Consider the following 57671-nt stretch of genomic DNA (forward strand, 5'->3'; position numbering starts at 1 on the left):
CGGACCCACTCCCCGGAAAAACGCACGACAAGAAGGCGTTCGACGAGACACCCATTGCTGAGGTCGTCCGAAACTCCGGCGGCGGCATCGGCGACAAAGGCTACCAAGGCACCAGCCTGGTCACCCCGCGAAAAAAGCCAAAAGGAGGAGAACTCAGCAAACGAGACAAAGAAAGTAACGCCGAAATATCTGCCCTCCGCGCAGCCATAGAACGAGTCGTCTCACACTTCAAAAACTGGCGAATACTTCACACCGACTACCGCCGCCCCTACTCCACCTACCGCGACGCCTACGACGCCACGCGCGGACTGTTCTTCTTCTCAATAGCCTGGGGTTTTGAATAACGCTCCTTGAGTCCGGTGTAGACCTCGGCGGACGATAGCCCCACAACCGAATCCCGGATAGCAGGACGGTCCCGCACCCCTCGGAAGGGATGCGGGACCGTCCGGAAAACGCTCCGTCAGAGACCGGCGAATGCCGTGTCCACGAACTCCTTGTGCTGGTCCGCCCACTGCTTCGCGGCGGCCTTCTCCTGGCCCTTCGCGGCCTTCTGGATCGCGTCCTCCAGGGAGCCGAGATCAGCGTCGCTCATCTTCAGCTTCTTGGCGACGTCGGTCAGCGCCGGGAAGTCCTTGCCGAAGCCCTTGCGGCCGATCGCGTGGATCTGCTCGCCCTTGCCCATCGCGCCCTTCGGGTCCTGCAGGTCCTTGAGCTGGTAGCGCGAGTAGGCCCAGTGCGGGTGCCACATCGTGACCACCATCGGCTTCTGGCCCTTGATCGCGCCGTCCAGCGCGGCGAGCATGGCGGTCGTCGAGGAGTTCTGCAGGGTGATGCTGCCCTTCAGATCGTATTGGGAGAGCACGTTGTTCTGCACGATGTCGCTCTCGCCCGCACTGGCCTCGATGCCGGTGATCTTGCCGTCGAACTGGCCCGCCTTGTCCTTGAGATCGGCGATGCTGTTGACGTCCTTGACATACTCCGGCACGGCCAGGTTGAGCGTCGCCTTGTCGTACCAGACGCCGAGGTCCTCAAGCTGATCCTTGTACTGGTCCCAGTACTTTTTGTGCGTCACCGGCAGCCAGGAGTCCAGGTACAGGTCCACGTCGCCCTTGGCGAGACCGGCGTAGATCGGGCCCGCGTCGAGCAGCTTCGCCTCGACCTTGTACCCCTTCTCCTCCAGCACCGTCTGGTACAGGTTGGTCAGGGCGATGTCCTCGTCCCAGCCGATGTAGCCGATGGTGATGGTCTTGGCTTCCTGGGTGTTGCCCGATTCGGCGGCCCGGCCGCCGCAGGCGGTGGTGAGGCCTGCCAGCGCCGTCATCGCGGCCCCGGCCGCGAGGATCCGGGTGAGCCGTTTCGTTGTCCGCATCGTTCGTCCTTTCTTCACAGGCGGTGGGTGCTCAGGCGGCCGCGGTACGGCGGCGGGCCCGGCCCACGGCCGAGCGGGCACCCAGCGTCGAGGTCAGCCGGTCGAGGTAGATGGCCAGCACCACGACCCCGATCCCGGCCTCGAAACCCTGGCCGATCTTGAGGCTGGTGACCGCGGCGTAGACCTCGGCGCCGAGGCCGGGGGCGCCGACCATGCCGGAGATCACCACCATCGACAGCGACAGCATGATGATCTGGTTGATGCCGGCCATGATCGAGGGCATCGCCAGCGGGATCTGGATCTCGGTGAGGATCCGCCGGGGCGGCGAGCCGAACGCCTCGCCCGCCTCGACCATCTCCGGGTCGACCTGGCGGATGCCCAGTTCGGTCAGCCGGACCCCGGGCGGCAGCGCGAACACCACGGTGGCCACGACCCCGGGCACCGGCCCGATCGAGAAGAACACGACCACCGGGATCAGGTAGACGAACGAGGGCAGCGTCTGCATGAAGTCCAGTACCGGTTTCACCACCCGGCTCACCGACTCGTTGCGGGCCGCGGCGATCCCGGTCGGGACCGCGATGAGCACCGCGACCAGCCCGGCGACGAGGACCTGGGCCAGCGTCTCCATCGCCGAGTGCATTTCGCTGAGCCCGTCCACCAGCGCGAACCCGATCAGCGAGCCGGCGCCGAAGCGCCAGCCGCGCGCCCACCAGCCGAGTGCGGCGAAAATGACCACCAGCACCAGGGAAGGCAGCCAGGTCAGCCCGGAGGCCAGCCCGTTGACCGCGCCCTTGACGACCGTGTCGACGAAGTCGAAGAACGGTCCGATGTTGTTGGTCAGCCAGTCGACGATCGAGGCGAACCAGTCGCCGACCGGGATCCGCGGCACGTGCCAGCCGTCGGCGAGGAAGAGCTCACGCATGCGCGTCCACCTCCTCTTCCGCGTTTTCGGGGATGCTCAGCGAACGCAGCAGCGACTGCTGGGTGACCATGCCGAGCAATCCACCGTCCCCGTCCACCACGGCCACCGGTGCCGGCGCCGAAGCGGAGACGCCGAACAGGTCGGCGACCGGGGTTTCCGGTGCGGTGCGCGCGGCTTCGCGGTCGACTGCCTCGGCGAGCGTCGCGTCGCCGCGTTCGGCCGCCGCCGATACCGCGCCGCGGGTCACAGAGCCGGCGAACTTGCCTGCCTCGATGACCAGTGCCCCGGTGAGTTCATGCCCGAGCATCGTTTCCCGTGCCTGTGCCGGGGAAGTGTCCGTGGTGAACGAAACCCCCGCGGGCTCCATCACCGTGGCCGCGGTGAGCACCCGGGTGCGGTCGACGTCGCGCACGAACTTGGTGACGTACTCGTCGGCCGGCGCGGTGAGCATCTCCTGCGCCGTCGCGACCTGCACGATCCGGCCGTCGCGCATCATCGCGATCCGGTCGCCGAGGCGCATCGCCTCGTTGAGATCGTGCGTGATGAACACGATGGTCTTGCCGAGCTGCCGCTGCAGGATGAGCAGCTGGTCCTGCATCTCCTTGCGGATCAACGGGTCCAGCGCGCTGAACGCCTCGTCCATCAGCAGGATCTCGGTGTCCGCGGCGAGCGCGCGGGCCAGGCCCACCCGCTGGCGCATGCCCCCGGAAAGCTCACCCGGCAACCGGTCTTCCCACCCGGCCAGGCCGACCAGCTCCAGTGCTTCGGCAGTACGGCTGAGCTGCCGTTCCCGCGGGGCGCCCTGCACGCTCAGCCCGTACGCGACGTTCTCCGCGACGGTGCGGTGCGGGAAGAGCGCGAAGTGCTGGAACACCATACTCATCCGCTGCTGCCGCAGTTCCCGTACCTGCGCCGGCGACAGCGTGGTGAGGTCCTGCTCGTCCACCAGCACCCGGCCGGACGTGGCCGGCAGCAGCCCGTTCAGCGTGCGCAGCAGGGTTGATTTGCCTGAACCGGAGAGTCCCATCACGACGAAGATCTCGCCGCGCTCCACGGTGAACGAGGCGTCGATCACCGCCGCGGTCACACCCGGGTCCAGTTCCTTGCGGTCGATCCCGGTCTCCAGCCGGCGCACCGCTTCGGCCGGGCGGCGGCCGAACACCTTGAACAGCTTTTCCACTCGAACTATCGGCAATGGTCTCTCATGTCCTCGAGCTCCGGTCGTTGCCGGGCGACATGATTGCATAATTCACCACATGCCGGTGCCGAGATGGATGCCGGTTTACCGATCGGACGCGGTTTTCGTGACCGGGCACCGACTTCGGCCGCGCCGGATACCGACTCCGCGTCCCAGTGCCGGATGTGGCCGTAAAAACCGGTGTGCGCAGGCAAAACGGGTGTGCTTCCCGGGGCGTTTCCGGTGTGGCGGCGGGCGGCCGCCGAGCGCGCTCGTCACGTTCGGGTAACAACCGGAATTCCCTTGTGTGCCGGGGATTTCAGACGTGACGGGGAACACTGCCCGTGTACGGATAGTACTGAAATGGATACGGAAAGGAATGGCTCCGGTCGGCCGGAAAACGAAAACCCGGCCCCTGGGGCCATCTTGGGTGAGGGGTTTCGGGGCGCCGGAATCGGGCTGTGGTGCGTTGGGATGGTGTGGATTCACGGTAGTGATCTGCGGGACAGTGCGCATTCGTACCGAATTTTATGGCCGTTTCGACAATGCGGGCCCGGTCGATTCGGAGTACTCGGGACCCGCAGAGACGGAAACAGGCCCCGTCCGGGAGCGGACGGGGCCTGTTCCGGTGCCGGGTGAAGAGTGTTACTTCTTCTTCGCGGCGGTGGTGGTGCGCTTGGCGGGCGTGGCCTTCTTCGCGGTCGCCGTGGTCTTCTTGGCGGCCGGCTTCGCCGCGGCCTTGGTGGCGCGCGTCGTGGTGGCCTTCGCCTTGGCGGCGGTCGCCTTCGTGGCGGTGGCCTTGGCCGCGGTCGCCTTGGCCGGCGCGGCCTTGGTGGCGCGCGTCGTGGTGGCCTTCGCCTTCGTCGCGGTCGCCTTCGCGGCGGGCGCCTTGGCGGCCGTGGCGCGGGTGCGCGTGGTGGCCGGCTTGGCGGCCGCGGCGCGGGTGGTGGTCGTCGCGGTCGCCCGGGTGGCGGTCGCGCGCTTGACGGCGGTGGCCTTCGGCAGCTTCTTGGAGCCGGAGATCACGTCCTTGAAGGTGGTGCCCGCACGGAAAGCGGGCACGTTGGTCTTCTTGACCCGCACGGACTCACCGGTCCGCGGGTTACGCGCGGTGCGAGCGGCGCGGGCGCGCTTCTCGAAGACGCCGAAGCCGGTGATGGTGACCTTCTCGCCCTTGTGGACGGTGCGGATGATGATGTCGACGAGACCGTCGACGGCTTCCGCGGCAGCCTTCTTGTCGCCAATGCGCTCCGAGAGCGCCTCGATCAGCTGGGCCTTGTTGGCCATTCCAGTTCCTCCAACCAGAACTTGGTTTTCTACGGCCATAAGGCCGAACGAGGTCATTATCACCCACCGGCTTGGCAAGTCCAATCGGGACCTGGCATTTTCGGGTGAGATCGAGGTGTTAGGCATACTCCGCGCGGGCGGCGGCTTCCCCGCACCGGAACGCTGGAGTAGCTCGGAATCGGCCCGTTCTGTCCTATGTAGACAGCCTCTGTGCTGGGGTTTTGCCGAAGTGGGCGGGTCGGCGCCGGATGTGGGCCGGGTGCCGGGCCGGTGTGGGGCAAGCGGATCGGAACCGGTGGGGCGAAGTTTTCCCTGCGGCGTGTCGCGATCCCGGCGGGTGACGGCACCCGGTGCCGCGGACCGCCGGCGGGGCGCCGCGGCGAGGACTGTGCCGATCGGTCTACTGAGGACGATCGGGCCGGAAAAGGGCCGCCTCGCCGCCGCGGAGGCGGGGAGACGGCCCGACGGTGGTGGGAGCGGCCGGGGTCAGAGCCGTTCCTGCAAGGCGTCCGCCGCAGCGAGCAGGTCGGCCGCCCAGCGGGCACCCGGTTTGCGCCCGATGCGCTCGATCGGCCCGGAGACCGAAACGGCGGCGACCACCGCGCCGGAGGAATCCCGTACCGGGGCCGAGACACTGGCCACTCCCGGCTCGCGCTCGGCGACACTCTGCGCCCAGCCACGGCGGCGTACCTCGAGAAGGGTGCGTTCGCCGTACACCGCGTCGGCCAGGATCGTCCGCTGGGTGTGCGGATCCGACCATGCGGCAAGGACCTTGGCGCCCGAGCCCGCGGTCATCGGCAGCCGCGAGCCGATCGGCACCGTGTCGCGCAGCCCGCTCGGCGGCTCCGCGGTCGACACGCACACCCGCTGCACGCCGTCGCGGCGATAGAGTTGCACGCTCTCGCCGGTGATGTCGCGCAGCTTCGGCAAGACCGAACTCGCCGCGTCCAGCAACGGATCGGTCGATCCGCCGGCCAGTTCGGCGAGCGCGGTGCCCGGGCGCCAGCGGCCGTCCGGTCCGCGCCGCAGCAGCCGGTGCACCTCCAGCCCGACCGCCAGCCGATGCGCCGTCGCCCGGGGAAGACCCGTGCGGGTGCACAGTTCCGCCAGGCCACAGGGGTCCTCCGCGACCGCTTGAAGTACGGCCACGGCTTTGTCGAGTACTCCGATACCGCTATGCTGTCCCACGACGCGATACTAACTTCCCGTACTTTGGGAAGTCCAGAATCTGGGAAAAACCGAACCCGGGGCGCGGCTCGCCCCGCGCTCACCCGAGTTCCGTGCTCCCGGCCGATCCCGTGGAAGGAGCCGGAGAATGACCACCACCACCGGCAAGGCCCGCACCCTCGCGGAAAAGGTGTGGGACAGCCACCTCGTGCGCCGAGGTGAAGGCGCCGAGCCGGACCTGCTCTACATCGACCTGCATCTGGTGCACGAAGTGACCAGCCCGCAGGCGTTCGACGGGCTGCGGATGGCCGGGCGCGCCGTGCGCAGGCCCGATCTCACCATCGCGACCGAGGACCACAACGTCCCCACCGTGGACATCGACCTGCCGATCGCCGATCCGGTGTCGCGCACCCAGGTCGACACGCTTCGCCGGAACTGCAAGGAGTTCGGCGTCCGGCTGCATCCGATGGGCGATGCCGAACAGGGCATCGTGCACGTCATCGGACCGCAGCTGGGCCTGACCCAGCCCGGCACGACCGTGGTGTGCGGGGACAGTCACACCTCCACGCACGGCGCTTTCGGCGCGATGGCCTTCGGTATCGGCACTTCGGAGGTCGAGCACGTGCTCGCCACCCAGACGCTGCCGCTGCGGCCGTTCAAGACGATGGCCATCACCGTCGACGGCGCGCTGCAGCCGGGCGTCACGGCCAAGGACGTCATCCTCGCCGTCATCGCGAAGATCGGCACCGGCGGCGGGCAGGGCTATGTGCTCGAGTACCGCGGCAAGGCCATCGAAGACCTGTCGATGGAAGCCCGGATGACCATCTGCAACATGTCCATCGAAGCCGGTGCGCGGGCCGGGATGATCGCCCCGGACGAGACGACCTTCGCCTACCTCAAGGGCCGTCCGCACGCCCCGCAGGGCGCCGACTGGGACGCCGCGGTGGCCGCCTGGCGCGAGCTGCGCACCGACGAGGGCGCGGAATTCGACGCCGAGGTGCGCCTCGATGCCGACGCACTGACTCCGTTCGTGACCTGGGGCACCAATCCGGGCCAGGGACTACCGCTGGGCGCCGCGGTGCCCGACCCGGCCGCGATCCCGGACGAGAACGAACGGTTCGCCGCGGAGAAGGCCCTGTCCTATATGGATCTGGTGCCCGGTACCCCGCTGCGCGAGATCGCGGTGGACACCGTCTTCCTCGGCTCGTGCACGAACGGCCGGATCGAGGACCTGCGCGCCGCCGCGGAGGTGCTGCGCGGGCGGCAGGTGGCCGGTTCGGTGCGGATGCTCGTGGTGCCCGGCTCGATGCGGGTGCGCAAGGCCGCCGAGGAGGAGGGGCTGGACGCGGTCTTCACCGCGGCGGGTGCCGAATGGCGGCAGGCGGGCTGCTCCATGTGCCTGGGCATGAACCCGGACCAGCTCGCCCCCGGCGAGCGCAGCGCCTCCACCTCCAACCGCAACTTCGAAGGCAGGCAGGGCAAGGGCGGGCGCACGCACCTGGTGTCGCCGCTGGTGGCCGCCGCCACGGCCGTGCGGGGCACCCTGTCCTCCCCGGCCGACCTGACCCCGGCCACCGCCTGAGCGGCCGTCCCGAACCCCCGAGAGGAGTTCCCACCATGGAACCGTTCACCCAGCACACCGGCATCGGGGTGCCGCTGCGCAGGTCCAACGTGGACACTGACCAGATCATCCCGGCGGTCTATCTCAAGCGCGTGAGCCGGACCGGTTTCGAGGACGGCCTGTTCGCCGCCTGGCGCGCCCAGGAGGACTTCATCCTCAACACCGAGCCGTTCTCCCGCGGCTCGGTGCTCGTGGCCGGACCCGACTTCGGCACCGGCTCCTCGCGGGAGCACGCCGTGTGGGCGCTGATGGACTACGGCTTCCGGGTCGTGATCTCGGCGCGCTTCGCGGACATCTTCCGCGGCAACTCCGGCAAGGGCGGTCTGGTGGCCGCGCAGTGCGAGCAGGCCGACATCGAACTGCTCTGGAAGCTGCTGGAGAACGAGCCGGGCACCGAGGTCACCGTCGACCTGGAGACCAAGACCGTACGGGCCAAGGACTTCACCGCGGCCTTCCGGATCGACGACTACGTCCGCTGGCGGTTGCTCGAAGGACTCGACGATATCGCACTGACGTTGCGCCATGCTCAGGAGATCGACGCGTTCGAGTCCGCGCGGCCCGCGTGGAAGCCGGTGACCCTGCCCGCAGCCACCTCCTGACCCCGCACCGGGGCGCGAATTCCCTGCTCAGAAAGGGAATTCAGGCCCCGGTGGGCACGCTCTTCACCCGCGCCGGACGGCAGCTCCCGGGTCCCACGGGAGGCGGAACAGTACCCGGGCCAAGGGAAATTTCCGCGTGCCGTTTGGAATTTGTGCTGCGTTGGTAATACCGTGTGCGTTAGTCGGCCGACGTGGCCGTGGACGAAGAGTTCTTCTTGGAGGACTGGAATGGCCAACAAGGCCCAGCTGATCGAGGCGCTGTCGGAGCGTCTGGGCGACAAAAAAGTTGCTTCGCAGGCGGTCGACGGTCTCGTCGACATCATCATCCGGACGGTCAACAAGGGCGAGAAGGTGAACATCACCGGCTTCGGGGTGTTCGAGAAGCGCGCCCGCGCCGCCCGGACCGCGCGTAACCCGCGGACCGGTGAGTCCGTGCGGGTCAAGAAGACCAACGTGCCCGCTTTCCGTGCCGGCACCACCTTCAAGGACGTCATTTCCGGCTCCAAGAAGCTGCCGAAGGCCACCGCGGTCAAGCGCGCCACCAGCGCGAGCACGCGGACGGCCGGCACCACGCGGGCGACCGCGGCCCGCCCGGCGGCCACCACGACCCGGACCCGCGCCACCGCGGCGAAGGCGCCCGCCAAGGCCACCACCACCCGGGCCGCGAAGGCGACCACGACGCGGGCGGCCAAGCCCACCGCGGCCAGGGCCACCACCGCGAAGGCCACGACTTCGCGCGCCACCAAGGCGACCACGACGCGGGCGACCGCGACCAAGGCCACCACGACGCGTGCCACCAAGGCCGCGGCGAAGCCGGTCGCCAAGAAGACCACGGCGACCGCGAAGAAGGCCACGCCCGCCAAGCGCACCACGGCGGCGAAGAAGAAGTAGTAAAGCGCCGCTTACGGCGGTGCTTCACGGCAGGGCCCCGACCCACCCAGGGTCGGGGCCCTGCCGTGTTTGCACCGGTCTTGATCGGCCGAACGGGGGTTATCGGACGCGGTGGCCGGTCCGGGGAAAGGGAACCGGGGTGGGGTTAATGGGGAACATCCCGTTCGACGATCGAAGTAATGCGGGTGTGCGGCGGGGTGGGAAGAGTCGATCTCCGGACAATCCGAACGGCTCCGGAATAGCGGCGGTGATATGCGGCCGGTGGCGCCTCCGGGCGGTCGCCGGGCCGGCTCGATGATCGGCGCGGGGACTTCGATGGTATGGGGCGGAAGCGGGTGGAATGATCGGTCGCGGGCTTTCCCCGGAACGGTGATCGGCGGCCGGAAAGCCGGTGACCTGCGGGCGGGGTGGAAATGGTGGTGGTCCGCCGAGCGCGGTGGCGAGGGCGGGAACGTGGGGCTGGGCAGGGGAAACCGGCGTTCGGGGCGGTGGGTGTGGTGGCGGGCGGTGCGCGGAATGCGGATGCGGCGGCGGGTGCGGTGGTGCGGGATGGGGATGGGGTGTTCGAGGACGGAGAAGGGAACGTGCTTGGGCTGTCCGGAAGTGACCACCGGGGGTTCGTGGTGTGGCCGGTGTGCGGGTGGGTGAGCGGGGCTGGCATTCGGCGTGAGGTTGCCTCAAGATCGTGGCGGCGTGACGGGGGGTGGCGAGTTGTTTGTGGTGGCTGGGCGGGTTTCCCGGGCGCGTGACGGGGCGGAGAGGCTGGGGTCCGGGTGACGGCGTGAGCCGGTGGGCACCGGCACCGGTGGGGGTGAATGTGGTGGGTTTGGCCGGTCGCCGGGGATGTGGTGCAGGGCGGTGGTTTGGGCGCTCATGTAGCGGCGATGGGTGGGTCTGGCCCACTCGCGCCTGTGGTGCGGGCTGCGGTGGCCGGCGTCTGTGGCGCGTCTTGCCCACAGCGCCGTGGCAGGCGTGTGGTGGCCGGCCGGCCGCGGTGTCTCGATGATGGTGAGGTTTTCGTGGCCGGACATCACTTCGGCAGCGGAGCGAGGAATTCGTTGAGGGCGATGGCGTCGAGCAGCACGGCGTGGGTGCCTGGGAAGAGGGCTGTGAAGGGTCCCTTCACGGACTCAGAGTCCGTGAAGGGACCCTTCACAGACTTGGTGGCACGGCGGCCTCGCCGCTACCGAGGCAGTCGAAGCACCTGGCATACAAAGCCCGCGGACCGCAGGCGGGAGGCCGAGATCCCCGCCTACGGCCGCGTGATCGCGCTCAGGCGCGGGACGGCGCCGGCAAGGGCAGCGGGCTCGGGTGGTAGTCCGCGCTCACCAGGACCGGGCCGTCGGCCGTGGTGCGGAACGAGAGGACCCACAGCGAACCCTTCTTGCTGGGCACCACACCGCCGCTGGTGGACGGGAGGTCCAGGGCGTCGCGGTCGGCGAGGGCGCTCACCAGGTCCGGGATCACGCCGCCCTGGCTGCTGACGAGCGGGGTGCCACCGGCCGCGGTGATGGCCAGCAGCCGGCTGATTCCGCGGGTCGGGTCGGGCCAGTAGCCCTCTTCCGACAACAGGGGTTCGTGCCGGACTTCGGTGCCCAGGTCCTCGGCGACCCCGGAGACCGTACGCACGCACCGCAGCCGTGGCGCGGAGAACACTCGGTCGGGGCCGTAGTGCGGCAACAGTTCCCGGAGCGCGTCGGCTTGGCGGCGGCCGGCTTCCGACAGCGGGCGCAGGTCGTCGTCGCCGGTCCAGTCGTCGCGTTTGCCTGCTTTGGCGTGCCGGACCAGCAACACCGTGGTGAGGTCCGCGGGCAGCGCGCAGAATTCCCGCAGCACCCGGACGTCGGTGTCGCGGGTGAGCAGCCGTTCGGCTTCCTGCGGGGCGAGCCAGCGCAGTTCGTCCACCTCGTCGCCGGGTGCGAACGCACCGGAGATCGCCTTGCCGCTGAAGTAGTCGACGGTCTTCTTCAGCAGCTTTCCATTGCCCTTCGCGTGCACCTCGTACCCGGTCTGCGCGAGATGGCGGCCCAGCACGGCATGAAAGCCGGTCTCCTCGGCGATCTCGCGAACCGCGGTGGCCGCGAGTGTCTCGCCGGGATCCACCTTTCCCTTCGGCAGCGACCAGTCGTCATAACGCGGCCGGTGTACAAGCGCGACCTCGACGCCGGTTTGCGCGGGGCGCCACAGCACGGCGCCCGCGGCACGGACATCTGCGCTCATCCCACCGCTCCGTGCAGCTTCGCGAGTTCGGTCTGGTGGTCGCGCACTTGCGAGCCGTCCGCCGGGAACGGCTGCCATTCGCCGGTCGAGGTCAGCACCCAGCAGCGGGTGGCCGGGTCCAGCGCGGAGTCGAGCACCGCGTCCAGCTGTGCGGTCAGCTTCGGGGCCTTGACCCGCACCAGCGCCTCGATCCGTCGATCCAGGTTGCGGTGCATCATGTCCGCGCTGCCGATCCAGTGCGTGCCGCCGGCCCGGAAGTGGAACACCCGCGAATGTTCCAGGAACCGGCCGAGGATCGAGCGGACCCGGATGTTCTCGCTCAGCCCTTCGACCCCCGGCTTCAGCGCGCAGATCCCGCGCACCACCACGTCGACCGGCACCCCGGCCTGGGACGCGTGGTACAGCGCGTCGATCACCTGCTCGTCGACGAGCGAGTTGCACTTGATCCGGATCCCCGCCTGCAGCCCGGCCCTGGCCAGTTCGATCTCCTCGCCGATCGCCCGCACGATGCCGCGCCGGATCCCGTGCGGCGAGGTGAGAATGGTGCGGTAGGCGTCCTGGCGCGAGTAGCCGGTGAGCACGTTGAACAGGTCGGTGATGTCCGCGCCGATGCTCGGGTCGGCGGTGAGCAGGCCGAGATCCTCGTACAGCCGCGCGGTCTTCGGGTTGTAGTTGCCGGTGCCGATGTGGCAGTAACGGCGGATCGTCGACCCCTCCTGCCGCACCACCATCGACACCTTGCAGTGCGTCTTGAGCCCGACGAGGCCGTAGACCACGTGCACGCCCGCGCGCTCCAGCGTGCGGGCCCAGGTGATGTTGGCCTGCTCGTCGAACCGCGCCTTGATCTCCACCAGCGCGACGACCTGCTTGCCCGCTTCCGCGGCGTCGATCAGCGCGTCCACGATCGGCGAATCACCGGAGGTGCGATACAGCGTCTGCTTGATCGCCAGCACCTTCGAATCCGCCGCGGCCTGCTCGATGAACCGCTGCACGCTGGTGGAGAACGAATCGTACGGGTGGTGCACCAGCACGTCGCCCTCGCGCAGGGTGGCGAACACGCTCTTGGGCGTCTCGCGTTCGCCGAACGCCGGATGTGTGGCGGGCACGAACGGGCGATCCTTGAGTTCCTTGCGGTCGATCCCGGCGAGCTGGAACAGGCAGGTGAGATCCAGCAGCCCGGGCACCTCGACCACGTCCTCGGGATCCACCTCCAGTTCGCGCAGCAGCAGTTCGAGCATGTGCTCGCTCATGTCCTGCGCGACTTCCAGCCGAACCGGTGGGCCGAACCGGCGCTGCGCCAGCTCCCGTTCCAGCGCCTGCAGCAGATCCTCGTCGCGGTCCTCCTCGACCTCGAAGTCCGCGTTGCGGGTGACCCGGAACACGTGGTGCTCGGTCACCTCCATCCCGGTGAACAGCTCGCCCAGGTGCGCCGAGATCAGTTCCTCCAGGGGCAGGAAGGTGGCGCTGCGGCTGGCGCGCTCGGTCTCCACCCGCATCAGCCGCGGCACGTTGCTGGGCACCTTCACCCGGGCGAAGCGTTCCGTGCCGCCCTGGGGATCCCGCACGGTGACCGCGAGGTTCAGCGAAAGCCCGGAGATGTAGGGGAACGGGTGCGCCGGGTCGACCGCGAGCGGGGTCAGCACCGGGAAGATCTGCTCGGAGAAATAACTGGACAGGCGCAGCTGCTGGGCGCCGCTGAGATCGGCCCAGCCGACGATCCGGATGTCCTGCTCGGCCAGTTGCGGGCGCAGGTGCTTCTTGAACGCCGCGGTGTGCCGCTCGACCAGGTCCTGGTTGCGCTTGGAGATGTAGTCCAGCTGTTCGCGCGGGGTGAGTCCGTCCGCGCTGCGCACGGACAGCCCGGTGTCGTCGCGCCGCTTGAGCCCGGCCACCCGGACCATGTAGAACTCGTCCAAATTGGACGCGAAGATGGCGAGGAACTTCGCCCGTTCGAGCAGCGGCTGCGACTCGTCCTCGCCCAGCGCGAGCACCCGGGAGTTGAAGTCGAGCCAGGACAGCTCGCGGTTGAAGTAGCGGTCGTCGGGCAGCGTCTCGACGGCGGGGGACGTTGCGGTGACCGCGGGTGGCGCGGACGGGATCGCGCGGAAATCCTCTTCGGCACGCGAGGCGGCGGTGGTGGATTTCACGGCCGCGCCCGCCTTCGCCGGCGGCGTCGCCTTGCGAGCCTTCGCCGAGCCGGTGGTGGCGCGCTTCCCCTTGCCGGCGCTCGTGGACGGCGAGCGGCCGGAGACCTTTCCGGCCGGCGCGGCGGCTGTCTTGCCGGTGTTCTTCGCGGTCGATGCCGTGGACTTGGCCGCGCCGGTCCGGCGCCGCCGGGCAGGTGGGCCGTCGGTGGCCGGGGGAGTGCCGTCTGCTGTGCTCACGGCAACCATTGTTCCCTACAAACCTGCGGTTCGCGCAGACCGTAATGAAGGTCGGCCAAACGAATCAGCGCGATGGCGCGGACTCCGCGGGCAGCAGCGCCGCGGTGTGCTTGCCGAGGCCGAGTTCCGCGGCGTGCCGGAGATCCTCCGGGGTGTCCACGTCGCTGCGCAGCGACGCCAGTTCGCCGGTGAGCGGGACGGCTCCGGACTCGATGTGCCGCGTGGCCGAGCCGGCGCCGAACTGCGGGTCGAGCGTGCAGCCGGGCGCGGTCAGCAGCAGCGTGGTGCCGGTGCCGTGCCGGTCCGCGACCATCGCGCGGCGGCCCTCGGCTTCGGCCAGCGCGCGTGCCAGATCTTCCGTGCGCAACGCGGGAAGGTCGGCCTGCAACGCGCCGACCACGCCCCGTGGCGCGTCTGCCCGCAGCAGCCGCGCGCCGTGGCGCAGCGCTTCGTTGAGCCCGGCTCCGGCGGGCTCGGTGCTCAGCTCCACGCCAAGACCGGCCAAAAGCGACAGCGCCTCCGGCTCCGCGGTCACCACCAGCACCCGTCGCACCTGTGCCACCGAGGTGACCGCGGCCAGGGTGTCCTGTGCCAGTGCGAGCACCAGCTCCGCGTGCCGGTCCGCGGCGACCGTGCCGCGCAGCCGGGACTTGCCCTCGCGCGGGTGTTTCAACGGCACGACCAGGTCCACGTCCACCCGTCCATCTTTACCCGAAAGCCCTCCGGCTGCGCTGAGCGCACCCTCCCTGGACTGCGCGAACCGGCACGCGGCAGGATCAGGTGGGAACGGTTTTCGAGGAGGAGTCTTGGCGCGGCGTGAGAAGGGCGGCTTCTGGGTGGGGCTGGCCGCCATCGTGTTCTACCCGGTGACCGCGATCGGCAAGCGGGTCTACCGCGGCGGCGAGAAGGTGCCCCGCGAGGGTGGGGCGGTGCTGGTGATGAACCACATCTCGCATCTGGACCCGGTGGTCGACGCGGTGTTCGTGCACCGGCAGCGGCGGGTGCCGCGGTTCTTCCTGAAGGAGAGCCTCAAGCAGGTGCCGGTGCTCGGCCGGATCGTCGACGGTTCGGGCCAGATCCCGGTCTCGCGCGGATCCAGCGCCGCGGGCGACAGCCTCAAGCACGCGCACGAGGCGCTGGCCGAGGGCAAGGTGATCGTGATCTACCCGGAGGGCACGATCACGAAGGACCCGGAGGGCTGGCCGGCGAAGGCGTTCACCGGGGCGGCCCGGCTGGCGTTGCAGAACGACGTGCCGGTGATCCCGGTCGCGCGCTGGGGCACCAACCGGATCTTCAACGGCTACACCAAGAAGTTCACGCCGTTGCCGCGCAAGACGGTGACGCATCTGGTCGGCGACCCGATCGACCTGTCCCGCTACCGGGGTGGCAACCCCCGCAGTGCCAAGGCGCTGCGTGAGGTGACCGACGTGATCATGGACCGGATCACCGAGCTGCTCGCCGAGATCCGGCAGGAGCAGCCGCCCGCGAAGAAGCCGGACGACGCCTGATGGGCGCGTTCGCCGCGGACGTGCAGCGGGTCACCGTGCTCGGCGCGGGCTCGTGGGGCACCGCGTTCGCGAAGGTGCTCGGCGACGCCGGCCGGGACGTGACGATGTGGGCGCGCCGGGAGAGCGTGGCCGAGGAGATCCGCGGGCAGCACACCAACTCCGCCTATCTGCCGGGGGCGCGGCTGCCGGAGCGGGTCACCGCGACGTCTGACGCGGCGGCGGCGTTGGAGGGCGCGCAGGCGGTGGTGCTCGGCGTGCCGAGCCAGAGCCTGCGCGCCAATCTCACCGGATGGCGGTCGCTGCTGCCGCGCGAGGCGATTCTGGTCAGCCTCGCCAAGGGCGTGGAACTGGGCACGCTCAAGCGGATGAGCGAGGTGATCGCGGAGCTGGCCGAGGTGCCGCCGGAGGAGATCGTGGTGGTGTCCGGGCCGAACCTGGCCCGCGAGATCGCCGTCGGGCAGCCGGCCGCGGCGGTGGTGGCCTGCGCCGAGCACGACCGCGCCCAAGCGGTGCAGCGCGCCACCTCGAATCAGTATTTCCGGCCCTACACCAACACCGACGTGGTTGGCTGCGAGCTGGGCGGGGCGTGCAAGAACGTGATCGCGCTCAGCTGCGGGATGGCGGCGGGCATGGGCCTCGGCGCGAACACCATGGCGACGCTGATCACCCGCGGGCTGGCCGAGATGGCCCGGCTGGGCGCGAAGCTCGGGGCCGATCCGCTCACTTTCGCCGGAATGGCCGGGCTGGGCGATCTGGTCGCCACGTGCTCGTCGCCGTTGTCGCGCAACCGCACCTTCGGGGAGCGGCTCGGCCGTGGCGAAACGCTCGCCCAAGCACAGGCCGCGGCGGGCGGACAGGTCGCGGAGGGCGTCGCGTCGTGTTCGTCGATCCGGGAGCTGGCGCAGCGCGTCGGGGCCGACATGCCGATCACGGAAGCGATGCACCGGGTCTGTCACGAGGGTCTCGACCCGCGGCAGGCGGGAGCGGAGTTGCTCGGCCGGTCGCCGAAGCACGAGTGGCGCTGAGCAGTCCACGGGTTGGGACGGGTTGTCCGGGCGGGCCGGTGCTGGTTCACTGAGTGCATGCTGATGTGCCAGAAGACTGTGTGGCCGGGCTTTGCTGCCCTGTGCCCGGTCGAGCGCGCGTCGTGTCGCTGTTGTCGGTGAACCCAGCTCCGGCCCAGTTCGACACCACATTTCCGCAAAGGACCGCTCCAACACCATGTTCGCCGTTCCGGACAACACCCTGCTGCGCCCCGAAGACCCCGCTCTGCGCCACCCGGTGCGCGTCGCCCTTGAGGTGGCCGCGGACCGGGAACGCTGGGGCGGCCTGCTGAGCTATGACCCCCGTGAGCGGTTCTCCGCGCTGGTCGAACGCACCGGCGGGCAGGAGATCTGGCTGCTGAGCTGGCTTCCGGGCCAGCACACCGATCTGCACGACCACGCCTTGGCCACCGGTGCGTTCACGGTCGTCTCCGGCAGGCTGACCGAGACCGTCGCGCGCCAAGCGCCGGACGGGCGTGCGGTGACCGAGGTGCATTCCCTGTCCACCGGGCAGTCCCGCGTGTTCGGACCGGGGTACGTGCACGAGGTGCGCAACGACGGACCCGATCCGGCGATCAGCGTGCACGTGTACCGGGCGGGCCGACGGATGCGCGCGTACCTGCCGGACCCGGTGCGGGGTCCTTCCCGGGCCGGGTGATCAGGCCGGCCGGATCTCGTCCCAGGTGACCAGGAGCCGCTCCGGGCCGGTGATCGGCGAGTTCCGCTTGAACGGGATCTGGTCGAACGGCACGGCCAGCCGCAGCCCGGGGATGCGGCGGAACAGCGTGCCCAGCACCACGGCCAGTTCGAGCCGGGCCAGCTGCCGGCCGACGCACAGATGCGAGCCGAGCCCGAAGCCGAGCTGGCGCCGGCTGTCCCGTCGCAGGTCGAGCCGGCCCGGATCGGGGAACTGGGCCGGATCGTGGTTCGCGGCCTGCACCATCGCCACGAGGTAATCGCCGGCGGCGATCGGCGTGCCCGCGATCTCGGTGTCTTTGACCGCGATGCGCAGCACCCCGGTGGTGGCGCCGAGCAGACGCACCACTTCCTCGACGGCGCCGGGCACCACGTCCGGGTCCTCCCGCAGCAGGGCGAGCTGAGCGGGTTCTTCGAGCAGCGCGAGCACGCCGTGCGCGATCAAGGCCGCGGTGGTGTCGTAGCCGCCGACGAGTAGTCCGGCGGCCATCTTGACCAGCTCCAGGTCACTGAAGTCCGCGCCCCGCTCGATCATGATGCTGATCGCGTCGTCGCTGGGTTCGGCTCGCCGTCGCGCGATCAGATCCTGCACGTATTCGAAGAGCGGCTGCTTCGCCGCACTGGATTCGTCGATGGTGGTTTCGTTGTTGAACTGCGCTTCGGCGGTCCGGTGGAAGATCTTCCGGTCCTCGGCGGGTACGCCGAGCAGCTCGCCGATCACCGCCGTGGTGACGGGTTTCGCGAATTGCCTGTGCAGGTCGATCGGGTGCGCCTGGCCGGCCAGCTCGTCGATCGCCTCGTCCACGATCCGCTGCACCATCGGCCGGATCTCCGCCATCCGCTTCGCGGTGCCCACCGCGGGGGCGAACAGGTGCCGGAACCGGGCGTGGTCGGCGCCGTCCATCCGGGCGAAATCGCCTTCCTCGACCGGGGAATCCGGGGGCGTGCTGGCCAGCAGGTGCCCTGTCGCGCCACCGCTGCTGCTGAATCGCCGCGAATCGCCGAGCATCTCGCGCACGTCGGCGTAATCGGTGACCAGCCATGCTTCGATACCCGCCGGGCAGAGGACCCGGGTCAGCGGCCGGCGTTCGCGCAGCGCATCGATTTCCGGGTGGGGGCCGAACGGGCAGGAAGCCTCGTCCGGCAGCGGCAGCACCGGCGAAGACACGATGGATTCCTTTCTGCGGCAAGCTGTTCCGGTGTCGGTGGTAGCAGCGGGGCCGGGTTTGCCGTTCAGGGCACAGTTCGGGGATGTGCCCGATGATCGGCTCGTCAAGAGTTGTTCGGGCAGGGCTTCGAGATGTTGCGATGGACGGCGCGGCCCGCTACCGCGCCGCGGCCTCGTGGCCCGGCGTGCATTCCGGATTACGTGCTGGGGCTGCTATCGGCTGCGTATGGCAACGGTTCCGGCGCTGTTGATTCCCCGGATGCGGTGGCTTACGTTGCGCGGTCGCCGGGGACCGGCCGTCGAATGTGCTCCGCTCGCGGCCCCGGAGCCGGGCGCGCGAGTGCGTGCACCCGTGAGCCAAATGGAGTGATGTTCGCCGACGCCGAAGCGCGACACTGCTTCGAATGGGCCTCAGCGGTCGAGATCGCCGCGGAGCCGGAACTGCTGTTCGATCTCCGCGCGCGGCACCCCGGCGGCGAGCAGGAGCTGCAGCAGCGCTCGCGATTTCCGCGGGCACAGCCAGCCCGCCATGGTCGCGCCCATCCGGATCAGGCTCGATTCGGAACCGTGGGATCCATAGGTGGCGCGGAAAGTCGGCCCGGCGCCGGTGCGGGTCGCGACCACGATCGGTACCTCGGCGGACCGGACCACGTCCGCGGTCCCGGCCGACACGTGGCCGACGCCGGTGGCGGCCAGCACCACGCCGCGTGCCCCTGAGTTCAGCACCAGGGAAAGCAGCTCACCTGAATCGCCGAGGCCGGATTCCAGCACCGGCACCAGTCCCTCGACCTGTCCGGCCGGCAGCGCGGGCGGCCGCGGCGCCGGCCGGTGGAAGTAGTGCACGGCCTGTTCGACGACCATGCCGAGCGGGCCGGCCGGTGCGGAGGAGAACGCTTCCAGGTGACTGGAATGCGCCTTTCGCACCCAGCGCGCGGCGTGCACGTCGTCGTTGAAAGCGACCAAAGCACCCCGGCCCCGGCTGCGCGGATCGGCTGCGACGGTGAGCGCGGCGAGCAGGTTGGCCGGGCCGTCCGGGCTGAGCAGGCTCGGGTTCCGCATCGCGCCGGTGACCACCACCGGCTCGTCGAACGGCCAGGTCAGCTCGAAGAAGTACGCCGTCTCCTCAAGGGTGTCCGTGCCCTGCACCACCACCAGCCCCACGGCGCCGGCCTCGATCTGCTCGATGCCCCACTGCCGGGTCTGCGCCAGCTTCGCGTAGCTCATGGACGCGCTGGCCAGCCCCGCGAGCGTGCCCGCAGTGACCTCCATCGGCAGGTCGGCACCGAGTTCGCCGAGCAGGTCCGCGGTGCTGAGCCGGGGCACCGCGTCGTCTTCGAGGGAGCCGCCGGGCGCGATCGAGATGGTGCCGCCCAGCGCGGCGACCGCGACGCGGGGACGAGTCATGCCCGGCACCCTAGCTTGTGTGTTTTCCCGTGCTCGGCGGGGCTTCAGGAGGACAGCACCGCCTGCAGGGTGTAGGTCGCCGCGATCCGCCGTGGGTTGTCGCGCAGCCGCCATTCGCCGTGCTCGGTCCGTTCCATCTCGTTCGGCAGCGCATTCCACGGCACGGTGTCGTGCTCGGTCAGCCCGGTCAGCGTCATGCCCCGGTCCAGCAATCCGGTGACGATCTCGCCGAGACCGTGGTTCCAGCTGTGTGTGACGGTGGTGCGCAGCGGCTCCTCGGCGGCGACATAGGTGCTGTCGTCTTCGAACACGAGTGGTTCCGGATGTTCGAAGTAGTCGTATTTCGGCCACGCGCGTTCGGCTTCGTCGTCGAGACCCCACAGCATCGGGTGGCCCTCGCGCAGGAACAGCCGCCCGCCGGGGCGCAGCAGCCGCGTGACCACGTCGGCCCATTCGCCGATTCGCGGCAACCAGCACAACGCGCCGATGCCGGTGTAGACGAGGTCGAACCGGTCTTCGCCGAAAACGTCCACGGCCTGGTAGACGTTCGCCTCGTGGTAGTCGATCTCCGCGCCGGTGCTCTCCGCGAGTGCGCGGGCCTGTGCGAGCGAGGCCGGGGAAAGGTCCAGACCGGACATCCGGGCGCCGAGCCGGGCGAGGGAGAGCGTGTCGGTCCCGATGTGGCACTGCAAGTGCACACCCCGGAGGCCGGCGACGGAACCGAGCCGCGGCAGATCGAACCGCACGATGTCGCTCAGGTGCCCGGGATCGGATCGGAACCGCGCGAAGCCGTACTCCGCCGAACGCGCGTGGATCGGCGCACGCTCGTCCCAGTTGGCCCGGTTGACCGCGAACGAGTCGGTCATCCCGTCGCCTTGACGGCGGCCCAGAACTGCGCGAGCTGCCACGGATCTGCGCGGTCGACGGAGATGTTTTGCACTACGGCGGTCATCGGCTCCCCCTGAGGTCGTTCCTCCGGAGTCTGCCCGGTCGCGGTGCTGCGCGCGAGCGAGTTTTCAGGCCTGGGTGAGCCCGGGGGAGCGGTGCACGCGCCGGTTCTCGTCGATGATCAGCACCTCGATGCCGGGTTGCTCGGCGGCCCAGGCGATGCCGTCCGTACCGAGCGCGAAGGTGGCAGTGGCGAGGGCGTCGGCGTGAGTGAGGTCTTTGGCGACCACAGTCACACTCGACAGACCTGTCGCGGGTTGTCCGGTGCGGCCGTCGAGTATGTGCGCCCCGCGTTCGTACGCGGCCGACGTTGCGACTGCGCCATCCTGTGAAGCCAGTACCGCGCAGACCTCTTGGGGCTGTTCGGGATGCCGGATGCCGACGCGCCACGGTCGTCCGGGCTCGGGCTCTCCGGACGTGACGACGTCGCCCCCGGCGTTGAGACAGAACCGACGTGCGCCCACGGCGTGCAGCCGGTCGGCTGCGCGTTGTACGGCCCAGCCTTTGACCACTGCGCACGGATCCAGGTCGTGGCCGGGTATCCGTGCGGTGAAGGCGCCGCCGGAGATGTCTTCGTAGTACGCGCACAGCGACAGCACTTCGTCGAGTTCTTCGCTCAGGTCGGCTGGGGACAGCTGCCCTCGCCCGTAGCGGCTCACTTCGCTGTCGGCCTTGAACGGGCTGAACCGGTTGTCCACTTCGTGCAGCCAGGCGAACGCTTCGGCGGCGGCTGAGGTGAGGTCCGCTTCGTCGCGCAAGTCGAGCGAAACGGGCAGGCCCATCACGTACTCCACATGTCGGGGCATCAGGAGCCCTTCGCGTCGATGGCGGCTTGCAGCGAGCTGATGTACGCCTCGCTGGTCATGGTGGCTCCGGAGACCGTGTCGATGTTCGCGCTCTGCGCTTTCAGGGCTTCTTCGCGTAGTTGCGGGAGAGCGTCGATGCCTCGGCCGCTCTGTGGTTCCTGTACGAGCGCGACGTCGGTGATCTGGCTTCCGGTGAAGGTGACTCGTACCTGCACCGTGCCGAACTCGGTCGACTCCGCGGTGCCTTGTGTGGTCACGGTGGTGCTGCCGCTGGAGCCGGTTGAAGTGGACGGCGCAGTCTGCACTGTCGGCGTCGAGGCGGCAACGGTGGTCGCTGAGGGTTCGAAGCGCCACACGGCGACGAACCCTGCAATCGACACGGCGACTGCGAGAATTGTCCTCTTCACGTCGACTCCCTCACGCAGCCAGGCTGAATCGTTCGGCATGCACCTGTGCAGCTGGGACACCCAACTGTCGCACGCTTCGCAGGACAGCGGACGTCATCCCCGCCGGACCGCAGACGAATACGTCGCGCTCGGCGATGTCAGGTACGAGGGCGTACAGGCTTTCCGGTCCGAGTTGCGGTCCGTACGGGCCTGACTGCTCCTTCGGGCCGACTAGGAGGTGTACGACGCCACCGCGTGCCTTCGCGAGGTTCAGCAGCTCCGGAAGGAGCACAGCGTCTTCGCGTCGGTGTGTGCGGTAGAGAACCACCACGTGCCCCGCAACGTCTTCCAGCAACGCGCGGATCGGCGTGATGCCGACACCGCCCGCGATCAGCAACGCGTTGGGCTGCTGCTGGTGAATCGCCGTGAACGCGCCGTACGGACCTTCGGCGAACACTCGCGTGCCGACAGGCAGTGAACGCAGCTTCGCGCTCGACTCACCGACTGCCTTCGCCGTGAGCCGCAATGTACGGCCGTCAGGCGCAGCGGAGAGGGAGAACGGATTCGCCTGCCACCAGCGGTCCCGGGTCAGGAAACGCCACAGAAAGAACTGTCCGGCCCTCGCGGGGAGCTGGTCCAGATCACGACCGGTCAGGTACACGGACACGGTGTTCGCGGATTCCGGCACTACCGCGACGACACGCAGGCGGTGGCGCGCGTTGCGCCACAACGGCAGCACGAATCGTCCCGCGAGCACTGCGACACCGGCTCCGATCCACAGCGTCCACCAGTACCCGCGCGCTACCGGAGAACTCGTGAAGGACTGTCCGACAGCGATCTGGTGGGTGAAGGCGAGGACCACGGCTGCGTACGTGTACAGGTGCACGAAATGCCAGGTCTCGTACGCCATTCGACGGCGCGCGAAGCGTACGGACATCGCGCCGACCACGAGGATCAAGACGAAGGCCACGATGGCGCGCAAAATCCCTTCGAGCGTGGTCGCCAGGGAAACGAGTTCGCTGGCGGCGTTGGTGCCCTCCAGCCCGGCGTAGCCGAAGACAACGAAGACAACGTGCGCGACGAGCAGCCAGAGAAGACTGAAGCCGGTCCAGCGGTGTAGTGACGTCAGGCGGTCCATGCCAAGTCGACGGTCCAGCCACGGCAGCCGCGCGACAAGCAGCAGCTGGAAGGCCATGGCCTGCGCGGCGTACAGCCCGGCCAGCCGGCCGATACTGATCAGTGGCCGATCGGAGAGCCCACCGACGAAAAAGAACACGGTGACCAGCAGCACGTTGGCCGCGAGGAACACCGACAGCCAGATCTTCGCGGCAACCCGTGGTGCCACCGCCGGTCTGGGCGGCGCACTGTGCCGGGGCAAGGTAGTCACGTTCGGGTTCACGAGGTTCAGCGTCGCCGCGGAACCTGTGACTGGTCTGGGCGCAACCTGTCGACTGCCTGTCTGCCTCGGATTCGGGTCGCGCGTTCGCGCGCGCGTCACGGAGGATGGTGGGGTGCGAGACTCGAATACGGTGCGGTTGCTCGTCGTCGACGACGAGCCGCATATCGCCGACCTGGTCGCGACGGTCGCACGGTACGAAGGCTGGCAAGCCGTGACAGCCGGCTCGGGCGCCGAAGCTCTCACGCGCGCCGCCGATTTCCTGCCCGACATCGTCGTGCTGGACTTGATGCTGCCCGATTTCGACGGCTTTACGGTGCTCGACAAGCTGCGTGAGCAGCGCGGTGCAGTGCCCGTGGTCTTTCTCACCGCGAAGGACGCGACGGCCGATCGCGTGGCCGGGCTTACGCGCGGTGGCGACGACTATCTCGTGAAGCCGTTCTCGGTGGAGGAGCTGATGGCACGGCTTCGCGCAGTGCTCCGGCGTACGTCGGGCGCGGAGCCACAACCCGCGCGTGCCGCGGTGCTGCAGGTAGCTGACCTCACGCTCGACGAAGACACCCGTGAAGTCCGCCGGAACGGTCAGCCGGCCGAGCTGACGCCCACCGAATACGAGCTGCTGCGCTACCTGATGCGGCGCTCGCCGTCCGTGCTCACCAAGGCGCAGATCCTCGATCACGTGTGGGAGTACGACTTCGGTGGCCGGTCCAATGTGGTCGAGCTGGTCATCTCGCATCTGCGGCGCAAGCTCGACGCCGGTGCGGAGCCGCTGATCCACACGGTGCGCGGCGTCGGGTACGTGGTCCGCAAGGCCGGGCGGTGAAGCGGATCGGACGCTGGGCCAAGCGCTGGTACGGAGCCTGGCGTGCTTCGCGGCTCGGCACCCGGCTGGCGTTGGGTTTGGCGGCGTTGTCCCTCGTGGTCTTCGCGATCGTCGGCACCTTCACCGTCGAGTTCATGCGCTCCTACCTCGATCGGCGGCTCGACGACCAGCTGCAGACCAGCCAGGTGGCGCAGGTGCCGCATCTGCGTACGTCGACGGGTAATCCGGAGAACGTCTACTCCTGGTATTCCGCGGTCTTCGAGGTCAAGAGCGGGGCTGCGGTCGCGCAACCGGGCGGCGCCTTGCCGGATGACCCGCAGCCGTTGGTGAAGATCGCCGAAGAGGCCGTGCAGGGTGACGTTTATCGCACGGTTTCTCTGAACGGCGAAGGCGACTACCGTGTGCGCGCCTGCCCGGTCAATACCGACCCCGCCGGCACCGGCACCGTGCTGTTGAGCGCAGCGCCGCAGGCTGATCTCGACAACACCGTGCAGCAGCTGGTCCTTGCCGAAGTGGTGGCATTTCTCATCGCGTTGGCAATCCTCGTCGTCTTTGGGCGTCTCGTGCTGCGTCGCGGGTTGCGGCCGTTGGCCGACATGGCGGGCACCGCACACGACATCGCTTCGCACGACCTCACCGCGACGGCGGACTTGCCGGTGCGGGCTACCGGCAGCGGCGGTGGTGCCGAAGTAGAAGAGCTGCGTACAGCGTTCAACCTGATGCTCAGTCACATCGAAGCCTCCCTCGCCGCGCGTACAGCGGCGAACGAACGGCTACGCCGCTTCGTCGCCGACGCTTCGCACGAGTTGCGTACACCGTTGACGTCGATCCGCGGCTACGCCGACCTTTTCCAATACGCGGCAGCCAACGAGCCGGAGGAACGCGAAGCGCATTTGTCGAGAATCCGCGCCGAGACAGCACGAATGAGCGTGCTCGTCGACGACCTCCTGCTGCTCGCACGCCTGGATTCACACGACGCGGAACAACCCGTGCGTCCGGAGCGCATGGACCTGACCGAGCTCGCCACGGCCGCCGCCGACGCGTTCCGTGTCGGCCGCCCCAGCCATCCGCTCACCACCCGGCTTCCTGACGAGCCGGTGATTCTGCGGGCAGACCCGTTACGGCTACGGCAGGTCGTGGACAACTTGCTGGCCAATGCGGCCGTACACACTCCAGAGGGCACTGCGGTGGAGCTGTCCCTGTCCGTCGAAGGCAATACAGCCGTCGCGCAGATCACCGACTCCGGCCCGGGAATCACGGTCGAAGACCAACAGCGGATCTTCGACCGTTTTTACCGAGTCGACAACTCTCGTACGCGGGCAGCCGGCGGAACCGGGCTCGGGTTGTCCGTGGTGCAGTCGCTGGTGGTGGAACACGGCGGCACAGTCAGTGTGGAAAGCCGACCGGGCCGTACGACATTCACAGTGCGATTGCCTCGCTGACGCGGCTGCGTACGTGGTGTGGCACCCAAGTGGCCTTGTTGAACGTCCACTTCTTCTACACTTGAGAAGGCTACTTGGAGTTCGAACGGAGGTCAGCCGTGTCGTATGCCGACACTGCGTTGCCCGTCAGCCTGAACCGGACGTCGGGCACGCCACTCGCTGTACAGCTGGCTGATGCCCTGCGCGAGGCCGCTGCCGGTGGGCATCTCCGAGGCGGCGATCGGCTCCCGTCCACCCGCGCGCTTGCTGAGCGACTCGGCGTCTCGCGCACCGTCACGTCGGCCGCGTACGAGCAACTGCACGCCGAAGGGTGGATTGCGGGCCGCCACGGCTCCGGCACCTACGTCACTACTCCGCCGACGCGTGCCGCGGCTTCGGTCGTACCGCCGGACTCGCTCGTCGCCGAAGCAGACACGGCACCAATGCTCGACCTCACACCGGGCGCGCCGTGGGCGGCCGGGGTAGACCGCGCGGCGTGGCGACGCGCATGGCGCGCGGCAGCCGATCCAGAACCGCTGACGCGAGCGCACCGTGCTGGGCTCCCTGAGTACCGCGCGATCGTGTACGAGCACTTGTTGCGACACCGTGGGCTGGCGGCAGGCTCGGTGCTGGCGACAGGAGGCACCACTTCGGCTGTGGTCGAACTGGCCGCCGCAGTGGTACGTCGTGGCTCAGCGGTCGCTGTCGAGGAGCCGGGATACCAGCGCGCCGTACAGGCATTCCGTCAAGCCGGGCTGACCGTGGCGGGTGTTCCGGTCGACGAAGAAGGCATGCGCCCCGACGCCATCCCAGCAGGTGCGCGCGCGGTGTACTGTTCACCTGCGCACCAGTACCCGATGGGCAGCCGGATGAGCGCGGCACGCCGCGTACAGCTTGTCGAACGTGCCCGTGCTGAAAACATGCTGGTGATCGAGGACGACTACGACGGCGAGCTGCGCTTCGACGTCGCTCCGCTGCCGCTGTTGGCCGCGCTCGCCCCGGACGTCGTAGTACACCTTGGCACGACAAGCAAGATCCTCACTCCGACGCTCGGCGCCGGCTGGCTCGTGGCGCCCGCAGGAGTGGCGGAGTCCGTACTCGCCTACCGCGATCTGACCGGCACCCGGCCGTCCCCGGCCGGGCAACGCGTGCTTGTCGAACTAGCAAGGGCCGGCGACCTCGGCCGGCACCTGCGTCGGCTTCGCCGAGAACTGGCCGTACGCCGAACCCTGCTGGCCGAAGCGCTATCCGCGGCGGCCGTCCCGGTCCTTGGCGACGACGCCGGCGCGCACCTCGTCGTACCCACGGAAAGCCCCGAAGACGAGTCCCGGCGCATCGCCGCCGCCGAACGCCACGCCATCCGCCTCGACGGCCTGTCCCGCCACTTCGCCGGCACCCCCACCGCGTACGGCATCGCCTTGGGCTATGGGGGCTGTTCGAGAGAGGCTCTGATTGCCGCGTTGCCAAGGCTGGTGCAGCTGCTGAGTTGACCGGTCACTCGCCGCTCGGGCGGCCGTCCCACCACGGTCCTGCTCGGGGTGGCGGAGATCGCCGAGTACCGTGACCGGCTATGAGTGCGGATAAAACCCGGGTGGCGGTCGTGTTCGGCGGGCGCAGCAGTGAGCACACCATCTCGTGCCTGTCCGCGGGCAGCGTGCTCGCGAACCTGGACCCGGACCGCTTCGAGGTGCTGCCGGTCGGCATCACCCCGCAGGGTGGCTGGGTGCTCGGCACCGGCGATCCGGCGCAGCTGAGCATCCAGGGCCGCGAGCTGCCGTCCGTGGAGAGCGGGCGCTCCGTCGTGCTCGCCGGCGACCCGACCAGCCGCGACCTGCGTACGGTCGACCCCGGCGAGGTCACCGAGGTGCTCGGCGGGGTGGACGTCGTGTTCCCGGTGCTGCACGGTGCCTTCGGCGAGGACGGCACCATTCAGGGCCTCCTGGAGCTGGCCGAACTCCCGTACGTCGGGCCGGGCGTGTTCGCCAGCGCCGCGGCGATGGACAAGGAGTACGCCAAGAAGCTCCTCGCCGCCGAAGGACTGCCGGTCGGCACGTACGCCGCGCTTCGCCGCGGACAGTCGACAGTGACCCCGGAAGATCGGGAGCGCCTTGGCCTGCCGGTGTTCGTGAAGCCGTCCCGGGCCGGGTCGTCGGTGGGCATCTCGCGGGTCACCGATTGGTCCGATGTGGACGCTGCGATCGAGCTGGCCCGGCGCGTCGACCCGAAGGCGCTCGTGGAGGCCGCGGTGCCCGGGCGCGAGGTGGAATGCGGGGTGCTCGAATTCCCGGACGGCCGGGTCGAGGCCTCGCTGCCCGCGGAGATCCGGGTGCTCGCCGAGGGTGAGAACGCCTGGTACGACTTCGAGACCAAGTACCTCGGCGAAGACGCCGAGCTGGACATCCCCGCCAAGCTGGGCGACGCGCTCACCGAGCGCCTGCGCGGGATGGCCGTCGAAGCCTTCCGCGCACTCGACTGCCAGGGCCTGGCCAGGGTCGACTTCTTCGTCACCGAAGACGGCGAACTGGTGATCAACGAGGTGAACACCATGCCCGGGTTCACCACGAAATCCGCCTACCCGAAGATGTGGGCGGTCACCGGCGTGGACTACCCGACGCTGCTGAGCACCCTCGTCGATACCGCGCTCGCCCGGGGCACCGGACTTCGCTGAGCGCTCTACCGTCAGGCCCGGCCCGGTGCCGCGGGCAGGAGGCAGCACGTGCGGATCGCATCCCGGCTCGACCGGCTCCCGGTCACCCGCCGGCACCGGTACTTCGTCGCAGTCGTAGGCGTGGCCACTTTTTTCGACCTCTACGACCTTTTCCTCGCGGCGACCATCAGCACCGTGCTGAGCAAGGAGTTCGGCGTCACCGCTGAGACCTGAAGTACGTGCTCGCCTCGGCGTTCGTCGGTGCGTTCGTGGGCGCGGTGTTCCTCGGCAGGCTCGCCGACCGGCTCGGCAGGCGCCGGGCGTTCCTGCTCACCCTCGGGCTGTACTCCGTGTTCACGCTGCTCGGCGCGTTCAGCACGGACGTGTGGATGCTCGTCGCCTGCCGGTTCGTCGCGGGCATCGGCATCGGCGCCGAACTGCCGATCGCCGACGCCTACCTCGCCGATCTGCTCCCCGCGCGCGCCCGTGGCCGGGCAACGGCTTGGGCTTACACGATCGGCTTCTGCGGCGTGCCCGCGGCCGGATTCCTCGCCCGTGCGCTGGTCGGCCACACGCCGCTCGGCGTCGTAGGCTGGCGGTGGCTGTTCGTGATCGGGGCGCTGGGCGCCGCAGTCGTGTGGGCGTTGAGGTTCACCCTGCCGGAGTCGCCACGCTGGCTCGCCGCCCGCGGCCGCGTGACCGAGGCCGACGAAATCGTGCGCCGGCTGGAGGAAAGCGCGCCCCAGCCGTTGCCTGAACCGGCCCCGGAGCCGTCCGCACCGGAACCGGAGCGGGCCTCCGCCCTGCTGCGCCCACCGTGGGTACGCCGGACCACGATGCTGTACGTCTTCCAGCTGCTGCAGTCGTTCGGCTACTACGGATTCGGCTCGCTCGTGCCGATTGTGCTGGCGGCCAAGGGATTCGACCTCGTCTCGTCGCTGACCTTCAGCGCGCTGACGTTCCTTGGCTACCCGATCGGTTCCGCGCTGTCCGTGCCGATCATCGAGCGGATGGAGCGCAAATGGCTGATCGCCGGGAGCGCCGCCGGGATGGCGATGTTCGGGCTGGCCTTCGGCTACGCCACTTCCGGGGTGCTGATCGCGATGTTCGGCTTCGGCTACACGGCGGTCAGCAACGTGTTCTCCAACGCCTTCCACACCTACCAGGGCGAGTTGTTTCCGACCTCGCTGCGCGGCACCGCGGCCGGTTCGGCCTACGCGTTGTCCCGGCTGGCCACCGCGGCGATGCCGTTCGTGCTGCTGCCGATTCTGCGGTCCGCCGGGGCGAGCACGATGTTCGCCGTGGTCGCGGGCGCGATGGTGCTGCTGATCGTGGATGTCGTGGTGCTCGGCCCGCGCACCACCGGCGAATCGCTGGAGACGATCGCGGCTAGAACCGCACGGGCCTGACCGGCAGTTTCGCCGTGACGAGGTCGGAGATCGTTTGCAGCGGCCCGGTTCCCGCCGAACCCGGCACGGTGAGCGCGGCGTAGACCTCGCGGTCGACCACGTACCAGGTGGCCGCCTGGTCCTGGGTGACTTCCAGCCACTGCACGCCGTTGATCACCCGCAGCTGCGCGGTCCGGGTCAGCTCGGGGGGCCGTTCGAGCCCGCAGCGCAGGACCACCGGATCGTCGGTGCCCCAGGCGGCGGTGGCTTTCGGCGCCGGATCGGCGAGGGGCCGCCGGGCGAGCTGCTTGCCGTTGGAGGTGAGCGTGGCCGGTGCGGCGTCCATCAGCGTGGTGCAGCCGGCCCCGGTGGCCTGCGGGGCGGGCACGGCGACCAGCGGGAGCGGCCCGTCCGGAGCCGGACCGGCCTCGGCGTCGGGCCGGGTCAGCGCGAAGACGGCGACCGCGACGGCCAGCGCGACCACGAGCACGGACGCGGTGACGAGCACCACCCTCGGCGGTGCTCCGGTGTCGGTGTCTGCCACCGCACCAGTGCATCACGGCTCAGAGATGCACCACCGGGCAGGTCAGCGTGCGAGTGATCCCCTCCACGTTCTGCACCCGCGCGACCACGAGCTGGCCCAGCTGGTCCACGGTTTCCGCGGTGGCACGCACGATCACGTCGTAGGGACCGGTGACGTCCTCGGACGTGGTCACCCCGGGCACGTCGGCGATCTCCGCCGCCACCGCGGCCGCCTTGCCGACCTCGGTCTGGATCAGGATGTATGCATGGACCACGGCGTGCCCTTTCGTCGGTACGAGCGGTGTGCAGGTAGGAACGGTGTAGGCAAACTAGCGCCGGACCCGGGAAAAACCTAGGGGATCCGACTGTCGGTGGTCGAGCTGACGACGGCCTAGAGGAAGCGGAGGTGACCGGTGTCACCGGAAGACGGCTCGGTGGCCGGGACGGGCGAGTTCGCGCTGATCCGGCGGATCACCGGAGGGCGCCGGCAGCCGGCGTCCACCCTGCTCGGGCCCGGCGACGACGCGGCGGTGCTCGCCGCGCCGGACGGACGGGTGGTGGCGACCACCGACGTGCTCGTGCACGGCGTGCACTTCCGGCTCGACTGGTCGAGCCCGGAGCAGGTGGGGCGCAAAGCAGTCGCGGTGAACCTGGCCGACGTGGCGGCGATGGGCGCGAAACCCTCGTCGGTACTGGTCGGTATCGCCTGCCCGCCGGACACTCCCGCGCAGGTCGTGGCGGAGATCACGGACGGGATGTGGGCCGAGGCGGCGCGCGTCGGCGTCGGGGTCTCCGGCGGGGATCTGGTGAGTGCCGATCAGCTCGTGCTCAGTATCACCGCATTGGGCGACCTGGAGGACCGGGAGCCTGTCACCCGGGCGGGTGCGCGGCCCGGGGATGTGCTCGCCATGGCCGGGCGGCTGGGCTGGGCCGCGGCCGGGCTCGCCGTGCTGCGCCGTGGATTCCGCTCTCCGGTCGGGGTGGTGAACGCCCAGCGCTGCCCGGAACCGCCGTACGAGGCCGGCCCGCAGGCCGCGCTCGCCGGCGCGACCGCGATGCTGGACGTGTCCGACGGTCTGCTGGCCGATCTCGCGCACCTCGCGGACGCCTCCGAGGTCGGTCTCGACGTGCAGACCGGTCTGCTGGAGGTTTCCACGCGGCTGCAGGAGGTCGGCAGCGCGCTCGGCGCCGACCCGTTGACCTGGGTGCTCACCGGCGGCGAGGACCACGCGCTGGTCGCCACCTTCCCGCCGTTCGACGATTTGCCCCAGGGCTGGCGAAAGATCGGCGTGGTGACCATGCCCGGCTCCGGGGTGACCGTGGACGGCGAGGCGTACGGCCGCCCAGGTGGCTGGGAACACTGGCAGCAGTAAGGGTTCCCGGCGCCCATTTACGCTGGCGCTGTGGAGATCCGTATCGTCGCCTTCGACCATCCCGACGCGGCCAAGCTGACGGCCGAGGTACAGCAGGAGTACGTACGCCGGTACGGCAACGAGGACGAGACGCCAGTCGCCGTGGCGGAGTTCGCGCCGCCGCAGGGACTGTTCTTGGTCGGCTACCTCGATGGAGTGCCAGTGGCTTCCGGCGGTTGGCGTACGCACGAGGGTGGAGCCGTCGAACTGAAGCGGATGTACGTAGTGAAGTCCGCGCGCGGCAGGGGAGTCGCCAGGGCCATGCTCGCCGAACTGGAGCGTACGGCGCAGGCGGCGGGCGCCGTACGCGTCGTACTGGAGACGGGTACCAAGCAGCCAGAGGCGATTGCGCTCTATCTCTCATCGGACTATCACGAGATCCCCGCCTTCGGCCTCTACGGTGATCTGGTGGAGAGCCGTTGCTACGGCAAAAACCTCGCCCGTGACTGACCGAAGGACCGAATTTGGCCATATACGCACTTGGTGATTGCGAACCGACGATCCACCCGGACGCGTACGTGCACCCCGATGCGACAGTGATCGGCGACGTGCGTATCGGCCCGCGTGCGTCGGTATGGCCACAGGCGGTGCTGCGCGGCGACCACGGGTACATCGAGATCGGCGAAGACTCCAACGTGCAGGACGGTTGCGTACTGCACTGCACTTCGCGGCACCCGACGATCCTCGGGCCGTCGTCGGCCATCGGTCACGCTGTACACGTTGAAGGAGCGACGATCGGCACGGGTTGTCTCATCGGGTCGGGTTCGGTGGTGCTGAACGGAACGGTGATCGAGGACGGCGGCATGGTTGGCGCGGGCGCTGTGCTCTCGTACGGCGCGTACGTCGGTTTCGGCGAGATCGCATTGGGCGTACCCGCGAAGGTGCGGCCCAACAAGTCCTTCTCCGCTGAGCAGATCGCGCGGGTCGTCGATTCGTACGTACACCGCGGCGCGCGATTCCGGTCCGAGCTGCGTCGTCTTGACCCGCTCCGGTGACTTCGCGTACGTCGCGCTAGGCTCGCAGGCCGTGACCGCACGACCGCTGCATGAGATCGTCGAAGCAGGCTGGGCGCAGGCCCTCGAACCGGTGGCCCCGCAGGTCGCCGCGATGGGGGAGTTCCTGCGCGCCGAGATCGCGGCAGGCCGCACGTACCTGCCTGCAGGTGAGCATGTGCTGCGCGCCTTCCAACAGCCTTTCCAGAACGTACGGGTGCTGATCGTCGGCCAGGATCCGTACCCGACGCCCGGGCACGCGGTCGGGCTGAGCTTCTCGGTGGCGCCGGACGTGCGCCCCATTCCGAAGAGCCTGATCAACATCTACAAGGAGTACACCGAGGACCTCGGTCATCCGTTGCCTGCCAACGGCGACTTGACTCCGTGGGCCGATCAGGGGGTGCTGCTGCTCAACCGTTCGCTCACGGTGCAGCCGCACAAGCCCAACTCGCATCAGGGCAAGGGCTGGGAGCAGGTGACCGAGCAGGCGATCAAGGCACTCGCCGCTCGGGGTGGGCCGCTGGTGGCCATTCTGTGGGGGCGCAACGCGCGCAACCTGCGGCCGATGCTGGGCTCGGTGCCGTGTCTCGAATCGGCGCACCCGAGCCCGCTTTCGGCGCACAACGGCTTCTTCGGCTCGCGTCCGTTCAGCCGCGCGAACCAGTTGCTCACCGAGCAGGGCGCCGGACCGGTGGAGTGGAAACTGCCCTGATCGGCGTGTCCGTTCCGGGTACCGGGCTTCGACCTCGAAGGTGAGAACGAACCCAGAACCCAGGAGGACAGCCATGACCGCCACCGTCACTTCGGCCGACGGCACTTCGATCGCCTTCGACACCTACGGCGTCGGCTCTCCGGTCCTGCTGGTCGGTGGTGCAGTGAACGACCGCACCACGGTCGCAGCGCTGGCCGCGACGCTGGGTGGAGCCGGCTTTCAGGCCGTCGCCTTTGACCGGCGAGGCCGAGGTGCCAGCGGCGACGCCCCGGTGTACACCGTCGAGCGCGAGGTCGGCGACGTTGCTTCGCTGATCGAAGCGGTGGGCGGTTCGGCCGCGCTGTTCGGCCACTCGTCGGGCGCGATTCTGGCGCTCGAAGCCACCGCTCGTGGACTGCCGGTCACGAAGCTCGCCGTGTACGAGCCACCGTTCATCGTGGGCGACGCACGGCCTCGCCCCGGCGAGGACCTGGCCGAACGCATCAGCGCCGCGCTAGCCGAAGGAGACCGTGACAGCGCGGTCGAACTGTTCCTGACCGAGGGGACCGGCGCTCCGGCAGCCGTCGTGGACAGTATGCGGAACACGCCGGTGTGGGACTGGTTCGTCAGCCTCGCCCACACGCTGCCCTACGACCTGGCGGTCTGCGGCCCCGGCAACCACTTGCCCACCGATCGCCTCGCCGCGATCACTGTCCCGGTGCTGTCACTGTCCGGCGGCGCAGGCGAGGCGTGGATGGCGACCTCCGCCGCAGCCGTCGCGGACGCCGTCGCACACGGCCGGCACGAGGTAGTGCCCAACCAGGATCACGGCGTACTCAGCGCACCAGAATCCCTACGTGAGCCCCTGACCACCTTCTTGCGATGACTCTTCGGTGCCCATCGCCCCGCGCCTCACCCGGCCTGCGCCGGCACCCAACCGGAGCCGAGTAGCCACTGACTGGCGACCCCCTGGTGACCACCGGCTCGTGACTCACGCCGGCCAGCGTCGCTGGCGACCACGGCCAGTGGCCACTGACTGGCGACACCTGGCGACCACCACCCCCGTGACCACCGTCCGGCGACCATTCGCCTTCAAACGACCACAACCCGGTAACCGCCAAGCCCGGGCCGACCACCTCGGGGGTCCAGGGGGCTTGCCCCCTGGCGGGGGCCCGGGGGTTCGACCCCCGGAAAACACCCGGACGACAAAATGGCGAGTGCCCTCCACGAGCACTCGCCACCCTATGTCGTACGCCGCTCAGCCGCGGACGACCTTGCCCGCCTTGATGCACGACGTGCAGACGTTCAGGCGCTTACGCTGGGACACGCCGATCTTGGCGTGCACAGTCTGGATGTTCGGGTTCCACCGGCGGTTGGTACGCCGGTGGGAGTGCGAGACCGACTTGCCGAAGCCGGGCCCCTTGCCACAGACGTCGCACACGGCAGCCACGTCGAACTCCTCTGGATACTGGGACAAAGAATGCGTGCCCGAACGCGCCGGGCAACTCGACCATAGTAACCAGTGGTCTCCGGGGCCTCGTCGCGGGGTCGATACCCTCGCGGGGACCAGCGAGGAGGTTACGGCGTGCAGGTGCTCGACGCGACGGCGGTGTCGGACTGGGCGGGGGCCTGTGTGCGCAGCCTGTCCGTACTGCGCCCGGCGATCGACGGCATCAACGTCTACCCGGTCGCGGACTCCGATACCGGCTCCAACCTGCTGTACACCATGACCGGCGCGTACGAGGCTCTTGCCGGCGCCGAAGCCACGGACGCCGCGACCGCGCTGGCCGTACTGGCGCGTGGTGCGGTCCGGAATGCGCGGGGCAACTCCGGGGTCATCCTGTCGCAGGTGGTGCGTGGGATCGCGGAGTGGGCCGAAGGGGGCGCGAACCTCGACGGCGCCGGTCTCGCCGCCGCGCTCGGCCATGCCGACGAAGTCGCCACGGGGGCGGTTAGCCGCCCGGTGGCCGGGACGATGCTCACTGTGTTGCACGCTGTGTCCGCGTCGGTACGCGGAGAGACACGTACGCTCGCCAAGGTTGCCCATGCTGCCGCTCTCAGCGCTGCTGCGGCGTTGGAAGAGACTCCGCGACAGCTGCCTGCCCTCGCGAAGGCCGGTGTAGTGGACGCAGGTGGGCGTGGCCTCGTAGCCGTCCTCGATGCGCTCGCTGCGGTGATCACCGGCGAAGCAGCGCAACCCACGCATGAGCTCGAAGCCGTACGTACGCCCGAGCCGCAGCCGTACGCGTGGGAAGTGATGTACCTGCTGGACGGCGTCGACGAAGACCGTCTACCCGCGTTTCGCAAGGAACTGAGCGGTTTCGGCGACAGCGTCACCGTGGCCGGCGATGGTTCGGGCAGTCACGCTGTACACGTGCACTGTGCCGATATCGGTGCCGCTATTGAAGCGGGGCTCCAGCTGGGCCGTCCGCGGCACATCCGTGTCGAGCCGTTGATCACGCCCACGCCGATCGAACCTGGTGGCGGGCTGGACCGTTCGGTGGTCGCAGTAGTCCGCGGCGGCGCCCTGGCCGAGCTGTTGCGGGCCGAAGGGCTCGCGGTGCTGGCTGTGCCCGAGGACGAGACGCCCAGCGTCGAAGACATGATCGGCTTGTTCAACGAAGTCGCCGGGCAACGCCTGATCGTGCTGCCGGGCGGTCCCGAGCTAACCGTGGCCGCCAACGTCGCGGCAGGCCATCCGATGGTGGGCGACCGCGAAGTGGTCGTGATTCCGTGTGCGTCGCCGGTGCAGGTGCTGGCCGCGCTCGCGGTGCACGATGCGGACCGCCGGGTGAACGACGACGTGGTCGCCATGGCCGAGGCCGCCGCCGCGACCAGGCGTGGCGAGCTTCGGATCGTCCGGGAGGAGTCGCTAACCTGGGTGGGCCGGGCGCAGTCCGGCGACGTGCTCGGCCTGGTCGACGACGAGGTGGTGCTGATCGAACCGGCACCGGCCTCGGAGGCGAATCTCGTCGCGGCCGCGATGGGCGTGCTCGCCCGGATGCTGGCGCTCGGCGGCGAGCTGGTCACCGTGCTCGGCGGTGCGGACGCCCCGCCGGGGGTGGCCGTCGCCCTCGCTGCGCAGCTCCGGCAGGAGCATCCCGAGGTGGAGTTGACGAGTTATGCCAGTGGCCAAAGTGACGCAGTGCTGCTGATGGGGGTCGAATAGCGATGGCCGAGTTGCAGGACAAGCTGCCGCTGCTGCTGGGCGCGAAAACGGCGAAAGCGCTGGCCGGTGCGCTCGGCATCGAGACTGTTTCGGATCTGCTGCGGCACTATCCGCGCCGATACGCCGAGCGTGGCGAGCTGACCGACATCGCCGGGCTGGAGCTGGGCGAGCACGCGACCGTGCTGGCGCGGATCGAGAAGATCAGCAAGCGCCGGATGAAGTCCCGCAACGGCACCATCCTCGACATGGTGATCACCGACGGCCGCCGTCGGCTCGCGTGTGCCTTCTTCAACCAGGCGTGGCGCGAGAAGGAGCTGGCGCAAGGCAAGACCGGGCTGTTCGCGGGCAAGGTCACTGCGTTCCGGGACACGCTTCAGCTCGCCAACCCGGAGTACGAGCTGCTCGATGCCGAGCGCGAAGCGGAGGCGGTGGACAACTTCCTGGCCGAGATCATCCCGGTGTACCCGGCTGCGCAAGGCATGCCGACGTGGTCGATCGCGAAGTGCGTACGGCAGGTACTGGACGTACTGGAGGTCGGCGACGACCCAATGCCCGAGGAGCTGCGTACGCGGCATCACTTGATCGGGTTGGAGCGCGCGCTGCGCGGTATCCACCGCCCGGAGGACTGGGCGCACCTGGAGACCGCGCGGCACCGGCTCAAGTGGGATGAAGCTATGGCCGTACAGCTGATTTTCGCGCAGCGTCGGCACTCTGCGGTGTCTCGCCCGGCGAAGGCGAGCCCACACCACGACGGTGGCATTCTTGACGCGTTCGACAAGCGGTTGCCGTTCGACCTCACTGCCGGGCAGCGTGCGATCGGCGAGGAGATCGCGACGGACCTGTCGTCCGGGCACCCCATGAACCGGCTGTTGCAGGGCGAAGTCGGCTCGGGCAAGACAGTGGTCGCGTTGCGCGCGATGCTGCAGGTAGTCGATTCCGGCCGGCAGGCCGCGATGCTCGCACCCACCGAAGTGCTGGCGGCGCAACACGCGCGGTCGCTGCGGGAGATGCTCGGCGAACTGGGGATGGCGGGGGAGCTAGGGGCGGCCGAGAACGCAACCCGGGTTACGTTGCTGACCGGCTCGATGGGCGCGAAGGAACGTAAGAAGGCGTTGCTGGACACCGTGAGTGGCGAAGCGGGCATCGTCGTCGGCACGCACGCGCTGATCCAGGACACCGTGCAGTTCCACGATCTCGGCCTCGCCGTGGTCGACGAACAGCACCGCTTCGGCGTGGAACAGCGCGACGCGCTCCGATCGCGTGGGGCGGATTCGACGAGTCCCCACGTGCTGGTGATGACTGCGACGCCGATCCCACGTACGGTCGCGATGACCGTCTACGGCGACCTCGAAACGTCCGCGCTGCGCGAAATGCCGGTCGGGCGCTCGCCGATCAAGACGTCGGTCGTCCCGGTGACGGAGAAGCCGGCGTGGTTCGACCGTGCGTGGGAACGGGTACGCGAAGAGGTCGGAAAGGGTCACCAGGCGTACGTGGTGTGCCCGCGGATCGGCGATGAGCCGCCGTCGGACAAGAGCGACAAGCGGCCACCACTGGCTGTGCTGGACGTGGCACCGGATTTGGCGAACGGCGCGTTGAAGGGCTTGAAGATCGCCGCGCTGCACGGCCGGATGCCCGCAGACGAGAAGGACGCCGTAATGCGGGCCTTCGGCGCTGGCCAGATCGAAGTCCTCGTGGCGACGACCGTCGTCGAAGTCGGCGTGAACGTGCCCAACGCGACCGCGATGGTGATCCTCGATGCAGACCGGTTCGGCGTGAGTCAGCTGCACCAGCTTCGCGGCCGGGTGGGCCGGGGCAGCGTGCCCGGGTTGTGCCTGCTCGTCACGGAGGCGCTGGACGGTACGTTCACTCGCGAACGGCTGACCGCCGTCGAGTCCACTACGGACGGTTTCGAACTGTCTCGCCTGGACCTGGAACTACGGCGCGAAGGTGACATTCTCGGCGCCGCGCAATCCGGAAAGCGCTCCGGCCTCAAGCTGCTTTCGCTGCTCCGGGACGAGGGCGTGATCACCGAAGCGCGGACACAGGCGCAGGAGATAGTGGTCGCCGATCCGGCACTGGTGTCGCATCCCGGCCTCGCGCAGATGGTGTCCGACGTCGTGGACCTGGAACGGGCCGAGTTCCTGGAGAAGAGCTGATCCGCCCCGCGGTCCCGGCCGACGCCGCTGGTATCGCCGAAGTGCACGTACGCTCGTGGCAGGCCGCGTACGCAGGACTTCTCCCGGACGACTTCCTACAAGGCCTGTCGATCGAATCGGCGACGCGTACGTGGGCCACCCGCCTCGCCGAGCCCCGCCCGGACGGCGCGATCCTCGTGACGTCCGGACAGGGTTCGGCGATCGCCGGCTTCGCCGCCACCGGCCCGAGCCGAGACGAGGACGCGTCTCCGGAGACGGGCGAGCTCTATTCGATCTACCTGCTCCCTACCGCCTGGCGCCACGGCCTGGGCACTGCCTTGCACGACCACGCGATGACCACACTGGCGGGCACTTTTGCCACGGCCACCCTGTGGGTCCTGTCCACCAACACCCGAGCCCGCCGCTTCTACGAACGCGCCGGCTGGACCCCCGACCCGAGAACGAAAATCGACACCGTGGCGGACGGCCGGATCACGTTGGAGGAAGTCCGGTACCGGTTTTCCTTGCGGGATCGGAGCTGAGGCCGGGCGCCCGCGTGCCGGGGGCGTCGCGAACGCTGATTCGCGAGCGCTGAAGCTCAGTCCCCAAGAGAGAATCATCCGCCGCGTCATGTTCCTGCCAACGTCGTTCTGCCAGGAAATTCGACTGCCAATCCAGTTGCATTAGTGTGCCGAGGATGTCAGCACTCGGAGCCCGTTCGCCGTTTTCCGGCGATGCCACCCCGATCACCGACCTCCTCGGCGACGCACGGATCGTCGCGATCGGCGAGAACAATCACCACATCCGCGAATTCGGTGAGCTTCGGTTCCGGCTGCTCCGCAGTCTCGTCGAGGACCATGGGTTCACCGTGCTCGGCTTCGAATCCGGCTTCGCAGAAGGCGACTCGGTGCAACGATGGTTGCGCGGCGGTCCCGGTGACGTCGCCGAAATCGCTCGGGACGGATTCACCTTCACCCTCGGTGATCAGCCGGAGGTGCACGAGATGCTCACCTGGCTCCGCGCCCGCGGCGGGGTGGACTATGCCGGTCTTGATCTGCCGAGTTCGGCCGGCTCGCCGCTGCCCGCGTTGAATGCCGTGCGGGAATACTTGAAGACGGTGGACCCAGAACTGCTTCCCCCTGGTCGAGGCAGCGATCATCGCTGCCGAACCGTACGCAGGGGTGAGCAGCGCCGTCGCTCCTGGCCGTTACGCGGCCATGGCCGAGCCGGCCCGCGACGCGGCCACAACGGCGCTGACTTCTTTGGCAGCCCATCTCCGCTCACTGGCCCCGGTCCATCGGCAACGGAGCGAACGGAAACTTCAGTCCATTGCCGAACATCACGCAATCGGCGCGCTCCGTATCGACATGTATCTCCGCGAACTGACCGCCATGACTTCCGGGACTGCTCCGTCGCTGCAAGGCTCGTCGCGCGACACCTACATGGCGGCGACCGTGAAGCTCCTGGACGAACTCCACGGCGGCGACAAGAAGATCATCCTGATGACCCATAACGGGCACCTCCAGCGCATGCCCTTCTCTCCGATGCCGAACATGGCCTTCCCGTCGGCCGGTGTCCACCTGGCAGAAGAGTTCGGCGGCGAGTACTTCGCTCTCGGGCTCACCGCCGGCGCCGGGACCACGACTGGCCTCGCGCCCGATGAAGGTGAACGCCTCGGCTTCCGCGTTTTTGAGCAGGAGTTGCCGGCACCCGTCGACGGCAGCGTCGAATCTGCTCTGGCGGGAGCGGGTCCCTGCGTGGTCGATTTGCGGCAACACCGGGCGAACGACGAGCCAGGGCCATCGAGCATCCGGCATGCACACATGTTCACACCCGTTGATGTCGTGCAGGCTTTCGACGCCCTTGTCTATCTACCGACCATGTCAGTCAGCAGCCACGTGCCGCGCCGGTAGCCGTTTTCCGGCAACGGCATCTCAAACCAGCCACACTCCTGCGTCACCACGCAGGAGTTGCCAGTCGCCGCCGAGGGGCGAAGCCCTCGACGAACGCAAGCTTGAACCGGAGGCTCGATCACCTGGCGACTCGGCCTGCTTCACGGCATTCCCACGACGCGCGACTGCACAAAGCACCGCTCACGACAGGGAGCCGTCATGCAGCGTGCCCGATACATCGGCCGGTTGATCACCGATGTCCTCGCCGCCGATAAGTTGCCGATCGGCGGCAACAGCGCGTTCTCACTTCATCACCATCCGCTGGGCAGCAACTCCAGTGTCCCCGCTCGTGCGGCGCAGCCGACCGGCTTCCGGCACGGGACCAGCCCATCGTGTGACGCCGAGTTGCCGCCCGATGGCGACCGGGATACGACCCAGGCATGCGGAACCGAGCGGCGCGTGGTCTTTTTTCGGCAACTATGACGTTTCTGCTGCTCACCGGCGCGCAGACGCCGGCGTGGGCGGCGGGCGGGACCCAAGGCAATCCGCCGAGCTGGGCGCTCGACCGGATCGATCAGCGAAGCGGGCTCGACCAGAAGTACCACTACGATTCGGACGCCGCGGAGGTCACCGTCTACGTGATCGACAGCGGCGTGGACGCCAAACACCCCGATCTGCAGGGCCGTGTCCTGCCGGGCAAGGATTTTCTCGGCCAGGGCACGGACACCTCGGACACCAACGGTCACGGCACCCGGGTCGCCGGGATCGTCGCCGGTCGCACCTATGGGGTCGCCAAGGCTGCGCAGATCTTTCCCGTCCGGGTACTGGACAAGGACGGCGGTGGCTCCACGGACACCATCATCGCGGGTCTGGACTGGGTCGCGAAGAACGCGCACCAGCCGGCAGTCGCCGTGCTCGGCATCGGTGGCGTGCCCAATGATCAGCTCGACAAGGCGGTCGGCGGCCTCGCTGCGGTGATGCCGATCGTCGTCCCGGCCGGGGAAGGCAGCGCCGACGCGGCGCAGACTTCGCCCGCCAGGGTCGCCGACGCGCTCACCGTCGGGGCCAGTGACGTCCAGGATCAAGTCGCGAGCTTTTCCAACTTCGGCACATCGATCGATCTGTACGCGCCCGGTGTCGACGTTCCCGCGCCACTCGCCGGATCGTCCGCCTCCGGCACGATGTCCGGTACTTCGATGGCCGCCGCGGTGGCAACCGGAGCCGCCGCGATCTACCGGGCGGAGCACCCGGACGCTTCGCCTTCCTCGGTCAACGCGGGGCTGGTCCAAGCGGCGACGCCGAATCTGCTCAAGAACGTTCCTTCCGGAACAGCGAACCGGCTTTTGTGCACGCTGCCTCCAGCCGGCGCGTGACTGTTGCGCGACGGCCCGTGGCGCACGCATCATGCACGCAGGTCGGTGTGCATGATGTCCATCACTTGGACGGCAGCTCCCGGACAGCGGGAAAAACCGGGTAACGTGCCTACGGTACCGATCCGCAACGGGAAGGGCCGGGCATGTTCCGCAAGGTGCTGGTGGCCAACCGCGGGGAGATCGCCATCCGGGCGTTCCGCGCAGGCTACGAACTGGGCGCGGGCACGGTCGCCGTGTTTCCGCACGAGGACCGTAACTCACTGCATCGGCTGAAGGCCGACGAGGCCTACGAGATCGGCGAACCGGGGCACCCGGTCCGTGCCTACCTCTCGGTCGAGGAGATCGTTACCGCCGCCAAGAAGGCCGGCGCCGATGCGGTCTACCCGGGTTACGGCTTCCTGTCGGAGAATCCCGACCTCGCCCGCGCTTGCGAAGAAGCGGGCATCACCTTCGTCGGTCCGTCGGCGGACATCCTCGAACTGACCGGGAACAAGGCTCGCGCCGTGAAGGCCGCCCGCGAGGCCGGTGTTCCGGTCCTCGGCTCCTCGCAGCCGTCGAGCGACATCGACGAGCTGGTCGGCGCGGCCGACGAGCTCGGCTTCCCGGTGTTCGTGAAGGCGGTCGCCGGCGGTGGCGGGCGTGGGATGCGGCGGGTCGAGGACCCGGCGCTGCTGCGCGAGTCCATCGAGGCCGCCGCCCGCGAGGCCGAATCGGCTTTCGGCGATCCGACGGTGTTCCTGGAGAAGGCCGTGGTCGAACCGCGGCACATCGAGGTGCAGATCCTTGCCGACGGCGAGGGCAACGTGATTCACCTCTTCGAGCGCGATTGTTCGGTCCAGCGTCGCCACCAGAAGGTGGTCGAGCTGGCCCCCGCGCCGAATCTCGACCCCGAGCTGCGGGACCGCATCTGTGCCGACGCGGTGCGGTTCGCCCGCCAGATCGGCTATCGCAACGCCGGCACCGTCGAGTTCCTGCTCGACCGCAAGGGCAACCACGTCTTCATCGAGATGAACCCGCGCATCCAGGTCGAGCACACGGTGACCGAAGAGGTCACCGACGTCGATCTTGTGCAGTCCCAGCTGCGCATCGCCGCCGGGGAGACCCTCGACGACCTCGGTCTCTCGCAGGACCGGATCTACCTCCGCGGCGCCGCGCTCCAGTGCCGCATCACCACCGAGGATCCGGCGAACGGTTTCCGCCCGGACACCGGCATGATCAGCGCCTATCGTTCCCCGGGCGGCTCCGGTATCCGGCTCGATGGCGGAACCGCCTTCTCCGGCACGGAAATCAGTGCCCACTTCGACTCGCTTCTGGTGAAACTCACCTGCCGCGGCCGTGATTTCCGCACCGCCGTCGGCCGGGCCCGCCGTGCCGTCGCCGAGTTCCGCATCCGTGGCGTGGCTACGAACATCCCGTTCCTGCAGGCGGTGCTCGACGACCCGGACTTCCGCGAAGGCCGCGTGACCACGTCGTTCATCGAGGAACGGCCGCATCTGCTCACCGCGCGACATTCCGCCGACCGAGGTACGCGGCTGCTGACCTACCTCGCCGACCAGACGGTGAACCGTCCCCACGGCGAACGCCCGCGTACCCCTGACGCCGCGACCAAACTGCCGAAGCTGCCCGCCGACCTGACCCTGCCGGACGGCTCCAAGCAGAAGCTCACCGAACTGGGCCCGGACGGTTTCGCGCGCTGGCTGAGGGAATCGTCCCTGCTCGGCGTCACCGACACGACCTTCCGCGACGCCCATCAGTCGCTGCTGGCGACCCGCGTCCGCACGAAGGACCTGCTCGCCGTGGCGCCGGTCGTCGCCGCGACCGTGCCGCAACTGCTCTCCCTCGAATGCTGGGGCGGCGCGACCTACGACGTCGCATTGCGCTTCCTGGCCGAAGATCCGTGGGAACGCCTGGAACGGCTGCGCAAGGCCGTGCCGAACATCTGCCTCCAGATGCTCCTGCGCGGTCGCAACACCGTCGGCTACACGCCTTACCCGACCGAGGTCACCACGGCCTTCGTCGAGGAGGCGACCGCGACCGGGATCGACATCTTCCGTATCTTCGACGCGCTCAACGACGTCGAGCAGATGCGCCCGGCCATCGAGGCGGTCCGCGAAACCGGCACCGCCGTCGCCGAGGTCGCCCTCTGCTACACCTCCGATCTGTCCGATCCGAACGAAAAGCTCTATACCCTCGACTACTACCTCAAGCTGGCCGAGCAGATCGTCGGCGCCGGCGCGCACGTCCTCGCCATCAAGGACATGGCGGGCCTGCTCCGCGCTCCCGCCGCAGCCCGGCTTGTGACCGCGCTGCGCAAGGAATTCGACCTGCCGGTACACCTGCACACGCACGACACCGCGGGTGGCCAGCTGGCCACCTACCTGTCCGCGATCCAGGCCGGCGTGGACGCGGTCGACGGCGCCGTGTCGTCCATGGCAGGCACCACCTCGCAGCCTTCGCTCGGCTCCATCGTCGCGGCCACCGACCATTCGGCGCACAGCACCGGCCTCGACCTGCAGGCGATCGGCGACCTCGAGCCCTACTGGGAGAGCGTGCGCAAGATCTACGCGCCGTTCGAGGCCGGCCTCGCTTCGCCCACCGGCCGCGTGTACCACCACGAAATCCCCGGTGGTCAGCTGTCGAACCTGCGCACTCAGGCCATTGCGCTCGGGCTCGGTGACCGCTTCGAGGACATCGAGGCGATGTACGCCGCGGCGGACCGGATCCTCGGCCACCTGGTGAAGGTGACGCCGTCGTCCAAAGTGGTCGGCGACCTCGCCCTGCACCTCGTCGGCGCCGGGGTCTCCCCGGCCGACTTCGAAGCCGAGCCGAACCGGTTCGACATCCCCGATTCGGTGATCGGCTTCCTGCGCGGTGAACTCGGCGACCCGCCGGGCGGCTGGCCGGAACCGTTCCGCACCAAAGCACTCGAAGGCCGATCGGCCGCGAAGCCGGTGGCGGAACTGTCCGAAGAGGACCACAAGGAGCTGACCGACGACCGGCGCGGCGCGCTGAACCGGCTACTGTTCCCCGGGCCCGCCAAGGAGTTCCTGACCCATCGTGAGGCCTACGGCGACACCAGTGTGTTGCCCAGCAAGGACTTCTTCTACGGGCTGCGGCCGGGCGAAGAGTACTCGGTCGACCTCGAACCCGGTGTCCGGCTGCTCATCGAGCTGGAAGCCATCGGCGAAGCCGACGAACGCGGCATGCGGACCGTCATGTCCACGCTCAACGGCCAGCTCCGGCCGATCCAGATCCGGGACCGGTCGATCGCCTCGGACATTCCGGCCACCGAGAAGGCCGACAAGGGCAACCCGAAGCAGATCGCCGCGCCGTTCGCCGGCGTGGTGACGCTGCAGGTGGCCGAAGGCGACCAGGTGGCGGCCGGCGCGACCGTGGCGACGATCGAGGCGATGAAGATGGAAGCGTCGATCACCGCTTCGGTGGCGGGCAAGGTCGGTCGGCTGGCTATCACCTCCGTTCAGCAGGTCGAGGGCGGGGACCTCCTCATCGTGCTCGAATAGCACCCCGCCGCGCCAGTTTTATCGGTAGTGATGGGCCCTTTCGCTCCGGAATGGAGCGAAAGGGCCCATCACTACATTTTGGGCTCGCCTTGACGGTGGTGGGCGCGCTAGCGTCGATCGCATGCTGATCAACGCGGTGCCGCAGTGGCAGGGTGCGATCGGTCCCCGTGCCCGGGGCCTGATCGACGGTTGTCTCGCGCTTTCCGAGTTGGCCGGGCACGTGCTCGGCCGGCCGGTGCACCATGTTCGCCAGGATCCCGCGCCGTCCGGCGTCGTGGCAGGGATCGCCAATCGGACCTCGCTCACCGGCCCGAACAGGCAATCCCACCTGGCCGCTCTCGAAGCACGGGAAGGCCCGGTGCTGACCATCGGCGGCGATTGCGGAGTGGAACTGATCCCGGTCAGCGTCGCCCGGTTCCGCTACGGATCCGGGCTGGGCATCGCGTGGTTCGATGCGCACGCGGATCTGAACACCGCGGATTCGTCGCCCTCGGGCGCATTCCACGGCATGGTGCTGCGTTCGTTGTTCGGTGAGGGCGACGAGGAGTTCGCCGCCGATCCCGCGCTCGTTCCGGGCCGGGTGGTGCTGTCGGGCACCCGTGTCCTCGATCCCGCGGAAGAACAAGCCATCGCCGCCGGGCTCGCCGTGCAGGACGACGACGTCGCCGGCGCGCTGCGCTCGGCCGGCGCCGACCAGGTCTACCTGCACCTGGATCTGGACGTCCTCGACCCGGCTGAATTCGGCGGGCTGAACTGTCCGGAGCCGGGCGGCCACACGATCGGCGAACTGGTCGAAGCGATCGACGAACTGTCCGGAATGGACGTCGTCGGCGCCGGTATCACCGAATGCGCGAGTGCGGAAGTCGGCACTCTGGAACCGATTCTGGCCGCGGTGGGGAGGGTGCTGACGAAGAGCTGATTCCTGCGCTTCTTCGCGCCGAGGCCGGCCTTTCCAGGTCTCGTCCGGCAAGCGAACCGGGGAACTGCACGGGCAGAAGGAGGTGCGCCCGCGCCGTGTGGAAAATGGTTCGCAGAACGGCGAAAACCGCGCCGGTCGGACGTGTACGGGGTCCCTGCTTCCTGGGACCGACCATTGGCGCCGAGCTGCACAACACGAGTGGCAGAACACCAGCGGCAGAGCACGCACCGCAGAGCACGAGCGGCGGCCCCGCCCCCTGGCGGGACCACCGCACGTCCTGGCCGGGCCAGGCGGAAACGGGCGTCAGTTCTTGAGGTCCGCGATGATCTCGTAGGATCGCACGCGGTCCTGATGCCCGTGGACCATGGTGGTGACCATCAGCTCGTTCGCATCCGTATCGGTGAGCAGCTGCTCCAAGCCCTTCCGCACGGTTTCCGGCGAACCGATGATGCCCGAGCCGAAGCGCTGTGCGAGGAACGCGCGGTCCATGTCCGTGTACGGGTACTCCGCCGCCTCTTCCGGTGTGGGCAGCGCGATCGGGCGCCCACTGCGCAGGCTCAGGAAGGTGAGGCCGCTCGGGCCCGCGAGGAACTCCGCGCGCTCGTCGGTTTCCGCGGCGACCACGGAGACGCCGAGCATCACGTACGGCTCCGAAAGAACCTCAGACGGACGGAAGTTCTCTCGGTACAGCTTCACGGCAGGCAGCGTGTTCTCGGCGGCGAAGTGGTGCGCGAAGGAGAACGGTAGCCCCAGCCGTCCGGCAAGCTGCGCGCTGAAGCCGGACGAGCCGAGCAGCCACACCGGCGGCTTGTTCCCCTCGGCGGTCACGGCGTTGACGCCGCGCGCCGCATCGTGTTCGAAGTAGCTGATCAGCTCCATCAGCTGCTCGGGGAAGTTGTCCGCGGACAGCCCACCGGGTCCACGCAGGGCGAGCGCCGTACGCTGGTCGGTCCCCGGCGCGCGGCCGAGACCCAGGTCGATGCGGCCCGGGTGGAACGCCTCCAACGTGCCGAACTGCTCGGCGACGATGAGCGGCGCGTGGTTGGGCAGCATGATGCCGCCGGAGCCGACGCGAATGGTCTCCGTGGCATCGGCCACATGCCCGATCAGCACCACTGTGGCCGAGCTGGCGATGCCCGGCATGTTGTGGTGTTCGGCAAGCCAGTAGCGGTGATAGCCGAGCCGTTCGGCGTGCCGGGCGAGGTCGAGCGTGTTGCGCAGCGCGTCGCCGACCCCGCTCCCCTCCGAGACAGGGGACAGGTCGAGTACGGACAGCGGGACGTCAGGCAGCGAAGTCACGTATAGCAGTAACGCGCGGGACTGCGATTCCCTTCCCGCGCGAAGGTGCGTTCAGCGCTGTGGGAGCCAATCGGGGTCCGAAGCGAGCACGATCAGGTGCTGCGTGGCGCGCGTCAACGCGACGTACAGCACCCGGCGTCCGGTCGAGGACTCGGTGACCAGGTCCATCGGCTCCATCAGTACGACCGCGTCGTACTCCAGGCCCTTCGAGTCGAGACTGCCGACGACCTTCAGGCGTTCGTCGGTCTGCCCGTCCAGCCAGCTGCCCACCTCTTCGACGCGGTCCATCGCGGTGATCACGCCCACGGTGCCCTCGACGGTGTCGAGCAACTCCTTCACCGCCGCCTGCGTGGCGGTGGCCATCGCGGAGGCTTCGACCGGCCGTACTTCGGGCACGATGCCGGTGGTGCGCACCGCGACAGGCAGCTCGTCCGCCTGTGCGTGCCCGGTGACCACCTTCGCGGCGAGGTCGAAGATCTCCGCCGAGTTGCGGTAGTTCGTGCGCAGTGTGAAGCGGCGCCGGGTGGTCTTCACCCCGAAGGCATGGTCCCTCGCCTGCGCCGCTTCGGCCGGATCCGGCCACGAACTCTGCACCGGGTCGCCCACCACGGTCCAGCTCGCGTACTTGCCGCGACGGCCGACCATCCGCCACTGCATCGGCGACAAGTCCTGCGATTCGTCCACGACTACATGCGAGTACTCGTCGTAGTGCTCCGGACGGTGCGGCGCGCCACCGCCGACGCGGTCCGGCGCGACCTCGACCACGGTCTGCCTGCGGCGCCGCTTCGGCTCCGGACCGACCAGTACGCGCAACTCGTCGAGCAAGGCCACGTCGGCCACCGACCAGCCGCGCGAGCGGTCCGCGAAGTCGGCCGCCAGCAGGCTGATCTCGGCCCGGCTCAGCACGCTCTTCGCGGCCGAGGCGAGCCGTTTCTCGTCGCCGAGCCATTTCAGCACCTGCGCGGGGTACAGCACCGGCCACCACACGACCAGGAAGCGGTGGAAGTCGATCCGCTCGCCCAGGTCGTTGATCAGCTCCGCGCGGTCGATCTCCTTGCCGTCCGCCTTCGCGTACTCCTCGGCCTTGTCCGCGAGCGCGCCCAGCAGCAGCTCGGCCACCCGTACGCGGGAACGGTTCGGCGGCGCGCCTTGCGTGTGCGCCTTGCGTCGCACCTTCTCCAGCTCACGTCCGGCGAGTTTGAGTACCTCGCCGCGGTAAACGACGCGTAGCTCAGCGGGTGCCTCCGGGGGTGTGTCCCGCAGCGCGCGCAGCAGCACCTTTCGTATCCGCAGCGAACCCTTGATCGCTGCCAGCGTGGAGGTGTCCTGCCGGGTGGCTTCAAGGCCGTCGAGTACTTCGCCGAGCGCGCGCAACTCCACGTTCGTCTCGCCCATCGACGGCAGCACGCGCGAGATGTATGTGGTGAAAACGCCGGACGGCCCGATCACCAGTACGCCGGCGCCACCAAGCTGACGTCGGTGGCGGTACAGCAGGTACGCGGCGCGGTGCAGCGCGACGGCGGTCTTGCCGGTCCCCGGGCCGCCGGTGATCTCCGTGACGCCCCGCCACGGCGCGCGGATGACCTCGTCCTGTTCCTTCTGGATCGTGGCCACGATGTCGCGCATCTTCTCGCCGCGAGCGCGGCCGAGCGCGGCCATCAGCGCGCCTTCGCCGACGATCTGCATCTCTTCGGGGACTTCGTCGGCGATCAGCACGTCGTCGTCCACGTCGAGCACGTTCTGGCCGGAGCAGCGGATCACGCGGCGGCGTACCACGTCCATCGGCTCTTCGGCGGTGGCCTGGTAGAAGGCCGCGGCCGCGGGCGCGCGCCAGTCGGTGACGAGGTTGTCGAACTCGGTGTCGCGGATGCCCAGCCGGCCCACGTAGATCCGCTCGTGGTCACGGTGATCGAGACGGCCGAACACCAGGCCCTCGTACTCCGCGTCGAGCGTCTGCAGGGTCTGGTTGGCGTGGTAGACCATCATGTCCCGCTCGAAGAGCATGGACGCCTGCTCGAAGATCGCCTCGCGCTGTGCACCCTGCCCGAGCTCGTACCCTTTGGCCCGCATCGCTTCGGCCTGGACGCGCAGCTCGGCCAGCCGCGTGTAGACCCGGTCGACGTGGGCCTGCTCGACGGCGATCTCCGCCCGTCTCACCCGCGGTTCCGACACGCAACGCTCCTAAACAGCTCGGTCGCCTCTGGAGGGCGAAGGAAGACTTTACGCGCCCACGTGTGAGTGCTTCAGCAAGTACTGCCGAAAGACACATCACAGGACTCGGCGAAGATGGCGAGGTGACGAGGATCGTGGCGGGTAGCGCAGGGGGTCGGCGGCTGAAAGTGCCGCCGAGGGGTACGCGCCCCACCTCCGAGCGGGTGCGCGAAGCGCTCTTCAACGCCCTTGAAGTAGCTGGTGAGCTGGACGGCGCACGGGTGCTCGACCTGTACGCCGGGTCCGGCGCGCTCGGTCTCGAAGCGCTCTCGCGCGGCGCTGCGGAGGCGTGGTTCGTCGAGGCCGACCGTCGGGCTGTCGACGTGCTTCGCGGCAACGTCGCGGATCTACGGCTCGGTGGCACCGTCCGTGCCGGGCAGGTGGAGGCGGTGGTCGCGGGGCCGGCGACGGTGGAGTTCGACCTCGTCCTGGCCGACCCGCCGTACGCAGTCGACGCAGCAGCGCTCGGCGTGGTGCTCACCGCGCTCCACCACAACGGCTGGCTTGCCGACGGTGGGCTTGCGGTGATCGAGCGCGCGTCGCGCGACGGAGCGCCGGCGTGGCCCGACGCCTTCGTACCGACGCGCGACAAGCGGTACGGCGACACGGCGCTCTATTGGGCTGAGTACCACCGCTCATCGACGGTGTGACGCAGCCGTCACGAGATGCACGTGGACCGTCGCGGCTTGGTAGCGTCCGCGCATGCGTCGCGCGGTATGTCCCGGTTCCTATGATCCGGCCACCAACGGGCACCTCGACATCATCGAGAGGGCCTCGGCCCTCTTCGACGAAGTCGTGGTCGCGGTGGGGGTGAACAAGAGCAAGAAGGGCCTCTTCAGCGTCGAAGAACGCATGGAGATGCTGCGGGAGATCACCGCGAAGCTGCCCAACGTACGCGTCGATTCGTGGCACGGCCTCTTGGTGGACTACTGCCGCGACAACGACATCGCAGCCGTGGCGAAGGGCCTGAGGTCGGTGAGCGACTTCGACTACGAGCTGCAGATGGCCCAGATGAACCGGGAACTGACCGGGCTGGAAACGCTGCTGATGGCGAACAACCCCGCGTACGGCTTCGTGTCCAGCTCACTGGTCAAGGAGATCGCGGCGCTCGGCGGCGACATCGAGAAGCTCGTGCCGCCGGTGGTGTACGAGCGGCTGACCGCGGCGTTCGCGAAGAAGGACTGAAACGCCCGCTCTGCGCATTGTCGCGGACGTCGCCGTACGCGGGTTAGCCTGAACGGACTCCTACCTTCGTCGGGACTTCGCGCGTCGCCGGACGCTGTTCATCTCACGGCATCCTCGCGACTATAGCCGCGGGTTACGGTCCGAAAATGACCAACCATCGATCGCGTATAGCCGGTGTCCTGTTCACATTGCTGGTCGCGTTCCTGGGGTTCGGTTCGGCCGCGGAGGCCGCACCGCTCGCCCCGGTCGCCGTACCCGCGGTGCAGGCCTCTCCGGCGCAGAACTCCTGTGGTGACCTCTCCGGGTTCAAGCACGTGGCGCTGTCCTCGCTGCCCGCCCAGGCCACCGACACCTACCAGCTGATCCTCAAGGGCGGGCCTTACCCGTACCCCAAGAACGACGGGGTTGTGTTCACCAATCGCGAAGGCATCCTGCCGTCCTGCGCTTCGAGCTACTACCACGAGTACACGGTGCCCACGCCGGGCGCGAGCAACCGCGGCACCCGCCGGATCGTGACCGGCGAGGGCGGCGAGTACTTCTACACCGGTGACCACTACGCCTCCTTCCAGGCGATCGACATCGACGGTGGCGGCAAGGCGGCTGCGTGATCTCCGGCAAGGGGGGTGGGCTCGCCTGCACCCCGTACGGCTACGTCGCCTTCGAGAAGCTCGACGGCACCGCCTGACCTGCGTACGGCCGGTGCCGTCGCGCCCGCGGCGGGACGGCACCGGTCACCCGGGACAAGGACACGCCCGATCGAGTGTGCGTTCACCGGTTCAGGCTGCGAAGCGGGCAGACTGGACCACAGCGAACGGGGATATCTGCTTGAGGGAGTGGCCGTGTACCGGGTTTTCGAGGCGCTCGACGAGCTCGTCACGATCGTCGAAGAGGCCCGCGGGGTGCCCATGACGTCCAGCTGTGTGGTGCCCCGGGGCGATGTCCTCGAGCTGCTCGACGACGTGCGCGACGCGTTCCCCGGCGAAGTGGACGACGCGCAGGACGTGCTCGACAAGCGCGACGACCTGCTGCACGCCGCGCGCAAGGAGGCCGGTGAGACCGTCGCCGGCGCGAACGAAGAGGCCGAGCGCACCGTTTCCGACGCGACGTCGGAAGCGGAGCAGATTCTCGCCGACGCCCGTGCCCGTGCCGAGCAGATGCTCGCCGACGCGCACAACGAAGCCGAGCGCATGGTGGCCGGCGGGCAGGCCGAGTACCAGAACCTCACCGAGCGCTCCCGCGCCGAATCCGAGCGGATGATCCAGGCCGGCCGCGACGCCTACGACCGTGCGATCGAGGACGGCCGCGCGGAGCAGGCCCGGCTCGTTTCGCAGACCGAGGTCGTCCAGGCCGCGCACGCCGAGTCCGCGCGCATCGTGGACGAGGCACACGCCGAAGCCGACCGTCAGCGCGTCGACTGCGACGCCTACGTGGACGGCAAGCTGGCCGAGTTCTCCGAACTGCTCGCGACCACGCTGCGTACCGTCGATTCCGGCCGCAACCACCTGCGCGCCCCCGGCAACGTCGGTGGCGGCTCGCGCCCGACGCTGTACGACTATCAGGTCTGAGGTCGTCCGCGCAGGCGCCCTGCGTACTCTTGGGCGTGATGTCCGAGAACCCTGATCGCACCCCCCGCCCTGCGCAGCTCGACGACCGCAGCCCGTGGGTGATCGACACCCGTGAGCTCGGCCGGCACGCGGGGCTGAGCCGTGAGCTTCGCCGTTCCGCGCCGGTCGAGACCGCGCTGGGCGTGCCCGGCGTGCTCGAGATCCCCGCCGGCACCCCGGTCGAGCTGGACCTGCTGCTCGAATCCGTGGTCGAAGGCGTGCTGGTGAGCGGCACCGCGCGAGCCGCCGCGACCGGCGAGTGCTCCCGCTGCCTCGACCCGGTGACCGAGGACGTCGAGGTGGAGCTGACCGAGCTGTTCGCCTACCCCGGCTCGGCGACCGAGGAGACCACCGACGAGGACGAGATCCCCCGGCTGGTCGACGACCGGGTCGACCTCGAGCCGACGGTGCGCGATGCGGTCGTGCTGGCGCTGCCGCTGGCCCCGCTGTGCCGCGAGGACTGCGCCGGGCTGTGCTCGGAGTGCGGCGTCAAGTGGGCCGATCTCGAGCCCGGACACGGGCATGAGAAGATAGACCCTCGGTGGGCCGCGCTCGTCGATCGTATCGACGAGAACGCGGGCGGAAAGCCTGCGCACGGCTCCGGAGAGCAAGCCTGACGAGCGTCCAGCTCGATCCGGGAGAAGTCAGTTCGCTCGCGAGCGCGAGCAGACCGTTTGAAGGAGATCTACTCGTGGCCGTCCCGAAGCGGAAGATGTCGCGATCCAACACGCGCTCCCGCCGCAGCCAGTGGAAGGCGGCTCCGGTTCAGCTGGTGCCCTGCTCCAACCGCGCCTGCCGGCAGCCCAAGCTCCAGCACATCGCGTGCCCCGCGTGCGGCCAGCACAACGGCCGCCAGGTCGTCGAACCCGCCTGACGGGCAGGCCGCCATGGGGGGTAAGCCCGTCGGAGGACCGGCGCCGGATCCCGCACCCTTGCTCGAGGCGCTCGGGGCCGTACTCGACCCCGAGCTGCTTCGCCTGTCGCTGACCCATCGCTCGTACGCGTACGAGAACGGTGGGCTGCCGCCGAACGAGCGGCTGGAGTTTCTCGGCGACGCGGTGCTCGGCCTGGTCGTGACCGATCATCTCTACACCACCCATCCCGATCTGCCCGAGGGGCAGCTCGCGAAACTGCGGGCCAGCGTGGTCAACATGCACGCGCTGGCCGGGGTCGCGCGAGGACTCGGCGAGGGTGGGCTCGGTGCGCACCTGCTGCTCGGCAAGGGCGAGGAACTCACCGGCGGACGGGACAAGGCGAGCATTCTCGCCGACGGTCTCGAAGCCGTGATCGGTGCGGTCTACCTCGCGCACGGCATCGAGATCGCGCGCAAGCTCGTGCACCACTTGTTCGACGGCCTGCTGGCCGAGGCTCCGCTGCGGGGTGCCGGTCTCGACTGGAAGACCAGCCTGCAGGAGCTGACCGCCTCCGCGGGGCTCGGCGTGCCCGAGTACCGCGTCGAGGACACCGGGCCGGACCACCGCAAGGAGTTCACCGCCACGGTGTACGTCGGCGGCCGCCCACTCGGCGGGGGTGCCGGCACCACGAAGAAGGAAGCCGAGCAGAAGGCGGCCGAGACCGCCTGGCGCGCGCTGTCCGAAGAACTCGGCACCGGTGACGAGGACACCTCCATCGAAAGCTGAGAGATCTCTGCGAACGGGGCCTGCCGGCTGTGCGCCGGCAGGCCCCGTTTTCTGTGCCCGGGCGCCGGAACCGCCGGCCGGGACCGGCAGAATGCACGACATGCCCGAACTCCCCGAGGTCGAGACCGTCCGTACCGGTTTGCAGGCGCATGTGGCCGGTCGCACCGTTTCCTCGGTCGAGGTGCGGCATGAGCGCGCCATCCGCAGGCACGTCCTCGGCGCGGCCGATTTCACCGGACGGCTGGCCGGGGTGACGATCGCCGCCGCGCGGCGGCGGGGCAAGTACTTGTGGCTGGAGCTGTCCCACGGCGAGGCGGTGCTCGCGCATCTGGGCATGAGCGGCCAGATGCTGGTGCAGCCCGGCGAGGTGCCGGACGAGAAGCACCTGCGGGTGCGGGTCCGGTTCGCCGACGACGGACCGGAGTTGCGGTTCGTCGACCAGCGCACGTTCGGCGGGCTGGCGCTCGACGACCTCGTCGAGGTCGAGGGGGAGACGCTCCCGGGCACCATCGCGCACATCGCCCGCGATCCGATGGATCCACGGTTCGACCCGGTCGCCGCGGTGCGCGCGCTCCGTTCCCGCCGGACCGAGATCAAGCGAGCGCTGCTGGATCAGACGCTGGTTTCCGGGATCGGCAACATCTACGCGGACGAAGCCCTGTGGCGGGCGAAGCTGCACGGCACCCGGTCAACGGATCGGCTCACCGCGGTGCAGGGCCGCGCCGTGCTCGAAGCCGCCACCGACGTGATGTCGGCGGCGCTCAAGGCCGGCGGAACCTCCTTCGATGCGTTGTACGTCAACGTGAATGGGCAGTCCGGGTACTTCGAACGTTCTCTCGCCGCGTATGGCCAGGAAGGCCTGCCGTGCGACCGGTGTGGCACGGCGATCCGCCGGGAGCCGTTCATGAACCGGTCGTCGTACTTCTGCCCGAAGTGCCAGCGGAAACCTGGCAGCCGCCGCTGACTGCAGCGCGGTCCGGGGGACGTGCGATGTCCCCGCCGCTGCTCTGCCTCTTGGCCTAACGCCGTGCGCACTACTTCGTTATGCGTGGTACCGTTCCCCGCGTCAGACCGGGAGGTGTCGTGGAGATCAGTCAGCTGCTCAAGGGAGTGCTGGACCTGGCTGTGCTGGCAGTGCTGCGCGACGACGACGGCTACGGCTACGACGTGCTTCGAAGACTTCGTGTCGCCGGCTTGGAGGAGGTTGGCGACGCATCCGTGTACGGCACGCTGCGGCGGCTGTACAAGGCGGGGCTGCTGACGTCGTACGTCGTGCCGAGTGAAGAAGGCCCGCATCGCAAGTACTACAGCTTGAACGAGCCGGGGCGGCGACGGCTCACCGAATCGGTGAGTACGTGGCGGAGCTTCGCTTCGGCAATGGAACAACTGCTCAAGGAGGCGAAATGAGCGCGCAGCCGTGGCAGTTCGCTCGTGTCGCAGATCGGGTGGGAAGCCCTTCGCGGCATCGGGCACTGCCGGTCGTGAAGCGGGGAAGACACGGGGAGGCGCAGGATGAGTACTGAAAAGCCCACTGCCATGCGGGTGTACCTGGCCAGGGTCCGCACCGCGCTCGGCGATCTGCCCGAGGCGGAGATCGAGGAGGTCCTCGAGGACGTCCGGCCGCATCTGGCCGAGATAGAGGCGGAGCTGGGTGCGTCGGCGCAGGTCGAAGCGCTCGTCGAGCGGCTCGGCACACCGGAGAGCTACGCGGCCGAGCTGCGGGTGGCTGGCGGATATCCGCCCGCGCCGAAGGATGCGGAGGTGGCCACCCAGGTGCCGGAGAAGGCGCCCGCCGGGTTGCTGGCGCCGCGGATCGCCTTGTGGGGCATGGCGCTCGTCGCGGTGGGGCTGGCGCTGATGGCCTTCTCCGCGGCGGTGCATATCGATCCGGATGCGCTGTTCGGGCTGCTCCTGCTGGCGCCGGTGTTCGTGGCAAGCCTGTGGGCGTTGCTGCGCCGCGGGATCCAGCCGGTGCTGGAGCTGCCGGAAGTGATCGGCTTGCGGAACGCGCTGCGGAAGTGGCGGGAAGGCAGCGGGGAACGTGCGGCCGGCTACCTCCGGTCGTTGAAACCGGCGTGGTGGGTGATCTGCGCGGTGGTGCTCGTACTGTTCGGCCTGCTGCTCATGGTGCGGCACACCACCGCTGCCGCGCTGCTGCCGTTCCTGGTCGTGGCTGCGGCCGCGGTTGTATGGGCCGGTCCTCGCGCTCTGGAGGACCGCCGGTTGATGTGGCTCGTGGTACCGGTTTCGGCGTTCGTGGTCGGCGGGATCGTCGGCGGCTTCGGAGCGGCGGTCTCCCGGATCTCCCCGAACAACGGCGCGTACTACTCGGATGCCACGTCCTACGCCGCGTCGAGGACAGACAACTACGGCAACCAGCAGCTGCGCTTCGGCGACGAAGAGCTGCGGAACGTGTACGCGTTCGACGCGTCGGGTAAGCCGCTTGAGAACGTCTACTTGTACGACGACCAGGGCCGTCCGCTCGCGATCACCCGCTACGGCTGCGAGCAGGACACCGGCACCACTATGCGGCGCGACGCCGACAACCGCTTCCCACGGCCGAAGATTGTCGAAGGTGTGCAGGACAGCCGCGGCAACGTGAACGGCTACAACAGCACCAGGGCTTACTGCCGGGAGGAGAGCGGAGTTCCGTTTGTGGCAGCGATCCCCAAGCCGCCGACGAGCACACCGCCGCAGAGTGGTCCGGAGACGTCGAGCACTCCGGCACCGCCGACCCAACCTGCGCCGCCGACGAGGTAGCGCCCCGTGGTGGCCGGGGGAGCAGCGTCGGGGCTGCTTCCCCGGTTCCTCCGCTTACTTGGTTATCGGGCGATTCCGGGGGAATGTCGATCCGTTCATCAGTCGGCGGGTCACTGGTGGCGGGCTTGCCGCAGAGGGCGAGTACTGCGCATCGGCCAGGGACGGGCAGACCGGGGCGCGCGCGGTCGGCCTGAGAGTGAGTCACGGGCGCCGGGGTCCGCAGGTGGTTACCCCGGCGCGCGCTGGTCAGGTGCGTGAGGGCTCAGCGAGGCTCGGTGTGTGAAGGCTCAATGCGTGAAGGCCGAGCGGGCGGCGAGGTCGGCCAGCAGCTGGCGGCCGCGTTCGGCGTTGCGGGGCTGGGAGAGCACGTCATAGCGCTGGGCGACCAGCTGGCTCTGCGAGACGAAGCCGCGCTTGTTGCGGTTGGCCGCGTAGCCCAGCGCGCCGAACAGCAGGTTGAACGCGATGCCCGCGACGAGGCCGAGCACGATCGGCAGCAGCCCGGCGCCCGGGTTGAGCATGCTCAGCACCAGCCCGAGGAACAGGCCGAACACCGCGCCGGACACGGCCGCGCTACCGAGCATCTTGCCCCAGCTCATCCGGCCGGCGATGCGTTCCACCAGCATTGGCTGGATGCCGACGATGGTCACGTCGGTGACCGGGAAATCGGCGCCGGCGAGGTGGTCGACCGCCTGCTGTGCCTGCTCGTAGGACTCGTAGGACCCGATCGGCCACCCGGTGGGCAGCGTCGGGAACTGCGGCCGCGCGGGCTGCTGGCTGAACGTGGTCTGTGTGAATGCTTCAGTCATCCCTCTCACCTCTCTTGCCGGGTCCAACGTACGAGACGGCCGGTTTGGTCCCGGAACGGGCCGATTCACAGATTTTTCTCAGCCGGGCATCCCGGACAGAGCAGGCACCCGTGAATGGGTCTGGAACATACCTTTGCTCGGATTGACCGCCCGCGCACCGGCCGGTAGGAAGAACCCGCAAAGGATCCCATCCGAACCTTTGGGACGGTGTGATGGCAGGCAGGCGAGGGTTGCTCACGCTGGACGCGCTCCGGGACCGGGTGGCC

Annotated in this window: 56 protein-coding genes and 2 pseudogenes (1 of these 58 running past the window's edge); 38 read left to right on the forward strand and 20 right to left on the reverse strand. The window is 68.9% G+C overall.

What is annotated here, in order from left to right; all coding sequences use genetic code 11:
• Positions 1-344: transposase family protein (locus tag D5S19_RS14090; RefSeq protein ID WP_147397396.1), on the forward strand; the 344-nt coding region annotated here is incomplete at its 5' end.
• A gap of 116 nt (positions 345-460) precedes the next feature.
• Here the strand turns inward: D5S19_RS14090 and D5S19_RS14095 are convergent.
• The 5 genes from D5S19_RS14095 to D5S19_RS14115 form a co-directional block, all read right to left on the reverse strand.
• The gene (locus D5S19_RS14095) at positions 461-1369 is read right to left on the reverse strand and encodes a glycine betaine ABC transporter substrate-binding protein (protein WP_120023799.1); all 909 of its coding nucleotides are present in this window, start codon (positions 1367-1369) and stop codon (positions 461-463) included.
• Between the two features lie 31 nt (positions 1370-1400).
• On the reverse strand, positions 1401-2291 hold the full coding sequence (locus D5S19_RS14100) for an ABC transporter permease (protein ID WP_120023800.1): 891 nt from the start codon (positions 2289-2291) through the stop codon (positions 1401-1403).
• Positions 2284-3471, reverse strand: a complete 1188-nt coding sequence (locus D5S19_RS14105; RefSeq protein WP_233573891.1) for a quaternary amine ABC transporter ATP-binding protein — start codon at positions 3469-3471, stop codon at positions 2284-2286. Before D5S19_RS14105 ends, D5S19_RS14100 begins: the two co-directional genes overlap by 8 nt.
• A 642-nt stretch (positions 3472-4113) precedes the next feature.
• The gene (locus tag D5S19_RS14110; protein WP_120023802.1) at positions 4114-4755 is read right to left on the reverse strand and encodes an HU family DNA-binding protein; all 642 of its coding nucleotides are present in this window, start codon (positions 4753-4755) and stop codon (positions 4114-4116) included.
• Between the two features lie 486 nt (positions 4756-5241).
• The gene (locus D5S19_RS14115) at positions 5242-5943 is read right to left on the reverse strand and encodes an IclR family transcriptional regulator (RefSeq protein ID WP_051792855.1); all 702 of its coding nucleotides are present in this window, start codon (positions 5941-5943) and stop codon (positions 5242-5244) included.
• A gap of 127 nt (positions 5944-6070) precedes the next feature.
• On the opposite strand from D5S19_RS14115, the gene leuC reads away from it, so the two are divergent.
• The 3 genes from leuC (at position 6071) to D5S19_RS14130 (ending at position 9033) form a co-directional block, all read left to right on the forward strand.
• Positions 6071-7504 (forward strand): 3-isopropylmalate dehydratase large subunit, encoded by a 1434-nt coding sequence (gene leuC, locus D5S19_RS14120; RefSeq protein ID WP_120023803.1) that lies wholly within the window; start codon positions 6071-6073, stop codon positions 7502-7504.
• 35 nt (positions 7505-7539) lie between these two features.
• Positions 7540-8142 (forward strand): 3-isopropylmalate dehydratase small subunit, encoded by a 603-nt coding sequence (leuD, locus tag D5S19_RS14125; protein ID WP_120023804.1) that lies wholly within the window; start codon positions 7540-7542, stop codon positions 8140-8142.
• Between the two features lie 228 nt (positions 8143-8370).
• A complete protein-coding gene (locus tag D5S19_RS14130) occupies positions 8371-9033 on the forward strand; it encodes an HU family DNA-binding protein (protein ID WP_120023805.1) in 663 nt (220 codons plus the stop codon).
• A gap of 1272 nt (positions 9034-10305) precedes the next feature.
• Here D5S19_RS14130 and D5S19_RS14135 read toward each other — a convergent pair.
• The 3 genes from D5S19_RS14135 to cofC are packed head-to-tail and all read right to left on the reverse strand — an operon-like array spanning position 10306 to position 14334.
• Complete coding sequence (locus D5S19_RS14135) at positions 10306-11253, reverse strand: NUDIX hydrolase (protein WP_120023806.1); 948 nt, start codon at positions 11251-11253, stop codon at positions 10306-10308.
• A complete protein-coding gene (locus D5S19_RS14140) occupies positions 11250-13646 on the reverse strand; it encodes an RNA degradosome polyphosphate kinase (protein ID WP_120023807.1) in 2397 nt (798 codons plus the stop codon). The genes D5S19_RS14135 and D5S19_RS14140 overlap by 4 nt, the downstream gene beginning before the upstream one ends.
• A 55-nt stretch (positions 13647-13701) precedes the next feature.
• Positions 13702-14334 (reverse strand): 2-phospho-L-lactate guanylyltransferase, encoded by a 633-nt coding sequence (gene cofC, locus D5S19_RS14145; RefSeq protein WP_120023808.1) that lies wholly within the window; start codon positions 14332-14334, stop codon positions 13702-13704.
• Positions 14335-14443: 109 nt separating this feature from the next.
• On the opposite strand from cofC, the gene D5S19_RS14150 reads away from it, so the two are divergent.
• From D5S19_RS14150 to D5S19_RS14160, 3 genes are all read left to right on the forward strand, one after another.
• Complete coding sequence (locus D5S19_RS14150; protein WP_199730494.1) at positions 14444-15145, forward strand: lysophospholipid acyltransferase family protein; 702 nt, start codon at positions 14444-14446, stop codon at positions 15143-15145.
• Positions 15145-16170, forward strand: coding sequence for an NAD(P)H-dependent glycerol-3-phosphate dehydrogenase (locus D5S19_RS14155; protein WP_120023809.1), 1026 nt, complete (start codon positions 15145-15147; stop codon positions 16168-16170). The genes D5S19_RS14150 and D5S19_RS14155 overlap by 1 nt, the downstream gene beginning before the upstream one ends.
• A gap of 196 nt (positions 16171-16366) precedes the next feature.
• Positions 16367-16846 (forward strand): cysteine dioxygenase, encoded by a 480-nt coding sequence (locus D5S19_RS14160; RefSeq protein ID WP_120023810.1) that lies wholly within the window; start codon positions 16367-16369, stop codon positions 16844-16846.
• Here D5S19_RS14160 and D5S19_RS14165 read toward each other — a convergent pair whose 3' ends face one another.
• The 6 genes from D5S19_RS14165 to D5S19_RS14190 form a co-directional block, all read right to left on the reverse strand.
• The gene (locus tag D5S19_RS14165; RefSeq protein WP_199730495.1) at positions 16847-18052 is read right to left on the reverse strand and encodes a cytochrome P450; all 1206 of its coding nucleotides are present in this window, start codon (positions 18050-18052) and stop codon (positions 16847-16849) included.
• A 411-nt stretch (positions 18053-18463) separates the two neighbouring features.
• Positions 18464-19456: an asparaginase gene (locus D5S19_RS14170; RefSeq protein ID WP_120023811.1), complete on the reverse strand. Its 993-nt coding sequence runs from the start codon at positions 19454-19456 to the stop codon at positions 18464-18466.
• 44 nt (positions 19457-19500) lie between these two features.
• Positions 19501-20322 (reverse strand): class I SAM-dependent methyltransferase, encoded by an 822-nt coding sequence (locus tag D5S19_RS14175; protein WP_120023812.1) that lies wholly within the window; start codon positions 20320-20322, stop codon positions 19501-19503.
• Positions 20323-20472: 150 nt separating this feature from the next.
• Positions 20473-21210 carry an FAD:protein FMN transferase gene (locus D5S19_RS14180; protein WP_120023813.1) on the reverse strand — a complete coding sequence of 246 codons (738 nt, stop codon included), beginning with the start codon at positions 21208-21210 and terminating at the stop codon, positions 20473-20475.
• Positions 21210-21617, reverse strand: a complete 408-nt coding sequence (locus D5S19_RS14185; RefSeq protein ID WP_120023847.1) for an FMN-binding protein — start codon at positions 21615-21617, stop codon at positions 21210-21212. Before D5S19_RS14185 ends, D5S19_RS14180 begins: the two co-directional genes overlap by 1 nt.
• A gap of 10 nt (positions 21618-21627) precedes the next feature.
• Positions 21628-22974 carry a ferredoxin reductase family protein gene (locus tag D5S19_RS14190; protein WP_407641749.1) on the reverse strand — a complete coding sequence of 449 codons (1347 nt, stop codon included), beginning with the start codon at positions 22972-22974 and terminating at the stop codon, positions 21628-21630.
• Between the two features lie 133 nt (positions 22975-23107).
• On the opposite strand from D5S19_RS14190, the gene D5S19_RS14195 reads away from it, so the two are divergent.
• The 6 genes from D5S19_RS14195 to D5S19_RS14215 all read left to right on the forward strand — a co-directional run bounded on the left by D5S19_RS14195 (position 23108) and on the right by D5S19_RS14215 (position 29292).
• Positions 23108-23815 (forward strand): response regulator transcription factor, encoded by a 708-nt coding sequence (locus tag D5S19_RS14195; RefSeq protein WP_120023814.1) that lies wholly within the window; start codon positions 23108-23110, stop codon positions 23813-23815.
• Positions 23812-25257 (forward strand): sensor histidine kinase, encoded by a 1446-nt coding sequence (locus D5S19_RS14200; protein ID WP_120023815.1) that lies wholly within the window; start codon positions 23812-23814, stop codon positions 25255-25257. The genes D5S19_RS14195 and D5S19_RS14200 overlap by 4 nt, the downstream gene beginning before the upstream one ends.
• A gap of 98 nt (positions 25258-25355) precedes the next feature.
• Positions 25356-26726, forward strand: coding sequence for a MocR-like pyridoxine biosynthesis transcription factor PdxR (pdxR, locus tag D5S19_RS14205; RefSeq protein ID WP_120023816.1), 1371 nt, complete (start codon positions 25356-25358; stop codon positions 26724-26726).
• A gap of 80 nt (positions 26727-26806) precedes the next feature.
• Entirely contained in the window at positions 26807-27904 is a 1098-nt protein-coding gene (locus D5S19_RS14210) for a D-alanine--D-alanine ligase family protein (protein WP_120023817.1), read from the forward strand.
• 48 nt (positions 27905-27952) lie between these two features.
• Positions 27953-28117 (forward strand): hypothetical protein, encoded by a 165-nt coding sequence (locus tag D5S19_RS34315; RefSeq protein WP_456061908.1) that lies wholly within the window; start codon positions 27953-27955, stop codon positions 28115-28117.
• 5 nt (positions 28118-28122) lie between these two features.
• Positions 28123-29292, forward strand: a complete 1170-nt coding sequence (locus D5S19_RS14215) for an MFS transporter (protein ID WP_456061909.1) — start codon at positions 28123-28125, stop codon at positions 29290-29292.
• Here the strand turns inward: D5S19_RS14215 and D5S19_RS14220 are convergent.
• A complete protein-coding gene (locus tag D5S19_RS14220; RefSeq protein WP_199730496.1) occupies positions 29273-29815 on the reverse strand; it encodes a DUF3515 domain-containing protein in 543 nt (180 codons plus the stop codon). The two genes, D5S19_RS14215 and D5S19_RS14220, sit on opposite strands and share 20 nt — an antisense overlap.
• Before the next feature lie 19 nt (positions 29816-29834).
• Positions 29835-30068 carry an Lrp/AsnC ligand binding domain-containing protein gene (locus tag D5S19_RS14225; RefSeq protein WP_098510818.1) on the reverse strand — a complete coding sequence of 78 codons (234 nt, stop codon included), beginning with the start codon at positions 30066-30068 and terminating at the stop codon, positions 29835-29837.
• A gap of 138 nt (positions 30069-30206) precedes the next feature.
• On the opposite strand from D5S19_RS14225, the gene D5S19_RS14230 reads away from it, so the two are divergent.
• From D5S19_RS14230 to D5S19_RS14250, 5 genes are all read left to right on the forward strand, one after another.
• Positions 30207-31166 carry a thiamine-phosphate kinase gene (locus D5S19_RS14230; RefSeq protein WP_120023819.1) on the forward strand — a complete coding sequence of 320 codons (960 nt, stop codon included), beginning with the start codon at positions 30207-30209 and terminating at the stop codon, positions 31164-31166.
• Between the two features lie 30 nt (positions 31167-31196).
• Positions 31197-31655, forward strand: coding sequence for a GNAT family N-acetyltransferase (locus tag D5S19_RS14235; RefSeq protein ID WP_120023820.1), 459 nt, complete (start codon positions 31197-31199; stop codon positions 31653-31655).
• Between the two features lie 14 nt (positions 31656-31669).
• Positions 31670-32200 (forward strand): gamma carbonic anhydrase family protein, encoded by a 531-nt coding sequence (locus D5S19_RS14240; RefSeq protein WP_120023821.1) that lies wholly within the window; start codon positions 31670-31672, stop codon positions 32198-32200.
• Between the two features lie 31 nt (positions 32201-32231).
• Positions 32232-32909: a uracil-DNA glycosylase gene (locus tag D5S19_RS14245; RefSeq protein ID WP_120023849.1), complete on the forward strand. Its 678-nt coding sequence runs from the start codon at positions 32232-32234 to the stop codon at positions 32907-32909.
• Between the two features lie 73 nt (positions 32910-32982).
• Complete coding sequence (locus tag D5S19_RS14250; protein ID WP_120023822.1) at positions 32983-33774, forward strand: alpha/beta fold hydrolase; 792 nt, start codon at positions 32983-32985, stop codon at positions 33772-33774.
• Positions 33775-34146: 372 nt separating this feature from the next.
• On the opposite strand, the gene rpmB is transcribed toward D5S19_RS14250, so the two are convergent.
• Entirely contained in the window at positions 34147-34338 is a 192-nt protein-coding gene (rpmB, locus tag D5S19_RS14255; RefSeq protein ID WP_091623274.1) for a 50S ribosomal protein L28, read from the reverse strand.
• A gap of 135 nt (positions 34339-34473) precedes the next feature.
• Here rpmB and D5S19_RS14260 point away from each other — a divergent pair, with 135 nt between their 5' ends.
• The 9 genes and pseudogenes from D5S19_RS14260 (at position 34474) to D5S19_RS14290 (ending at position 45897) form a co-directional block, all read left to right on the forward strand.
• Positions 34474-36057 carry a DAK2 domain-containing protein gene (locus D5S19_RS14260; protein WP_120023823.1) on the forward strand — a complete coding sequence of 528 codons (1584 nt, stop codon included), beginning with the start codon at positions 34474-34476 and terminating at the stop codon, positions 36055-36057.
• Positions 36058-36059: 2 nt separating this feature from the next.
• Positions 36060-38213: an ATP-dependent DNA helicase RecG gene (gene recG, locus D5S19_RS14265; RefSeq protein ID WP_120023824.1), complete on the forward strand. Its 2154-nt coding sequence runs from the start codon at positions 36060-36062 to the stop codon at positions 38211-38213.
• Between the two features lie 41 nt (positions 38214-38254).
• Entirely contained in the window at positions 38255-38734 is a 480-nt protein-coding gene (locus D5S19_RS14270) for a GNAT family N-acetyltransferase (RefSeq protein ID WP_233573892.1), read from the forward strand.
• A gap of 155 nt (positions 38735-38889) precedes the next feature.
• A pseudogene (locus D5S19_RS34320) lies at positions 38890-39294 on the forward strand (erythromycin esterase family protein); the annotation flags it as partial.
• A gap of 79 nt (positions 39295-39373) precedes the next feature.
• Positions 39374-40105 (forward strand): erythromycin esterase family protein, encoded by a 732-nt coding sequence (locus D5S19_RS34325; RefSeq protein ID WP_456061910.1) that lies wholly within the window; start codon positions 39374-39376, stop codon positions 40103-40105.
• 198 nt (positions 40106-40303) lie between these two features.
• Positions 40304-40567: a hypothetical protein gene (locus D5S19_RS31680; RefSeq protein WP_147397397.1), complete on the forward strand. Its 264-nt coding sequence runs from the start codon at positions 40304-40306 to the stop codon at positions 40565-40567.
• Positions 40564-41457: a S8 family peptidase gene (locus tag D5S19_RS14280; RefSeq protein ID WP_233573893.1), complete on the forward strand. Its 894-nt coding sequence runs from the start codon at positions 40564-40566 to the stop codon at positions 41455-41457. Before D5S19_RS31680 ends, D5S19_RS14280 begins: the two co-directional genes overlap by 4 nt.
• A 143-nt stretch (positions 41458-41600) precedes the next feature.
• Positions 41601-44978, forward strand: coding sequence for a pyruvate carboxylase (locus tag D5S19_RS14285; protein ID WP_120023827.1), 3378 nt, complete (start codon positions 41601-41603; stop codon positions 44976-44978).
• A 121-nt stretch (positions 44979-45099) separates the two neighbouring features.
• On the forward strand, positions 45100-45897 hold the full coding sequence (locus D5S19_RS14290) for an arginase family protein (RefSeq protein ID WP_120023828.1): 798 nt from the start codon (positions 45100-45102) through the stop codon (positions 45895-45897).
• A 303-nt stretch (positions 45898-46200) separates the two neighbouring features.
• Here the strand turns inward: D5S19_RS14290 and D5S19_RS14295 are convergent, their stop codons facing one another.
• Together D5S19_RS14295 and D5S19_RS14300 are read right to left on the reverse strand one after the other, a co-directional pair.
• Positions 46201-47196, reverse strand: coding sequence for an LLM class flavin-dependent oxidoreductase (locus tag D5S19_RS14295; protein WP_199730497.1), 996 nt, complete (start codon positions 47194-47196; stop codon positions 46201-46203).
• A gap of 51 nt (positions 47197-47247) precedes the next feature.
• On the reverse strand, positions 47248-49368 hold the full coding sequence (locus tag D5S19_RS14300) for a HelD family protein (protein ID WP_120023829.1): 2121 nt from the start codon (positions 49366-49368) through the stop codon (positions 47248-47250).
• Positions 49369-49490: 122 nt separating this feature from the next.
• Between D5S19_RS14300 and rsmD the strand changes: the two genes are divergently transcribed.
• The 10 genes and pseudogenes from rsmD to D5S19_RS14350 all read left to right on the forward strand — a co-directional run bounded on the left by rsmD (position 49491) and on the right by D5S19_RS14350 (position 56596).
• Positions 49491-50057 carry a 16S rRNA (guanine(966)-N(2))-methyltransferase RsmD gene (gene rsmD / locus D5S19_RS14305; protein ID WP_199730498.1) on the forward strand — a complete coding sequence of 189 codons (567 nt, stop codon included), beginning with the start codon at positions 49491-49493 and terminating at the stop codon, positions 50055-50057.
• A gap of 52 nt (positions 50058-50109) precedes the next feature.
• Positions 50110-50592: a pantetheine-phosphate adenylyltransferase gene (coaD, locus tag D5S19_RS14310; protein ID WP_120023830.1), complete on the forward strand. Its 483-nt coding sequence runs from the start codon at positions 50110-50112 to the stop codon at positions 50590-50592.
• Between the two features lie 146 nt (positions 50593-50738).
• Positions 50739-51182: pseudogene (locus D5S19_RS14315) on the forward strand (ribonuclease domain-containing protein); the annotation flags it as partial.
• 249 nt (positions 51183-51431) lie between these two features.
• Complete coding sequence (locus tag D5S19_RS14320) at positions 51432-52157, forward strand: DivIVA domain-containing protein (RefSeq protein ID WP_098514737.1); 726 nt, start codon at positions 51432-51434, stop codon at positions 52155-52157.
• Positions 52158-52195: 38 nt separating this feature from the next.
• Positions 52196-52813 carry a YceD family protein gene (locus tag D5S19_RS14325; protein ID WP_120023832.1) on the forward strand — a complete coding sequence of 206 codons (618 nt, stop codon included), beginning with the start codon at positions 52196-52198 and terminating at the stop codon, positions 52811-52813.
• A gap of 74 nt (positions 52814-52887) precedes the next feature.
• Positions 52888-53070, forward strand: a complete 183-nt coding sequence (gene rpmF / locus D5S19_RS14330) for a 50S ribosomal protein L32 (RefSeq protein WP_020661787.1) — start codon at positions 52888-52890, stop codon at positions 53068-53070.
• A gap of 13 nt (positions 53071-53083) precedes the next feature.
• Entirely contained in the window at positions 53084-53836 is a 753-nt protein-coding gene (gene rnc, locus D5S19_RS14335) for a ribonuclease III (protein WP_199730499.1), read from the forward strand.
• A gap of 100 nt (positions 53837-53936) precedes the next feature.
• On the forward strand, positions 53937-54800 hold the full coding sequence (gene mutM / locus D5S19_RS14340) for a bifunctional DNA-formamidopyrimidine glycosylase/DNA-(apurinic or apyrimidinic site) lyase (RefSeq protein ID WP_120023852.1): 864 nt from the start codon (positions 53937-53939) through the stop codon (positions 54798-54800).
• A 119-nt stretch (positions 54801-54919) separates the two neighbouring features.
• On the forward strand, positions 54920-55243 hold the full coding sequence (locus D5S19_RS14345) for a PadR family transcriptional regulator (protein WP_120023834.1): 324 nt from the start codon (positions 54920-54922) through the stop codon (positions 55241-55243).
• A gap of 105 nt (positions 55244-55348) precedes the next feature.
• Positions 55349-56596 carry a DUF1700 domain-containing protein gene (locus D5S19_RS14350; protein WP_120023835.1) on the forward strand — a complete coding sequence of 416 codons (1248 nt, stop codon included), beginning with the start codon at positions 55349-55351 and terminating at the stop codon, positions 56594-56596.
• 287 nt (positions 56597-56883) lie between these two features.
• On the opposite strand, the gene D5S19_RS14355 is transcribed toward D5S19_RS14350, so the two are convergent.
• On the reverse strand, positions 56884-57405 hold the full coding sequence (locus tag D5S19_RS14355; RefSeq protein WP_120023836.1) for a general stress protein: 522 nt from the start codon (positions 57403-57405) through the stop codon (positions 56884-56886).
• 212 nt (positions 57406-57617) lie between these two features.
• Here D5S19_RS14355 and D5S19_RS14360 point away from each other — a divergent pair, with 212 nt between their 5' ends.
• Positions 57618-57671, forward strand: partial view of a glutamine synthetase family protein gene (locus D5S19_RS14360; RefSeq protein ID WP_199730500.1) — the 5' portion only. The gene runs 1311 nt beyond the window's last position; only the first 54 of its 1365 coding nucleotides appear in the window; the start codon lies at positions 57618-57620; the stop codon falls past the right edge of the window.

The sequence above is a fragment of the Amycolatopsis panacis genome, assembly GCF_003600245.1.
Lineage (GTDB): Bacteria > Actinomycetota > Actinomycetes > Mycobacteriales > Pseudonocardiaceae > Amycolatopsis > Amycolatopsis sulphurea.

Bases quoted from the DNA above. Each gene is read 5' to 3' on its own strand.
- D5S19_RS14095 (WP_120023799.1), bottom strand. From the start codon at position 1,369: ATGCGGACAACGAAACGGCTCACCCGGATCCTCGCGGCCGGGGCCGCG.
- D5S19_RS14100 (WP_120023800.1), bottom strand. From the start codon at position 2,291: ATGCGTGAGCTCTTCCTCGCCGACGGCTGGCACGTGCCGCGGATCCCG.
- D5S19_RS14110 (WP_120023802.1), bottom strand. From the start codon at position 4,755: ATGGCCAACAAGGCCCAGCTGATCGAGGCGCTCTCGGAGCGCATTGGC.
- leuC (WP_120023803.1), top strand. From the start codon at position 6,071: ATGACCACCACCACCGGCAAGGCCCGCACCCTCGCGGAAAAGGTGTGG.
- leuD (WP_120023804.1), top strand. From the start codon at position 7,540: ATGGAACCGTTCACCCAGCACACCGGCATCGGGGTGCCGCTGCGCAGG.
- D5S19_RS14130 (WP_120023805.1), top strand. From the start codon at position 8,371: ATGGCCAACAAGGCCCAGCTGATCGAGGCGCTGTCGGAGCGTCTGGGC.
- D5S19_RS14135 (WP_120023806.1), bottom strand. From the start codon at position 11,253: ATGAGCGCAGATGTCCGTGCCGCGGGCGCCGTGCTGTGGCGCCCCGCG.
- D5S19_RS14140 (WP_120023807.1), bottom strand. From the start codon at position 13,646: ATGGTTGCCGTGAGCACAGCAGACGGCACTCCCCCGGCCACCGACGGC.
- D5S19_RS14155 (WP_120023809.1), top strand. From the start codon at position 15,145: ATGGGCGCGTTCGCCGCGGACGTGCAGCGGGTCACCGTGCTCGGCGCG.
- D5S19_RS14160 (WP_120023810.1), top strand. From the start codon at position 16,367: ATGTTCGCCGTTCCGGACAACACCCTGCTGCGCCCCGAAGACCCCGCT.
- D5S19_RS14170 (WP_120023811.1), bottom strand. From the start codon at position 19,456: ATGACTCGTCCCCGCGTCGCGGTCGCCGCGCTGGGCGGCACCATCTCG.
- D5S19_RS14175 (WP_120023812.1), bottom strand. From the start codon at position 20,322: ATGACCGACTCGTTCGCGGTCAACCGGGCCAACTGGGACGAGCGTGCG.
- D5S19_RS14180 (WP_120023813.1), bottom strand. From the start codon at position 21,210: ATGCCCCGACATGTGGAGTACGTGATGGGCCTGCCCGTTTCGCTCGAC.
- D5S19_RS14210 (WP_120023817.1), top strand. From the start codon at position 26,807: ATGAGTGCGGATAAAACCCGGGTGGCGGTCGTGTTCGGCGGGCGCAGC.
- D5S19_RS14250 (WP_120023822.1), top strand. From the start codon at position 32,983: ATGACCGCCACCGTCACTTCGGCCGACGGCACTTCGATCGCCTTCGAC.
- recG (WP_120023824.1), top strand. From the start codon at position 36,060: ATGGCCGAGTTGCAGGACAAGCTGCCGCTGCTGCTGGGCGCGAAAACG.
- D5S19_RS31680 (WP_147397397.1), top strand. From the start codon at position 40,304: ATGCAGCGTGCCCGATACATCGGCCGGTTGATCACCGATGTCCTCGCC.
- D5S19_RS14280 (WP_233573893.1), top strand. From the start codon at position 40,564: ATGACGTTTCTGCTGCTCACCGGCGCGCAGACGCCGGCGTGGGCGGCG.
- D5S19_RS14285 (WP_120023827.1), top strand. From the start codon at position 41,601: ATGTTCCGCAAGGTGCTGGTGGCCAACCGCGGGGAGATCGCCATCCGG.
- D5S19_RS14290 (WP_120023828.1), top strand. From the start codon at position 45,100: ATGCTGATCAACGCGGTGCCGCAGTGGCAGGGTGCGATCGGTCCCCGT.
- coaD (WP_120023830.1), top strand. From the start codon at position 50,110: ATGCGTCGCGCGGTATGTCCCGGTTCCTATGATCCGGCCACCAACGGG.
- D5S19_RS14325 (WP_120023832.1), top strand. From the start codon at position 52,196: ATGTCCGAGAACCCTGATCGCACCCCCCGCCCTGCGCAGCTCGACGAC.
- rnc (WP_199730499.1), top strand. From the start codon at position 53,084: ATGGGGGGTAAGCCCGTCGGAGGACCGGCGCCGGATCCCGCACCCTTG.
- mutM (WP_120023852.1), top strand. From the start codon at position 53,937: ATGCCCGAACTCCCCGAGGTCGAGACCGTCCGTACCGGTTTGCAGGCG.
- D5S19_RS14350 (WP_120023835.1), top strand. From the start codon at position 55,349: ATGAGTACTGAAAAGCCCACTGCCATGCGGGTGTACCTGGCCAGGGTC.
- D5S19_RS14355 (WP_120023836.1), bottom strand. From the start codon at position 57,405: ATGACTGAAGCATTCACACAGACCACGTTCAGCCAGCAGCCCGCGCGG.